We start from the raw sequence: 40,760 nt of genomic DNA, 5'->3' as shown, positions 1-40,760 counted from the left end.
TTGCGTCGTCCATCGCATTGCTCCGTCGTTACGATGGCATCACCTTCGCACCGCGCTTACGTGCATTCAAGACGGGATGCGCTGACGGATACAGCCTTCAGGGAGAAGATCGAGCCATGTTTCTCGCCGAGCATGGCAGCACGGCGGTCGGCTTTATCACCGTTCAAGTGATGCAGCCGACAAGTCCACTGTTGCAACCGTTGACCGTTGGCCGCATTGGCTCAGTCGCTGTTTTGGAACGACTGCGGGGACGCGGCGTCGGGAGCACGCTGATGAAACTTGCTGAAGAGTGGGCACGAAAAAACGGTGCCAACGACATGAGGCTGACCGTTTGGGCGTTTAATGAACAGGCGGTCGATTTGTATCAGGAACTTGGCTACGAGCTTCGTGCGTTCGAGATGGGAAAGCAACTGCCTATTGCTGGGGATATGCCAGTCGCATGAGGCGATGCTCGGCCACGAACGGTCAGTCTATATTCGTGCATAGATCGTGGACAATTAATTGTTCACGTGAAACTTTTGAAACCTCTATTATCTGTTGCGCCTTTCCGAAAACGTTCTTGGAGCATTCAATGCGGATTAGAACCACCTATTTGAAAGTGGACATGGAACGCGGTTCTGCTTTCTGGGAAAACCTGTTGGAACGCGCGCCGAACCGCAGGTCGGATAAGTGGACCGAATTCTCGCTCGGTGAAGTCCGCTTCGGGTTGCTGCTAAATGATTTTGGCGATGAGTTCGTCGGGAGCGGATGCGTTCCTGTGTTCGAATTTGACGTATCCGCCTTGCATATATTTCTGGATCGCGCCAAGGCTTTTGGGGCAACAGTCGCTCTCGACGGGCTAAACAATGAAGCCATGAAGAGCATTGTGTTGGTTAGCCCTGATGGCCACGAGTTCGAACTTTGCTGCCGAAGTCGCAACAGGGACGCGCGAAGGCAGACCTGCAGGCGATCTGGATGGCCGCTACGCGTGCGGACGCGTACGCTGCGTTCGAGCGGCGAGTCATCCTTCTGGAAATACCGCTTGATCACCCACGGACCGCGCGTGTGCAGTTCGCCGAACGCGACGTCCGACCGACGACCGGCGGCATTGGCCGATGACGCGACCTCCATCCCAGCGATTTCAATCCTCTCCCCTCAATCTTTATCGGCCTCCGGTGCAGTCTGCAGCGACGTATGGTATGGCTGTTGAGACTGGAATCGGCGCTGGAACGCAGCTGGGTAGCCAAGTGGGTAGCCGCACTGCTAGCTCTGCGATACCAGCCTTAACTGGCAAGCCTTACAAGATTCCCCCGAGATCAACGGCACGTTCTACGGTTTGCAGAAACCGGCCAGCTATGAGAAGTGGTATCAGGAGACGCCCGACGATTTCGTGTTCTCGCTAAAGGCGCCGCGTTACGCGACCAACCGCAAGGTGCTCGCCGAAGCCGGCGACACGATCGAGCGATTCTTCGCAAGCGGCGTGCTGCTGCTCAAGCAGAAGCTCGGGCCCATCAACTGGCAGTTCGCGCCGACCAAAAAATTCGACGCCGACGATTTCGAGGCCTTTCTGAAGCTGCTGCCCGCGAGCATCGAAGGACAGAAGCTGCGGCACGCGGTCGAGGTTCGTCACGATTCGTTCAGGACACCGGAACTCATCGCGCTGGCGCGCAAGTACAAGGTCGCGGTCGTGCTCGCGGCCGACAGCGAGTATCCGCAGATCGCCGACATCACCGCGCCGTTCGTCTACGCGCGCATCATGGGCACGAGCGAAAAGCAAGCCAAAGGTTATTCGACGAAAGCGCTCGACGCATGGGCCGAACGCGCGCGCCAGCTCGCCGCGGGCATCACGCCCGACGATCTCGAGACCTGCGCGGAGCCGCCCGCGAAAGCCGCCACGCGCGACGTCTATCTATATGTGATCAGCGGCTTCAAGGAGCGCAATCCGGCCGCTGCGATGGCGTTGCTAAAGAAGCTCTGAATCCGCCGCGCCGCCTGCCCGCCGGTCCACCTGCCATGAGGCCGGCGCGGGTGTCATAATCGCGCCAGCGCATCCGTGCGCGGTCGCGTCGGCTTCGCGTCAAGCCCGACGCAAGACCTTGCGTCAAACCTCGCCCGAGGCACGCAGTAACTCAACCCGCACGGTCCACCTCAAACCCACGCGGCGCCCGCACGCCCTCATCGCGGCGGCGCTCGCATAATCAGGCGGCAAGGCCGCCTCATCAACCGATTGCGGAGAACATCTTGAGCGCCCTCGACAATCCCCTGCACGATCAGGAAGTCGGCTCGGCCGACGCCACCCAGGACACCACGCGCATCGACGACGTGCGCATCGGCGCGGTCCGTCCGCTGATTTCCCCCGCGCTGCTGCAGGACGAACTGCCGGTGCCGCCCGCGGTGCAGTCGCTGGTCGAGAAGACTCGCGTCGAAATCGCCGACATTCTGCACAGCCGCGACGACCGGCTCGTGCTGATCGTCGGCCCCTGTTCGATTCACGACCACGACCAGGCGATCGAATACGCGCGCAAGCTGAAGGCCGCCGCCGATCACTACCGGGACGATCTGCTGATCGTGATGCGCGTGTACTTCGAGAAACCGCGCACGACGGTGGGCTGGAAAGGCTACATCAACGATCCGCGTCTGGACGGCAGCTTCCGCATCAACGAAGGCCTGCGTCTCGCCCGGCAATTGCTGCTCGACATCAACGGTCTGGGCCTGCCCACGGCGACCGAGTTTCTCGACCTGTTGAGCCCGCAATACATCGCCGATCTGATCGCGTGGGGTGCGATCGGCGCGCGCACGACCGAGAGCCAGAGTCATCGTCAGCTCGCGTCGGGACTGAGCTGCCCGATCGGCTTCAAGAACGGCACCGACGGCGGCGTGCAGATCGCCGCCGACGCGATCGTCGCGGCGCGTGCGAGCCACGCGTTCATGGGCATGACCAAAATGGGCATGGCCGCGATCTTCGAAACGCGCGGCAACGACGACGCGCACGTGATCCTGCGCGGCGGCAAGAAAGGGCCGAACTACGACAGCGCGTCGGTGCAGGCGACCTGTGAAGCGCTGAGTTCAGCGGGTCTGCGCGAGCAGGTGATGATCGACTGCTCGCATGCGAACTCGAACAAATCGCACTTGCGGCAGATCGAGGTCGCGGACGATATCGCGCGGCAACTGTCGGAGCGCGAGCGCCGCATCATCGGTGTGATGCTCGAAAGTCATCTGGAAGAAGGCCGTCAGGACCTGAAGGCCGGCGTGCCGTTGCGTTACGGCGTGTCGATCACGGATGCCTGCGTGAGCTGGGCGCAGACCGAACCGGTGCTCGCCACGCTCGCCGAGGCAACCCGCAAGCGTCGCGCGGACTGACTGGGCAACGCACGGACCGCCCGATCGCGATGGCCGCGGCGGGTCCGCTTTAGACTCGATCGAAGCCGGTCGAGCCCACGAACGTCTGGCTCAAGGAGCCAGACACACGCGCCGCACCAGTTGCCGGCGAGTCGCCTGGCCGGGCTGGGCAGCGCGTGATCCTCACGCCCGACGCATCACTCACGCGCGCCTCACAGCGGGGCTGCGGCGCGCATCGCGAATGCTCCGGCGTGAAGCGCGTTGCTTACGACGCGTTGACGGCTTCCTTGAACGCCTTGCCTGCGGTGAACTTCACCGTCTTGGCCGCGGCGATCTGGATCTCTTCGCCCGTCGACGGATTGCGGCCCACGCGTGCCGCGCGCGCGCCGGTCGAGAACGAACCGAAACCGACCAGTTGCACCGTATCGCCGCTCACCACGGCCTTGGTCACTGCCTCGACGATCGCGTCGATGGTCTGGCCGGTTGCCGCTTTGCTTTCGCCCGTCGCTGCGGCGACTGCATCAATCAGTTCCTGTTTGTTCATAGCACTTCCCGTATGGTAATCATGGAACCGGCGCCCTCTGAGGCGCCGGGACCGACACACTAACGCATAGGCGCACCTTCGCGCAAACCCTTGGTGTAAGGCTTGTATCAAGGCAAAGCCGCCGGTTTGACGTTTTTGCGCCCCAAACTGCCATAAGAATCGCGAGCTTATGCGCGCGCGCCGCCTCATAAGCGTTCGCCGCGCATCACAATCCGTTGCAATTTCAGTACTTTAGGTCGCGTTACGCGATCCCGCGCCGGCTTCCCGATGACGATAGCCCTTTTCGCGATGCGCAGGCGCGCCATTTGCGACACATGTCACAAGTTAACTATCGGCAAGACATAAAGAAGTGAGAATTCGCCACTTTGCAACATGCGCGCTGCTCGCCGCGTTGTCGTCGGCGGCGGCCGCGGCCGACGACAACGCGTGCGCGACCCTCGTCGGTGCGACGAACTCCAGCGCCGCGCAGAGCTTTTCGCTACGCGACGGCGAACCGGTCGACTTCGTTGGCGGCGGAAAAACGGTGCACGGCAAGCTGCTCGTGTTCAGCGACGGCGACGTGTTTCGCGCGTACTGGCAGCCGGATGACAGCCCGGAAAAATACGTGCTCGCGAATGCTGGCGCCGACGCCGTCCGGCTCGTCTCGGCCGCGCCGCGTGGCACGCCCGCGCCGGCCGGCCAGCCCGGCACCGCCATGCGGCCGCAGCGGGTGCTGTCGTGCCCCACGCTTTGAGCATGCGCGAAGGCCGCCTTTTGCTCGAGTCTCGCGACCGGCATCCGGCACAAACGTCTGGTTCCAGCGCCGCCAACATGCGCCGCCAGGTAGTACTTACCGCCCGACTATCCGTAAGCGCGCAGCCGGGTTCACCGACCCTTGACTGCGATGCTCCGTTACCCCTTTGAGCGCTCAAGTTAATCAGCCTCGCGCCGATATAAACAGCTGCGTTTAGCGCGCAAACGTTAAAGGGATGGCGATGGCTTGGCTTGCGAGATTGAAGAGGGTACTGTCGGTCGCCGAGGGTGACCGGGAGCTGATGCGTGCGCAGTTGCACGCGTTCCGCCGCCAGGTACCGCTTCTCTACTTCATCCTGCTCGTCAACACGGCGGCGGTGGCGGCGACGCATCTGGACAGCGCGCCGGCCTGGCTGTCGATGTATGTGCCCGGCACGCTCGGCGCGCTGTGTGTGTTTCGCTGCGTGCGCTGGTGGCGCAAACGCAACCATAAGATGACGGACGCTCAGGCGGTCCGCGAATTGCGCAGCGTGACATGGATCGTCGGCGTGTTCGGCGTCGCGTTCAGCGGCTGGTCGGTGCTGCTGTTTCCGTACGGCACCGCCTACCAGCAGGGGCAGGTCGCGTTCTATATGGCGACGACGCTGGTCGGCAGCATGTTCTGCCTGATCCATCTGCGCAAGCCCGCGCTTCTGCTGCTTTGCATCGTCATCCTGAGTTTCTCCGGCTTCCTCGTGTCGAGCGGCTCGCCGGTGTTCTTCGCGATGGCCGTCGACATGGCGCTGGTCGGCGTCGCGCTCGCGGCGGTCATCCAGCTTTACTGGCGCACGTTTGCAGACGCGGTGCACGCGCAACGCGAACTGCAGGCAAGCCAGCACAACACCCAACGGCTCAGCGACGACAACTATCGGCTCGCCAGCATCGACAGTCTGACCGGCCTGCCGAACCGGCGCAGTTTCTTCGCGGCGCTGAGCGCGATATCGGAGCAGGCGCTCGAAACCGGTGGCGGCTTCAACGTCGGCCTCATCGATCTGGACGGCTTCAAGCAGGTCAACGACATTTACGGTCACGCGAGCGGCGACCTCGTGCTGCAGGAAGTCGGCACACGGCTCGTGTTGATCGGCGAAACGGGCCTGATGTTCGCGCGTCTGGGCGGCGATGAATTCGGCGTGCTCGTGCGCCACAAGGTGTCGAACGAAGCGCTGGTCGAGTTGGGACAGCGTATCTGCGATGCGCTCAGCCAGCCTTATCAAGTCGCCAACAATGTCGCGGAGCTGTCGGGCACGATCGGCTGGGCCGCGTTTCCAGACGCGGGCTCGACGGTCGCGCAGGTGTTCGAACGCGCCGACGCCGCGCTCTATGTCGGCAAGGAAAACCGCCGCGGCATGCCGGTGATTTTCTCGACCGAACACGAAACGCAGATGCGGCGTCTAAGCCTCGTCACGCAGGAGCTGCGCCATGCGGACCTCGAAGCGGAACTGTTCCTCGAGTTCCAGCCGATCTACGATCTGCTCACGCGCCGGCCGATCGGCCTCGAAGCGCTCGGTCGATGGCACAACGCGCGGCTCGGCATGGTCAGGCCGGAGGAATTCATTCGGATTGCAGAGCGGACCGAGCTGATCCTCGGCATCACCGACGTGCTGCTGCGCCAGGCGCTCGCCGAGGTCGCGCACTGGCCCGCCGATCTGTATCTGTCGTTCAACCTGTCCGCGATCGATATCTCGACGTCGGCGCGCGCGCGCCGCCTGATCGACATTGTCGCGGCAAGCGGCGTGTCGCCGCATCGCGTGACGTTCGAAATGACCGAAACCGCGTTGACGCGCGATTTCGAGCAGGCGCACAGCGCGATGACGATGCTGAAGCAGGCCGGCTGCCGGCTGTCGCTCGACGATTTCGGCACCGGCTATTCGAGCCTCAGCTACGTGCATCGGCTGCCATTCGACGCGATCAAGATCGACCGCAGCTTCGTGAGCGACGTCGATACCAATAGCGCCTCGAAGAAGATCATCAAATCCGTGATCGACCTATGCCGCAACCTCGGGCTCGAATGCGTGGTCGAAGGACTCGAAACACCGTTGCAGGCCCAGGTCGTGAAGGCGCTCGGCGCGCGCGCGGTGCAGGGTTATCTGTTCAGCCTGCCGATGCGGGCGAGCGCGGTCGGCACGTTTCTGTGGACCGCGCTCGCCCAGAGCCACGCGGCGCAGACGCATTCGTAGCGCTCGATCGCTCCATGGCAGCGCCGCTCAATACGCCAGCTTCGGATACCAGTCGGTGCCACGGCCGCCCGGCGTCATGTCGAGGATCGTCCACAACGGCATCAGATCGGGCGCGCCGCGCGAATCCTGTCCGGGGTCCGACGTCGACGGCCCCATCTCCTCGGCCCAGAAGTGCCGCACGACGCCGCCCGTGCGCGTGAATACGTTCAAGCGCGGGAAGGTCGTCGCCGGCGGGATCTTCGGCCGCGTAATCGCGATTGAACGTGTTGCCGCCCGACGAATACAGCCGCAGATGCCGCCAGCCGCGCTCCTGCTTGAACGCGACGAGCCTGTCGATCGGCGAGCGGCCGATCACCGCGAAGGCGACGCGCTGCAGGATATCGGGCATTTGGGGCGCTTTCCTGTCATTCACAGGTCTGTGGTCGCGAATGACTCGTCCCGCGGAAAGCGAACGAGTACTTGCGACCCACTTCTGCCCCTCGACCGACGGTATCTCAACGGGAGCTTTAGCTGCGGAGCAGACAGTCGGAAAAGTCGTTCGGAGGGAGGCACGAGCGATGCGCCGGCGTGGGCGCTACACTCATATCTGTACTCCGACTGCGATGACGATGGAGACGGCGAGGATCCACAGCTCGATGGCGGTGAAGCGGGGGTATCCAATCTTTTTCATCGTCTTCCTCTCCTTATGACCCGCAGCCCGAACTTCATTGGGCATTCCCGGCCGGCAAGTACCTGGCTCTGGCCGTCGTCGATGTGCAACAAATCAACGGCTTGTACCTCAGCCGACGGTGAAACCTCGGCCCGAGGTCGAGGTCGACGCGCCGTACTTGGCCGGGGTCTGCGCCGGGCTACCGGTGGCAGGCGCGTTCCGCCGCTCGCTGACCGCTCGGTAAAAAAAAGCCGGCGGAAGCCGGCTTCGAAGCAGGTTCCGTTTTTCCCAGGGGTGCGGAGGTAGGAACCTGAGGAGACTCATTGTGTCAACGCGTTGGCCGGGTGATGTCCTACAACAGTTCACAAGCGTCCAAACTAAGACCTGCCGATTCGATCCTCGCCTCCTAAATGACAATCGCACCGTCCATGGAACCATGGTATGCGGATGCTCCCAAGACGGCCATTCTACGAACGGTTGCCGCAGTCGTACGCGAGCGTCGGGCTCTTATACTCGTGTATATCATCGAGACGATGAAGCGGGTCGGGCGTCGAACAAACATATTGCAGTACAACAAGACGGAGCGTGCCTGCCCGAGCGGCGGGTACTGCGGGGTAGCAGACGTCGGAACGTCCGCGAGAAGGTGCCGACCAACGTCAGTAGCTGGCCGAACCCGGTCCGACAGCAAACTTCGGTGAGGGGGCTGAGCACCGCCGGTTGCGTTCGGCGGCACCCGATCCACTTCTACCATTTGAGATCGCATCTGAACTGACGAACGCCAGCTGTCGCCCGATGCGGGACCATCGGAGGTCAATCAAACACGGCATTTGAATCGGGCTGCCCTCACATCGAACCCTTCGACGAGGGGGGGCCTCCGGCCATCTCCACATCAACGGCCCCATAGATTGCGAGCGGGACGCAGCAACGGTAAGCGTCGCGCAATTTTATTGATTTGCGCGGTCACATGGACAACAACGACGAATTTGCGATTGCGCTCATTGTGCGTGGGATCGGATTGTTGGCTTGCGCCGACATGCCTCTCGATTAGGGTTAACCCATTCAGAGCTGTGCCGCAAAGTACATACAGTTCTTGCATACGAGCTTGCTTCAGACGCGGGGGCATCGCCGCCCAGGGTCGTCTGGCGGTGGTTCCTCATTTCCACGAACTCAAAGGAGACGACAGATGGAAATCCGCAACCCTTCCCCCGGCCTCTACAACGAAGATCTCGCACCCGCCAGGGTGCGCAACTGGGGTGCCTTTAGCATTTTCAACGTCTGGACCTCGGACGTGCACAGCCTCTGGGGCTACTACCTCGCCGCCAGCCTGTTCTTGCTGTGCGGCAGCTTTACCAACTTTGTGCTGGCGATCGGGCTCGGCTCACTCGTGATCTTCGCGCTGATGAATCTGATCGGCTACGCCGGCGAGAAGACCGGCGTGCCATACCCGGTGCTTGCGCGTGCCTCTTTCGGCGTGTGGGGCGCCAACCTCGCGGCGCTGGTGCGCGCCGTGGTGGCCTGCTTCTGGTACGGCGCGCAGACAGCAGCGGCTTCGAGCGCGATAGTCGCGCTGTTGATCCGCAGCACCAGCCTGATGGAGTTCCACAAGGGCACGCACTTTCTCGGCCACTCGGGGCTGGAAGTGATCTGCTACTTCATCGTCTGGGCGCTGCAGTTGCTCATCATTCAGAAGGGCATGGAAACGGTGCGCAAATTCCAGGACCTGGCCGGTCCGGCGGTGTGGATCGCGATGCTGATCCTGGCGATCGGCCTGTGCGTCAAGGCGGGCGGCTTCTCGTTCGAGCATGGCATTCCGATGGACGCGCTGCTCGAGAAGACCAAGGACGCCGGCGTCAGCGGCGAGCCCGGCTCGTTCTGGGCGCTGATGGCCGTAGGCGCGACCTGGATCACCTACTTCGCGGCGCTGTACCTGAACTTTTGCGACTTCTCGCGCTACGCGAAAAACCGCGACGCAGTCAAGAAAGGAAATCTGTGGGGCCTGCCGGTCAACCTGATTGCGTTCTCGCTGGTCGCCGGCGTCACCACCATCGCCGCCTTCAAGGTGTACGGCGAAGTGCTGCTGCACCCCGAGCAGATCTCAGCCAAGTTCGATAGCTGGATACTGGCACTCATCGCGGCGGTGACTTTCGCAGTCGCCACGCTAGGCATCAACGTGGTGGCCAATTTCGTCTCGGCGGCGTTCGACATCTCCAACACGTTCCCCAGGCAGATCAGCTTCAAGAAGGGCGGTTTCATCGCCGCAGCCATCGCGCTGGCGCTCTACCCGTTTGCGCCGTGGGAAGGCAACGCCGCACACTTCGTCAACGCCATCGGCGCCACGATGGGCCCGCTGCTGGGAATCATCCTGGTGGACTACTATCTGGTGGCCAAGGGCAACATCAACGTCGCGGCGCTCTACCAGGAGCACGGCGAGTATCGCTACGAAGGCGGCTGGAACGTCAACGCGCTGGCCGCGGCGGCGGTCGGCAGCGTGTTTTCGACCTTCCTGCCCAACTTCACCAACCTGCTGCCGGCCTGGTGGAATACATATGGCTGGTTCTTCGGCGTAGCGATCGGCGGCGGCATGTACCTGGTCATGGCGACGCTGCGGCCGCGTACCGCGATCGCCCCTACCCGCGTTTAAGGCTCTTTCCATCCCGATCAGGTAGGGTCAAGCACTGGCACGGCACCGCCGGGTGCCTCCCGGAAGCGGGCGGTCGGTCACGATAGCCGCGTGCGACTCGCGAATCGCAGATTTGGCCGACGATCCGCCTGATGGCATCGTTCAAAGAATGGCACTTTCGGCCACAACTTGCCGTTCAGCGAGCCGGGAAATCTGCCGTTGGAGCGGCCGCATTACTCCGGAACCTGACGGACGAGCTACCCGCACAATTCGGCCATTGCCGTCATTCGAGAATCGGCTTTGGTCAGGCAGCTGAGCGCCAGGGTACAACGGCCATTCAACACGAGTCGCGACTGTCAAACGGTTTGGTTTGGTGGGTCAGTTCGCTTGGCGCAATCTGTCGGCAACGTACCAGGGCAGCAACTCGTCGACACGTGTGAACTTGCGATCGGCTCCTGATCAGGCTTTCCGACCGATTTGCGCCTACAGTTCGTCGCCATTGTATGCTCCGACGCGGAGCCGCGCTCAACGCCGCAAGAACCACAACAGCACGGACGCCACGACCGAAAGCACGATGCACGTGACGATCGGGAAGTGAAAGTTGAATCCGTCGCGGACGATATGGATGTCGCCGGGCAGTCGGCCGAACGGGATGCGCGCGAGCCAATGCCATCCGAGGCCGGCAAGAATGCACAGTGTGCCAATAACGATCAGGAAACGGTTCATGGGGCGTCGTCACTCACGGTAGCCGACGTGGTCATCATAGCCCCACGCAGGCGGAGTATCCGCGCCGATTGAATTTTGAGCCACTGCGGACCAGTCAGGCTCGTATGTTGGCTGATTCCATCGCGTTCGTTTCCCGTGTCTGGTCCGCAGGCAACGGGTCGATCCGATTGTCGACAAATTGGCCGCCAACATTGAACGTCCCAAACTGGCCAATACGCGCCCAGCCCAGCGAGAGGTCAAGCCAGCTTTGAATAGATGCGCGTATTCCGCAAACTACCATCTGGAGCGCGCCGCTCCTGTCGCAACACCCCTTCCAGTTGCATCCCGGTGCGTTCACAGACCCGAACGCCTGGTGCGTTCAGATCGTCGCAGATTGCCTCTACTCGCTTCTCGCCGAAATTGCAAAACGCATGGTTAGCCAAGGCATCTTCCTCTTTCACGGCCAGCAGCCGGCCGGGCCAGCGCAGGCTGCTGAGTATCGGGTCGCTGGGGGTCGCCCATTATCGCCGCTACATGGTCTACGGGAGTTCGGCTGCAACGACACCCCCTGATAGCCGATTTACCGTCCTCCGCGGCGCCGCAACTGCGCCTTCTTTCGCGCCAGGACCGACTCAGCGTCCGCTGAAAACAAAATAACAACATCACAGTTGACGATAGAATCAACTTTGGGTGTAATGTCGCCACTCGTCGTCGCGGGCGAGCGATTGGGCGGCATTAATCTCAGGATCCCGAAATCAACCGAACCGCTCTGTTGATGTTGGCGCTGCTTGCCAGTCAGGGGTAACTGGCGATAGCTGAGAGGTTCGCGCATAACCAGAGCCACTAATGGGGCGTAGTTCCCCGATGCCGCGTCGGCGTCCCATTTAAATGAAGTGAAGGCAAAGATGAAGAAGATTCTGATCGCCGCTGCAGTTGTTTTCAGCACTGGCGTCTTTGCAGGCGAAGTCCACGTACCGCAGGTCTATCACGAAATCGCGTCGCTATTCGATCCGTGCAATGCGGCGCTAGTAAGGGGCGACGCGGACTCCGTTGCCAAGGTGGTGTACGCCCCCGATCCTGAAGGCATCACTATGCGCCCGCATATCCAAGCAACGCTAAACGCGGTGCCGGTATATCCCACGGTACAGGCGTTCCAGACTTTCGTGTGATAGCCCAATTCCGGTGGCGGCTGTAGTGTAAGGCCGTACCCGACGCAGTCGCGCTTTACGCCACAATGGTCCCCGGTCTGACCCGCGCAGGTGGCTTTGAGCCAAATCGGGGTTCGTCAAAACATCGCGTCGTTTGTGTTCGCGGCAGCGCCGTCGCGCCGGCGCCGACAAGAAAATCTCATGAAACTTGCCCGTCTAACTCTGCTCGTCATTCTCTTTTCGCTTCAAGCTTGCGGGGGCGGCGGGGGCGATGGCAGCAGTGGAAACAGTAACAGCTCCTCAGATACCGGCTTCTACGCGCCGAGCTACGGTGACGCGAGAAGCGACACCCGCTATGAGGCCGACCTCTCCAGCGTCACCCGTCAGGTGATCAGCTACCAGGACGTGGGAAAGGACCTTGTTTCCAACGTCGGGGTCTCCGACTCGATGGTCCAACTCTTCGGCAACTACAAGGTGCGGCTGACCCAGGCGAGCAAGAACAGTTGCCCGAGCGGCCTGGAAGGTTGTGACACGGCCGATTCGGACTCCTTGGGGGTGGGCCACAGCGCTCTTATCACGAATCTCGAATCCCTGAAGAGCGATATCAAAGATCAGAGCGAACGGGGCACGTGCGTAGCGTTCTCCCTGAACGCCGCAACGGAATTGCTGCTCTCGAGGCAGCAAAACAGTACGAAACTGTCGGAACAGAACACGTACTTCCAGGGAAAGCGACTGACCAACACCTGGAACAACGCCGGACTCGACCCGTACGACACCATCGCTGCATTCGTCGACAACAAGACCAAGTTCGTTCCGGAGAAATCCTGGCCATACAATGGCGATGACAAGTATTGCACCAACTACAACCGCAACTATCCCAATGCCACCTGCTCGCCTACCGAGGCGCAGGGTGGCGGCAGCGATACCCGGCAGCAGGATTCTACCGCAGCGAGCTCCTCAGGATTTCGGACGACCACGGCGCACAAGCTCTATGCGTCCATTGGCCGGATCAAGCAAGCGCTGTATCGCGGCTACCCTGTGGTCATGGCCATCAACGCGAACCTCGACTTTCAGGTTGCGACGTACAAGGGCGGCGTCGTGTCGTGGGTCATCAAGGCGGACAGCTGCGGGACCAGCCTGTGCGGTCACGAAATTCTAGTCGTCGGCTACCAGGACAGCGATCAGGTCGCGGGCGGCGGATATTTCATCATTAAGAACTCCTGGTCATCGGGCTGGGGCGACGGCGGGCTGGCCTACGTCACTTACGAATGGCTGCAACACAGCTTGCTGGACGCACAAGCGCTGGTTCGGATCGACAGCGCCGATTAGTAGAGCAAAACGGTATTGTCAACTTACACTATTGGGGGCACGAAGAACGTGCCAGAAACCGAATCTAACCATGGAGTGAACGATATGGCTTTGAAGGCAGTATTGGTAGCAGTGGCACTTGCAGCATGTATCGATGCGCACGCACAGGTCGCCGGCACACAGACTCTGAGCGTCACTATTCAGCAGTCGCAGGCGCTTTTGCAGGGATGGAGCGTCAAGAAGAGCGTGCTGGGCAAATCGGTCTACAACGACCAGAACGAAAAAATCGGCGCGGTCAAAGATCTGATCGTGGCCCCGGACGGCTCCGTGTCGGCGGCCATCGTCGCTACAGGCGGCTTCCTCGGCGTCGCCACGCATGACGTAGCGGTGCCCATCGCCGCACTCGACGTGCGCGGCGGCAATCTATATCTGCCGGGCGCCACGAAGGACGCCCTGAAGGCAACGCCTGAGTTCCAGTACGCGAAGGTGCAATCGCCGCCTAAGCCGAAGAAGGTTCAGGCAGAGTGACCTGTTTTCAACAGTCCTAAGCTGAGGTCGTTGCGGCTGGCAAGGTCAGTCGCAACGACCTATCGCCGGACTCGAGCTTCGCGCTCAACCGCTTGCCCCTTCAGTCCCCCTTGCGCTGCGCACTCAACACCTTGCCCCCGCGCTGCTCGGATGGGGGTATTGCAGAGTAGCCCCATCCGAACAAAGCCCCTTCAGACCGCCTTCCCATTTTTCCATTTCCAAGCCACTTCTGTAGTCAATATTGGCGACTGCTGATTAGCACGCCCGCGCGTCTGGACGGGCCACCGCCTTTCATGGATCACCCAACACCATGCAAAAAACTCTCGGACTTGCCGTTGCCATCCTGCTCGCCGTCGCCGCTATTGCGCTGTGGACCCTGCTCGCCCGGTTCGAACCATCCATCAAGTCCGCCATCGAGACGGAAGGCGCCCTTGCGACCCAGACGCAGGTGCTCGTGGGTAGCGTCGAATTCTCGCCCTTCACCGGCGTGGGCGCGCTTGATGGACTTACCGTGGGCAACCCCACTGGTTTCTCTTCGCCCTACGCCGTAGTGGTGGACCGTATCGCCTTGCAGGTGGAAAGCGGCTCACTTCTCGGCGGCGGCCCTGTCATTGTTGATTCCGCCACAGTCATCGCGCCGCAGATTACTTACAAGGCGCAAAGTCCCACCGCCACCAGCAACCTGGAGACCATCAAGAATAACGCCCAAGCCTATTCCACCACCCCGGCCGCCATCCGGGCCGGCAGCAACGCGCGCAAGGTCATCATCCGCAAGCTCACCGTCATGGGCGGCACACTCTCACTTGACATTCACCTGCCCGGAGGCGCGCTTACGGTACCGCTACCTCCGCTGCATCTCGTCAATATCGGCGCGACCACAAACGGCGCCACGCCGCCCGAGATCATCCGTGCCGTGTGCGAGGCGCTCGCGGACGAGGCGAAAAAGGCGGTCACCGAGGCCATCGCCCAAAAGCTGAAATCCGTTATCGATATGCTCAAGCCGCCCGTCGGTGGGTTGCCAAAGCTGCCGTCCCCTCCGTCCCTGCCGTCCCTGGCGCCCCGTCCGTCCCTGCCGTCCCTGCCGCGCCCTCCGTCCCCTCCGTCCCTGTCGTCCCCGCCATCCCTGCCATCGCTGCCCCCCCCACCCGGCCCACCTTTGCCGCCCCCTCCCGGCTTTTAGGGCCTGACCGGGCCACTGCAATCCAGTCCCGATCAGAACCGTAGAGCGTAATAAACTTGTCAGTGCGCCGGGAGACCGGCAAGGAGTAAAGAGTGGAAGTCTCTAACAACGAAGGTCTAGCTCCTCGATTAGTGGCACTCGCCCCTTTGCTCTGGCTATATTGGCGCCACAAAAAGTACAGACAAGAGATAAGAAGCCGTATGAAAAACCTGTCCGCGTAGGTGAAGTGATGAAAACGAAGCTGAGGGCCGCGAGCGCAGCGGTATTGATCGCAGGCGTGCTCACGGGTTGCGCCGATGTGCGACAAGAACACGCCGGAGGCAGCGACCTACCGCCCGTACCCTGACGACTACAAAGCCCTGATCGATTCCAATCGGCAGACAATGCTAAATGAACCTTCGAGCGCCGTGGTGCAATATCTGAATGAACCATCGTCGGGATGGACGCGAGCCGCACTTGGAGCGCCTGCTGTGTTCGGTTATCGCGTTGGACTTACCCCTGCGTGACCGGACACGCGGTCACGCTTAGGTTGGAGAATTTGTTCGCCGGCGAAACTCGCGTGGCGACCGGTATTTCAGGGCGCTGTGCGGATGGGACTCGTTGTAGTGGTCGAACGCAATGGCCAAGTTCTGCAGCGCAGTTCTCGCGTCAGGCTTGGGCATCCACGAAACGTAATTGCGCTTCATCGTTTTGACGAAGCTCTCGGCCATCCCATTGCTCGGGGCCGCCACATCCAGGTGCTCGATCTGCCCGGCGCGCAACCCCGCTGCTTGGGGGCGCTCTCCTGGTCATTGCTGGAGTCTTCCAGCTGACACCTTTAAAGCATGCGTGCCTTAGCAAGTGTGCTTCCCCCTCGGTTTTCTTCTGACCGAATGGCGCGACGGCAGCCTCGGTGCCTGGATCATGGGGTTCTCCGGCATGGGGCCTATTGCGTCGGCTGTTGCGGGGCGCTCATGGCGTTGCTCTTCGTGTTTGGCGTCATGAACGTGCTTTGGGTTGCCGCTCTGTCGATCTACGTGATGCTCGAAAAAATGCTGCCGCAAGCGCGATGGCTTCCTTTTGCGCAGGGGTTGCTGCTGGTTGGCTGCGGTGTCGCAGTTGCAACAACGGGGTGAGGTCGCGACACGAACAGCCGAGTGACTACCCCATCCGAAGATGTCCGCTACGCATCATAACCCGCCGCCGAAGCGACAGCGCTTCGAATGGCCGCTGACACAGGAACTCGTTTGGTGCGCCGGCTCGTTGCTCGAATGCTCGGCGTGGTGTCACTTACGATCGGCCGATACCTCCCTTTGAGTATCGATGACCCTCCATGAAGACCTGCGGTCCAGCGGGTTCAATCGTGCGACTCCTGAAGCGCGGCTACCTCGTTTCCGTCATCGGCTTTCGCGCTGCGAATACGCGCTACTCCGGTTTGCGCGGGAGCACGTGCGCCTCTCGAGATACCGTCGCTTCCTCTCCGACCAGGCCGCGCGGCCTGAAGATGAGTGTCAGCATGAGCACGAGCCCGATCAGCATGACCTGCGCGGCCCCGCCCTTGACCTGCAGGTGGACCGGCAGTGCGGCCTGAGCCGCGCTGCCGCTCAGTGTCCAGACGGCCCACATCAGTACGGCGCCCAGGATTGCCCCTTTGTTATTGCCGCTACCGCCGACGATCAGCATGGTCCATATCTGGAACGTGAAGACGGGCAAGAAGTCTTCCGGACTGATGAAGCCAATGAAGCTGGCGTAAAGAGCACCGCCCAAACCCATGAGGGCGGAGCCAATCACGAAAGACTGTAGTCGAAAGAGGAAGGGATTCTTGCCGAGCGACGAAGCGGCGGTGTCGTCTTCCCGGATGGCCTTGAGAACCCGGCCCCAGGGGGAGCGCACCATGGCTTCGAGAGCCCGGTAGATGATCAGGACCAGTACGGCCATGAACCCGAGCATTAGCAGGTTGACACCCAACACGGACTGGAACAATCCGGGCAGCAGTCTTGGAATACTGCTGGCTCCCCGGCTCCCGCCCGTCAAGGAGGAAGCGTTCAACGAAATCAGTTGCAGGATGGAGCCGATGCCGATCGTCACGATCGCCAGATAGTCTTCACGCAGCCGCAGGGTGGGAATCCCGACGATGAAGCCGACCACGGCAGCGGCGCACAGGGCGCCGGCCAGACCGACGACATACGGCAGGCCGAAGCCGCCGAGATGTGTGTCGTAGGGCGGTCCGCACAAGATGGCGAAAGCATACGCTCCCATCAGAAAGAATCCGGATATGCCGATGTTAAAGAGTCCGGTGTAACCCCATTGCAGATTCAGTCCCAGGCAGACCACGGCAAAAATCGATGCCTGGATGAGGAAGAAAACCAGATAGGAGATCATCCCGCTCATGAACGCTCTCCCAGAATCCCCTTGGGATAGACGAGGAGGATCAGAAACATCAGGAAGAACCCGACCGCCGGCTCGTATGCCGACCCGAGGATCGGCACCGACATGGATTCGGCAAGGCCGATTATCAGCCCCCCCAGCACCGCGCCGTAAATGCTGCCCACGCCGCCGAGGATGGCGGCGGCAAACATCGGCAGGATGAGATTGAAGCCCATCTCCGGGGAGATTTGCACGGTCAGGCCGTACAGCACGCCGGCGATCGCCGCCAGGCTGCCACCTACCACCCAGGTCCAGCGAATGATGCCCTGCACGTCGATGCCGGTGACGCTCGCCAATGCGGGGTTATCCGACACGGCGCGCATGGCCTTGCCCAGCCGGGTGCGCGTCAGGAAGAGATGTAGCGCGATCATCAGGGCGAGCGTCAGCGCAACGACGAAGACCTCGTCGGCGGTCAGTCGCACGCCGGGAAGAATTTCCCTGGCGATGGCGATGCTGCGCGAGTAGTACTCGGGCTGCGGGCCCCAGATGAAGACCACAAGGTTGCGTAACATCAGCGATGCACCAAACGATGCAATCACCAGCGTGACCGCCACTTCGCTTTTTCGTAGCAGCCGGTAGAGCAGCCAGTCGAGTACTAGCGCCACTCCGGAGGTCAAGATGCCGGCGACCACGATCGCCAGCAGGAAGGGTCCGCCGAAGGTTACCGGACCCAGCGCGGTTCCGGTCCCAAAGAGCGCAGTCAGCAACAGCGCGAAGTAGGCGCCGAAGGTGAGGAATTCGCCGTGGGCGAAGTTGGCGAAACGCAGAATGTTGTAGGTCAGCGTGAGGCCAATGGCTCCCAAGGCCAGCGTCGATCCAAGAATGACCCCGTCGGCGACGTATTGCGCGATCATGACAGACCTCGCCGAACGCCCAGATACAGCTGACCCACTTCGGGGTTCGCGAGCAGTTCACTGGCGGGGCCCGTCATCTGATCTCGACCCTCGGCCAGCACGTAACCCCGGTCGGAGATCGCCAGGGCGGCCTTGGCGTTTTGCTCGACCACCAGAATGGTGACCCCCAGGTCGCGCACCTCCCGCACCTTGCCGAATACGACGCCCACCAGTTTCGGCGACAGTCCCGCCGAGGGTTCGTCCAGCATCAGCACCTTGGGATTTGCCATCAACGCACGCGCGACCGCCACCATCTGCCGTTCGCCGCCCGAGAGCATGCCGGCAGCTTGCCTGCGTCTTTCCCGAAGCCGCGGAAACAGCTCGAACATCTGTTCGATGCCGCGCCGGATGTCGGCTCGGTTGCCTTGAATGTATGCGCCCATTTCGAGGTTTTCCTCGATGCTGAGCCGGCTGAAGATGTTGTTGGTTTGCGGCACGTAGGCCAGGCCCCGCTCCACCATATGGTGCGCGGCCACGCCCCCGATGTCATCCCCGAACAGTTGCACTGTGCCCGAGCGCACCGCCACCAAGCCGGCAATCGCCTTGATCAGCGTGGACTTGCCCGCGCCGTTGGGACCGAGCACCGTGACGATTTCACCGCGTCCGACCATGAGCTCCACGCCGCGCAGAATGTCCACGCCTGGCACATAGCCGGCCACCAGCTCATGCGCGTAGAGCGCCGGGGCGTTCATTCCGGAACCCCGCCGAGGTAGGCATCGAGGACGCCCGGGTCGCTTCGCACCGTCGTCGGCGACCCTTCCAGGATCAGCTTGCCTTGTGCCATCACGAGGATCGGATCACACAACGTCATGATCAGGTCCATGTTGTGCTCGATGATAAGGAACGTAATGCCCCGGGCATTGAGTTCATGCAGCTTGTCCATGATGGTAACGAGCAAAGTCGGATTGACCCCGGCCCCAGGTTCATCGAGCAGGACGAGCTTGGGGTCCGCCATCAGCACGCGGGCCAGTTCGAGAAGCTTCTGCTGGCCGCCGGAGAGATTTTTGGCGTATTCGCCCGCTAGCGGTGAGAGGCCGACGAAGGCTAATACTTCCTGAGCGCGGTCGCGGCAGGCACGTTCTTCGGCGCGCACCTGCGGGCGGCTGAACCAGTTGTTCCAGAAGCGCTCGCCGGCCTGGCGGGGCGGCACGAGCATACAATTCTCGAGCACGGTCATTTCGGCAAACGGGCGGGGAATCTGAAACGTCCGTACCAGTCCTTCGTGGAAGATCCTGTGGGGCGCCAGGCCGTCGATGCGCCGGCCGAGGAACGAAATGTCGCCCGACGTCGGCCGATGCACGCCGGCAATGGTGTTGAAAAGCGTGGTCTTGCCAGCGCCGTTCGGCCCGATCAAGCCGGTGATGGTGTTAGCGCGCAAGGTGAAGGACACGCCGTCGACCGCACGCAATCCTCCAAACTCCTTGACGAGCTGTTTGACTTCCAGCATTCGCGCAGTGTCCTTCCCGAAACGCCGCCGCCCAGCCGCGAATGCCTCGAGGGGTACGGTGCGTTACCGCCTTGAGGAATCGCGGTTTGATCGGCGTCAAGCCTTGCAGCAGGCTCTTTTGTTCGAAACCTGGTGCCGCTACTGGATCTTGCTGCGTAGCTCCTTGATCTGATTCACCGTGACCATGCCCGTCGGCTTGACTTTTCCGCCGCTGTCCACAGACCAGACCACCATGGGGGCGTTGATGTCTCCGTACCGGTCAAACTGCAGCGGCCCCGATGCGCCCACATACTGGATCACCTCGTGTTGCGCGAGCATCTTTTCCGCCTTCTTGAGCTCGGCCGCACCGGCATAGACTTTCTTGCCGTGAGGATCGGTCACCTTGGGGATGGCGTCGCGGATGGCCATGCCGTCGGCACGCTTCGCGTAGTCGATGGCGAGGCCGATGATGACCGTCGCGTCATAAGCGTTGGGGATATAGGCTTGCGTAGGTAATTCGCCGAACTTGGTCTGGAACTCCTGCTTGAAGGTCGCAAGCGAAGGCGTCGTCTCCGAGCCGGCCGCCGTGCCGTGTACATGCTTCATGTACTGCGTGCCCACGTCATTGACGAAATCCTGGGATTCCAGCCCGTCGGGCAGAAGGAAGTTCTGCGGACCTCCGGCTGAAATCCATTCGCGCGCGATGGTCGTGCCGTCGCCCGGATAGCCGATCAGGAACAGCGCATCAGGTGCTGGATCCATTGCCTTGCTGACTTCCGCGCGATAGGAGGCCTGGCTCGGGTTGTAGACGACGTTTTGCGTGACCGCGCCCCCGAGCTTCGTGAACGCGTTGGCGAACTCGGAGCTGAGCCCCTGCCCGTAGGCATTGTTCAGATAAAGCACAGCAACCTTCTTTATCCCGGCATCGAGTGCAACCTTAGCTATCGCTACGCCTTGCAGCGCATCCGAGGGTGCCGTCCGGAACCAGTAGCCGTCTGTCTTGCCGTCCTTCGCGAGCTGGGTGAAGGTCGGCGAGGTGGAGGCGGGAGAAATCAGCACGACCTTGCCCGGCACAGCCACGGCGGTCAGGATGGCTCCGCTGACACCGCTTGAAAGCGCGCCGACGATGGCCGGCACATGCTGCACGTCGACCAGCTTCTTGGCTGCATCCACTCCAACGGAGGGTGCGGTCTGGTCATCCAGCAGAGCCAGATCCACAGTGCAGCCGTTGGCACCGCCGGCCGCGTTGAGATCCGACACAGCCAGCTGCACGCCTTTGGCAATCTGCTGGCCGAGCACGCCCAGCGATCCGGTCAACGCCATCACACTGCCGATTGTGGTGGTGCAGGCTGCATGAGCCTGGCCGCAGGTCAAGATGCAAACGCACGCAGCACTGACAAACAAAAGTTGCTTTGACACGGCGAATTCCTCCGTTCTTTAACCTTCGGTTACCGAGAAAGTCAGCCATCGCATTGTTAACTGCCAAGGATGAAACCGGACGAGGCGCATTGACGTATGGTTGTACGGCGCGATGCGCGCCCGACGCAGTTGTGGAATTGCTTATCTCATGCGCGACGGTGGGCCCCGATCAAGGGAAATGGATTGCGCACGGTTTGTCCGCCTGCTTCGTCTGGTTTGTCATGGACGTGCGTACGTGGCTTGGGATCGTGAACAGGTCGGGAAGCCGCGACCTTACGTTCCCTTTGTATTTGAGTTGTCCATCACGAATAAATTCCCGATCGTTGGGATTTGACCATTTTTTCTGCCCGTCCACCGAAAGCAGAAAATATTCCCCCAAACCCCCACCAGACTTGGCTTTCAGGGGGAAAGCTTCAGCATATAATCGCCGGCAGGTTACCCTCTGCGTCAGGCTCTTTTTTGTGGTGCTGCTTCGAACGGCTTTGTCACGTTGGCGCTGCGGTCAGTTAAGAAGAAGTGGTGAAGAAAACGAAATCGCTGTATCACGGTCACCGGTTCCCGGCGTCAGTCATCAGCCACGCGGTACACTGGTATTTCAGGTTCCAGCTCAGCCTGCGCTGTCCCGAGGTGCCGAAGAAGATCGTCACTGACCAGTTGCCCAGTTACCCCGCAGCAAAGACCGAAATCCCGGAGCTGGCGAACGTGAAGCATGTGTTCGTCAAGGCGGCCGCTCGCGTCAACAACGGTGCAGAGAACAGCCATCAGCCCACGCGTGAACGCGAGCGACGTATGCGTGGTTTCCGCCTGCCCGGGCGCACGCAGGCGTTCCTGTCGTGCTTCGGTCCGATCCGACAACACTTCGCGCTCAAGCGTCATCTGCTGCGCGCTTCGCTTTATCGAAAGCAGCTTGCGACCCGGTTTGAAGCCTGGCGTCTTTTCACCGGTCTCACCCAGAATCCGTCTGCTGTTTTCTGAGCGACTGTTTCGCCTGAACACGATTCGTCCGGTGATCGGCAACGTGACAAAGACCAAAGTTCGAAGTAGGTAGAAACGCGAACTAACCGGCCGCTGCAGACGTCCTCTATGCTGTAAAAGAGGAGAATCGCCCATGCAGTTAAGCCATCTCCACTATTTCCCTCTTCCGCTTCCGTTCTTTTCGATGCTGGTGGGGATATTTCTCCTCCTCGTGGGCCTTCTTCGGATCGGGGCGTTGCACTACGTATCCATGCGCCTCGGTATAAGCTTCGGCGCCGCCCTGCTTCTGCTCCTCGGAATGCTGGCAGGCAGCTATTTCAACATCCCGCTAGCCGAGTTGCCGGCGCAGGAAGTACGGTCCGGGCAAGAGATCGTTTTCTTCGGGATGCACTACGTAGTGCCAGTGGTCGTCGAATGGCCCGGGACGGTCATAGCGGTAAATGTCGGCGGAGCGCTCATTCCGGGTTTGATGTCGCTCTATTTGCTTTTCAGACATCACCTGTGGCTCCGGGGTCCCGTCGCGATTGCCCTCGTCGCTGCAGTGTGCCACCCGTTGGCCCATCCCATCCCTGGATTCGGTATCGCATTGCCAGTCTTCGTTCCCGTGATGACTGCTGCCGTGGTCGCGCTTCTGCTCTCGCCCAACCTCGCTGCTCCGCTCGCCTATATCAGCGGAAGCCTGGGCACACTCATTGGTGCGGATCTGCTCAATCTGGGACGCATTCAGGGTCTTGCTGCGCCAATAGCCTCGATCGGCGGAGCGGGGACGTTCGACGGAATATTTCTGACCGGTATCCTTGCGATGCTCTTCGCCAGCCTTACGCGGCCGCTGCGTCGCGTGGGACATGGCTCCGAAGGCAAGAAAGCTCCGTGATGGCGCCGCCCAGTTGCGAGACAGCAAGTCCAGAGCCGTTTTTTTTCGAAAGGCCTGACCGCACGGGCGGATATCCGATCCCTCGACGTCCTGAGTATGGGCGAAGCCAGCGACGCGAGCGAGGCTTGTCTTCGATATCTTGACGTACTGGGAGGGCCGGTAGCCAGTATAAGGTGGTCTGCACAGGTAGCGCCGACCGCTCGCGCGTAAAGTGGCCCCGCATGCGCGTCCTGTCGCGCTGCAGAGGTGCCCCTCAAAAACAACGCAAACGGCAGCTGTTGATACGGAGGCGACGGTGGACAAGCAGACGCACTTCAATATCGGTTACACAATTGCCGCAGTCATCGCCATTCTGCTGTTCCAGAGTTGGTGGGTCGTCCGACAGCAAGTCGAGACGATCCCTTTTAGCCAGTTCGAGCAGCTTCTGAAGGACGGAAAAATAGAAGCCGTCAACGTGCGTGGCAATCTCCTTGACGGCAAGCTGTCAAAACCGCTGGCCGATGGGCGCCAGTTATATTCGACCGTGCTGGTCCGGCCTGACGTCTACGCCCTGCTGGACAAGTACAACGTGAAGGTGACCGGTGTGGTGGAAAACCACCTGGTTAGCGATATTTTGTCGTGGGTGCTGCCTGCGGTATTTTTTGTCGGCATATGGATGTTCGCGGCCCGGCGTCTTGCCGAACAAGGCGGCATGAGCGGACTCATGACAATCGGCAAGAGTAAAGCCAGGATCTTTGTCGAAAAGGACACCAAGGTTACGTTCGAGGATGTAGCGGGAGTCGATGAAGCAAAAGACGAATTGATCGAGATCGTCAATTTCCTGAAGATGCCGCAGCATCATGGCCGTCTCGGTGCCCGCATCCCGAAAGGTGTGCTGCTGGTCGGCCCGCCGGGAACAGGAAAGACGTTGCTCGCCCGCGCAGTTGCTGGTGAAGCGGGCGTCCCATTTTTTTCGATCAGCGGATCGGAATTTGTTGAAATGTTTGTAGGAGTTGGAGCAGCACGCGTCCGCGATTTGTTCGAGCAAGCCCGCAAAGTCGCGCCATGCATCATCTTCATCGACGAACTCGACGCACTGGGGCGAGCGCGCGGCATCGGATCCTTGGGAGGGCACGACGAGAAGGAGCAGACACTCAATCAACTCTTGATGGAGTTGGATGGCTTCGACCCTCAAACAGGCATCGTGCTGCTGGCCGCGACAAACCGGCCGGAAGTTCTCGACCCTGCCCTTCTACGCGCGGGACGGTTTGATCGCCAGGTTCTTGTAGATCGACCAGACAAGGCCGGGCGTATTGCTATTCTCAAGATATACCTGAAGGGAATACGAGCAGGAAAGGATATCGACCCTGAGCAGATCGCGGCGCTCACGCCAGGATTCTCCGGTGCCGATTTGGCAAATCTGGTGAATGAAGCAGCTCTCCAGGCGACAAAGCGTGATGCTCAAACCGTTGACATCACGGATTTCACCGTTGCGATCGAGCGGATCGTCGCAGGGTTGGAGCGGAAGAGCCGCTTACTTATTCCAAAGGAGCGGGAGATCGTCGCGTTCCATGAGATGGGGCACGCTCTGGTGGCGTTGGTCACGCCCGGCGCAGATCCGGTTCAGAAGATATCAATCGTGCCGCACGGCATCGGCGCTCTGGGCTATACAATGCAACGCCCGACCGACGATCGCTTCCTGATGAGCCGTGCCGAGCTCAGGGGAAAGATGGCCGTGCTTCTTGGCGGCCGCTCAGCCGAGGCGCTTGTCTTCGATGAGATATCCTCCGGAGCGGCGGATGATTTGGCAAAAGCGACGCATATAGCCCGGATGATGGTCACGCGCTTCGGCATGTCCGAAGATTTGGGACAAATGACCTATGAATCGCAACCCAACGCCTTCCTTGGCGATCCGGCTTCGGTCACCCGCGAGTATAGCGAGGAGACCGCACGGGAAATCGACTGCGCCGTGCGCGCCCTGGTGCGGGATGCAGCGAACGCCGCAATGGAAATCCTGAGAACGCACCGAAAGCAGTTAGACGAAGGGGCAAAACTTCTTCTCGAAAAGGAGACTTTGCTGCCGGACGAGTTACCTCGCATTGGTTAGTATCATCCACATCTGCGCCGATCTTGTTTACCGCTGATATTGCCCACGCCGCAGACTTGGCGACGGCTTTGATAATCATATAGCCGGCCTCGCGCCGTTCCGGTAGGACGGCTATATGATTATCAGAGCCTCCATCGGGCTCGAAAAGACTGGTTATGGTTTCCTCCGGTCGTGATCACCAAACCTCCTCGGGTCAACATTCCTCACGCTTCCCGATACTGGTTATAGACCCTACAGCGATCTACCGGTATTCCGACTTATCGGCGATTGCGGCGGGTTATTCGGCGGCAGCCCACGTCCGGATCCGATGGAGCGGAAGTCGTTTGCCATCGCGCCGCTCGCGATTGGCGAACGGCGGGCTAGAGCGAACTCCGCTTGATGGCGAGGGGCGGCATGCTGGAATGAAAAATGCGCCCGGTTTCAGCAATTTGAAAGTCTCATTATCGGTAATGCTGCGGTGTCCACCATCCTTGTTGTCGATGACGATCCCAACATCCTGACCGCCCTCCGGTTCCTGCTGGAGCCGGAGGGTTATCATGTTTTGACCGCACAGAACGGGGAGGCGGCACTAGCCGCGGCTGGTATCGAATCACCGGCGCTGGTTGTGACGGACTGGAAAATGCCCCGGCTCGATGGTGTGGAACTGTGCTGGCGCCTGCGGCGCAGTCGCGCAACAGCGGGAATTCTATTGGTTATGGCCGCCGGCACGCTTCCCGCCGCCCTCGGCAGGGCGGCCGTGGGACGTGTTTCTTCTGAAGCCGGTGCAGGCAGTCTGCCTGCTCAACGCCATCCGCGGGCTCCTGTTGCAGGTCTCGTCCGACACGAACGGGAGCCGATAGGTCACACACTGCTTTTGCATATGCGCGTACAGTTCAAGCGGTCGCGTCGTTGTCGGAATAAAAATAGGCGTCGAGCGTCCAGGGCTGCGCGATCTGCCGTCTCACCAACCGGACGAGCGCTCCGGACGAAATGTCGCCGAACGTGAAGGTGATCTCCTCGAAGCCGTGACGGTTGTCAATACCGATCTGGACCTGCTCAACATCAGCGGCGTATTGCCCGAGCGCTTTCCATGCAGCTACGACCTGCAGCGTACCCCGGATTGCGCGCACGGTCAGCCGGTAACGGGGACCGTCGACAGGACTGTTGCGTGAGGAGACGATGCGGATGGCGAAATCATTCGGCAGCACGAGGATCTGCGCACAGTCCGGCGACGCCGGCGGCGTCGAGCGGGAGCGGATCATGTTGCACTGGTGGTTCCCGCGTGGCCCGCAAGACGCTCCTTCATCCAGTTGATGAGGCTCCCGCTCAGTACATACTGGACCTGCCGGGGCGACATCGCGTGGTGAACTTCGAAGGTGCCGCCCCGCGTTGTGTTCTTGACGGTCAGTCCGTGGCTCCTGGTCAGCGCATCATGGACGCCATCAAGCCGCAGCACGTCGCCGACCGCAATGCCGTCATAGTCGGCGGGATCGTCAAAGGTCAGCGCGAGCACGCCAAAATTAACGAGATTCTGCGCGTGGATGCGTGCGAAACTTTTCGCCAGTACAACGCGCAGTCCAAGAAAGCGTGGCGCCAGCGCCGCGTGCTCGCGACTCGAACCCTGTCCGTAGTTGGATCCGCCAATAACAAGATGATCACCGGTTTCCTTCGCACGCCGCGCATAGGCAGGGTCAATTCGCTCGAACGCAAAATTCGCAATTTCCGGGATGTTGCTGCGAAGCGGCAGCACCCGCGCGCCGGCCGGCATGATTTCATCTGTCGAGACGTTATCTCCCGCCTTCAGCATCACCGGCATTTCGACCATGTCGGGCAGCGATTCGAACGCCGGCAGTGGGGCGATATTCGGGCCTTTGAGCAGCGTCACCCGCAACGCTTTTTCAGCGGAAAGCGGAGGGTCGAACATCTCGCGATGGACGATCGGATGATCGGGATCGGCAACGCGCGGATACGGCATGCCGAGCGTGCGCGGATCCGTGATCTCACCCGTGAGGGCCGACGCAGTGGCGGTTTCGGGGCTGACGAGACACACCCTGTCTTCGGGTGTGCCCGAGCGGCCGGGGAAATTGCGCGGCACGGTGCGCAGCGACAACCCGTTGGTTGCGGGTGCCTGACCCATGCCGATGCAGCCGTTGCAGCCGGCCTGATGCAGGCGCGCGCCGGCATGAAGCAGGTTCACGATATGGCCGTCGCTCACGAGCATTTCGAGCTGTGCCCGCGAGGTGGGATTCACGTCGAACGACACACGGTCATGGACGGCGCGTCCACGCACCATGGTTGCCGCTATCGCGAAGTCGCGGTAACCGGGATTGGCGGATGAACCGATGTAAGCCTGATGGATCGGCTCGCCCGCGACCTCGCGCACGGGAACCACGTTGTCCGGGCTCGACGGCATGGCGATCAGCGGCTCGAGGCGCCCGAGATCGATTTCGTCACGAACATCATAGGTCGCACCAGGGTCAGCTATCAGTTCGGTCCAGTCGGCTTCCCGTCCCCACGCACGCAGGAAGCGCCGGACCTCCTGATCGGAGGGGAAAACGGTGGTGGTCGCACCGAGTTCGGCACCCATGTTTGCAATGACATGCCGGTCCATGGCGCTGAGTCCATCAAGCCCTGGACCGTAGTATTCGATGATCCTGCCGACGCCGCCATCGACCCCATGACGGCGCAGCATCTCGAGGATCACATCCTTCGCACTTACCCAGTCGGGCAACCGGCCCGTCAGTTTCACGCCCCAGATCTCGGGCATGCGCGTGAAGAACGGCTCACCTGCGATCGCCAGCGCGACCTCGAGTCCGCCCGCACCGATGGCCAGCATGCCGATTGCGCCAGCGGCGGGCGTGTGACTATCAGAGCCGAGCAGCGTCCTGCCCGGTTTGCCGAAGTTCTCCTGATGACACGGATGGCTGACCCCGTTGCCGGGCCGTGAGTACCACAGTCCGAAGCGTTGCGCGGCGCTCTTCAGAAAGAGGTGATCGTCGGCATTGCGGTAGTCCTCCTGGATCAGGTTATGGTCCACATACTGCACGCTGACTTCGGTCCTCGCCCGGTCCAGTCCCATGGCTTCGAGCTCCAGCATCACGAGCGTGCCGGTCGCGTCCTGCGTCAGCGTCTGGTCAATCGAGATGCCGATCTCCGCGCCAGGCGTCATGTCGCCCTCGATCAGGTGAGACCGGATCAGCTTGCGTGCAAGGTTCATGCGCATGGCCCCATCCTCCGAAGCCGGTTCACGGCAGGACCGTACCGGCGATGGTTGACTCCGGTTCGCCAGAGAGCGGAGATGTCTGCGCTCATGTGCGTGGCAGCAGCCGTGACCGCTGGATCGATCCTGGCCACAGCCGATAATCCACGCGACGAGTTCACCCACTGTCGCGTAAGTATAAGTGTAGGGCGAGCACGAAGGAAATCACCACCGGTACGACCGGCTTCTTGTGAGCACTATCGCACTACCGGTTCATGACGCGCCGTCGAGACGCACTGCATTTGTAACGGCAGGCGAACCACCTGGAAAAGGCATTCATGTCGATGGCGATGGCACCGCAGACGTCGGGTGCGGTTGCGATAGATGCACCGTGTTGGTTGCCTTCCGGAAACTGCCAAGGTCCATTAGCGCGCATAATGCGGCGAGATCGTTCAGATCGAAATGCTCATCGGACAGCGCGGGCGTGATTGGTGCTTATTTCCAATCGATCGATACCCTGGTTGGATATTCTGGTTGCAATTGACATGGTCGATGTCCTTGTAATCGGCGGCGGCAATGCCGCCCTCTGCGCGGCGCTGATGGCGCGCGAAGCGGGCGCTTCGGTGCTGCTCGTCGAAACGTCGCCGCGCGAATGGCGCGGCGGCAATTCACAGCACACGCGCAACCTGCGCTGCATGCACGATACCCCTCAGGACGTGCTCGTCGGCGAGTATCCCGAAGAGGAGTTCTGGCAGGACCTGTTGAAGGTCACGGGCGGGCAGACGAACGAAGCGCTCGCCCGCCTCGTGATCCGGGCCTCGTCGAGCTGCCGTCCGTGGATGCACCGTCACGGCGTGCGTTTCCAGCCGTCGCTGTCGGGCGCGCTCCATACGGCGCGCACCAATGCGTTTTTCATGGGCGGCGGTAAGGCGCTCGTCAACGCGTACTACCGCAGCGCCGGGCAGCTCGGCGTACAGATACGCTACGATGCGCCCGTCGACCGGCTCGAGCTCGACGGCCCGCGCTTCGTCGCGGCTTATGTGGCCGACGAACGCATCGCGGCGCGCAGCTGCGTGCTTGCAGCCGGCGGCTTCGAATCGAACCGCGAGTGGCTGCGCGCCGCGTGGGGACAGAACGAGCGCGGCGAGTACCCGGCCGACAACTTCCTGATCCGCGGCTCGCGCTTCAACAACGGCACGCTGCTGCGCTTCATGCTCGACGCCGGCGCGGACCGCATCGGCGACCCGATGCAGGCTCACATGGTTGCGATCGACGCGCGAGCGCCGCTCTACGATGGGGGAATCTGCACGCGCATCGATTGCGTATCGCTCGGCATCGTCGTCAACCGGGAGGCCGTGCGCTTTTACGACGAAGGCGAGGACTTCTGGCCAAAGCGCTATGCGATCTGGGGCCGGCTCGTCGCGCAGCAACCGGGCCAGATTGCCTATTCGATAATCGATGCAAAAGCCGTCGGCCGTTTCATGCCGCCCGTGTTTCCCGGCGCGCGGGCGAACAGCCAGCGGGAACTCGCCCGCGCGCTCGACCTTGACGATGCGCGCTTCATGCAGACGCTCGACACCTACAACGCGGCGTGCCGGCCCGGCACGTTCGACCACACGCAGCTCGACGACTGCCATACCGAAAGCCTCACGCCGGCCAAGACACACTGGGCGCGTCCGATCGACACCGCGCCCTTCTTCGGCTATGCGCTGCGGCCGGGCGTCACCTTCACCTATCTCGGCCTGAAGACCGATCAGACAGCCGCCGTCCACTTCGGCGGCGTCCCCAGCCCGAACCTGTTCGTGGCGGGCGAAATGATGGCGGGCAACGTGCTCGGCCAAGGTTACACGGCGGGCGTCGGCATGAGCATCGGAACGGCCTTCGGCCGCATCGCAGGGAGCAACTCGGCCGCAGCAGCACGCGAGGAACACGCAGATGCAGCCGCTTGAGATCCTGATCCGCGATGCCCGGGCCGTGGCGGATGGTTCGTCGTTCGTCCCACCCGCCGCCACCGCGGAGAACGAAGTCGCGCGCATCCTGCAGATCTGCAATGCATGCCGCTATTGCGAAGGCTTTTGCGCGGTATTTCCAGCAATGACACGGCGTCTGGAGTTCGGCAACGCCGACGTGCATTACCTCGCGAACCTGTGCCACAACTGCGGCGCCTGCCTGCACGCGTGCCAGTACGCGCCGCCGCATGAGTTCGCGGTGAACGTGCCTCAGGCGATGGCTCGCGTGCGCCTGCGCACGTACCGCCTTTACGCGTGGCCAAGCGCTTTCGGCAGACTTTACGAGCGCAACGGGCTCGTGGTCTCGCTGGCGCTCGCCGCCGGCTTCGCGCTGTTCCTGATTCTCGCGCTCGCGCTGCGCGGCACCCTATGGCGCGCCGCGCCCGGAGGCAGCTTCTACGATGTCTTCCCGCACCGGCTGATGGTCGGCGTGTTCGCGCCGGTGTTCCTGTTCGCGGTCGTTGCGCTTGGCGTCGGCGTGCGGCGCTTCTGGCGCGAGATGGGGCCCGGCGTGGCGAGTGCCGCGGAAACGGCCGAGGCCGGCGCGGCGGTGGCCACGCTCAAGTATCTCGGTGGCGGCCACGGCGACGGCTGCAACAACGACGACGACCGCTTCTCGCTCGCCCGCCGACACTTCCATCAGACCACCTTCTACGGCTTTCTGCTGTGCTTCCTGTCAACGAGCGTCGCCACGCTCTATCACTACCTGCTCGGTCTCGAAGCGCCGTATGCGTACATGAGCCTGCCGGCGCTGCTGGGCATCGCGGGCGGCATCGGCATCACGGTCGGCACGCTCGGCCTCGGATGGCTGAATCTGCGCCGACACCCGCTGCAGGGCGATGCGCAACAAAAACCGATGGATCTCGGCTTCATTGCGATGCTGCTGTTCATCGCCGTGAGCGGACTCGCGCTCGCCGCGTGGCGCGCGAGCGCGGCGATGCCTACGCTGCTCGCGCTTCATCTGGGCGCAGTGATCGCCTTGTTCCTGACGATGCCTTACGGAAAATTCGCGCATGGGCCGCTGCGCGCGGCAGCATTGCTCAAGTGGGCGATCGAGCGCCGCCAGCCGAATTGCCTGAGCCTTGCCGACGATTAACGCAGTAGACTGCAGACAGAGAATAGCTTTAATTAATAAAAGCACGCAGAAACGCGGATGATTCGGACCACACTCCGACGGGGCGCACATCACGCTCCAGGATACGGTTAACGAGCGCAAGGAGACAAAAAATGGCAACAATCGAAAAAGGTGTAGCAGCGCCCTCGCAGCAGCAGATTTTCAAGGTTGCGCTGGCCAGCATCATCGGGTCGGTCATCGAGCAGTACGACTTCCTCGTCACGGGGATTATCGCCGCCACCGTCTGGGGCGAGATCTTCTTCAAGCTGCCCAATCTCGCCGCCATCGCGGCCGCGATCGGCGTGTACGGATTGGGCATCGTGATCCGCCCCGTAGGCGCGTTCATCTTCGGGAACATCGCCGATCGCAAAGGCCGCAGGGACGCGATGGTCTATGCGCTGTTGCTGATGGGCGTGAGCACGCTTTTAATCGGACTGACGCCGACTTACGACAGCATCGGCGCCGCCGCCCCCATCCTCCTGATCCTGTTCCGCCTGGTGCAGGGCATCAGCTTCGGCGCCGAATTCGGCACCGCTGCGACGTGGGTCGTCGAGCAGGCGGCGAAGTCAAAGCGTCGCGCGTTCTGGGGAGCCTGGGTCGGATTCGCGATCCCGCTTGGCCTCCTCCTCGGCTTCGGCTCGGTCATCCTGGTCAAGTCGCTGATGTCGCCCGAGCAGTTCACCGCCTGGGGCTGGCGGATCTTCTTTTATGTCGGCTTCGCGGTGGCGATCGTCGGCATCGTGATCCGGACCCGCACCATGGACAGCTTCGTGTTCGAGCGCTTCAAGCATGGCGCCGAAACGCTCAAAAGTCCGGCCGCTCGCGTGTGGAAGGAAATGCCGCTACGCATCTTGCGCACGTCGCTCGTGAACGCGATGTTCGGCGGCGCGTTCTTCCTGAGCTTCGTGTTCGGCACGAGCTACATGAAAGCGGTCGGCTTCGCCGGAACACTCGCGGAAACGATCGGCCTCATCGCTGCCGCTTCGATGCTGGTGTTCATGATCATCGGCTCGCTGCTCGCGGACATCATCAACCGACGCACGATCCTGCTGATCTCGGCCGTGGTCTTCCTCGTGTGGGCGATCCCCTATTTCTACCTGATCAACACCGGCAACTTCTGGCTCGCGGTGCTCGCCGAGGTGATCGGCTTCGGCTTCGTGTTCGGCTTCGGATATGGCGCGATCCCGACCTTCTATACCGAGAACTTCCCGACGCGCTTCCGCGCGTCGGGCGCGAGCGCCGCCTATCAGGTGTCGCAGGTCTACGGCGGGGGGCTCATTCCGATCATCGCCGGCCTGATCCTGCATGCGTACGGGATCCATCGAGCCTATATTTATATCGGTCTCTTCGTGATGGTCTACGCCGTGGCGGCAATCCTGGCGATCCTCGCGACGCCGGAAACCAAGGGCGTCGATCTCGAATTCTGATTCGGCAAGGAGCAACGCGATGTCGTCTGCCTCGCTCGCCCTGACCCGCACCCTGTGGAATGCGCTCGGCGGCCAGGCCGACGATGTCGACCGACTCGCCTTTCGCGGCACCGGCAGTCTGCCGTCGGCGTTCGCAGTCACCGACTTCGCCGCCGCGTCGGTCGCCGCCGCGGCGCTCGCAGTCGACGAACTGCTCGCGCATGCGCATCCGCACGCCGCGCGCTCGCTCTCGGACGAGCCCACTTCATCCCCCTTTCAGACCCGCCAACCCGCGGCTGTCGAAGTCGACCGGCGGCTTGCCTCGTTCTGGTTTGCGACGTCGCTGCGCCCGGACGGTTGGCAGGTTCCCCCGTTGCGCGATCCATTGACGGGCGACTACCCGACCCGCGATGGCTGGATCCGCCTGCATGCTAACGCGGCTCATCACCGGGCGGCCGTGCGTCGCACGCTCGGCGCGGTCGCCGACCGCCACGCGGCCGCCGCAGCCGTCGCGACATGGGAAGGCGCCGACCTCGAACAGGCGATCATCGATGCAGGCGGTTGTGCCGCGCAGATGCGCGACGCCGACGCGTGGCGTACGCATCCACAAGGCAGCGCGGTAGCGGCCGAACCGGTCGTCGCGTACGACAAGGGGCCAACTGGCACCGTGCCTGGCTGGCCCATCGCGCTCAAGCGACCGCTTGACGGCGTGCGCGTGCTCGACGTGACGCGCGTGCTCGCCGGGCCGACGGCTACGCGCTTTCTTGCGGGCCTGGGCGCGACGGTCTTGCGCATCGATCCCCCGGACTGGGACGAGCCCGGCGCCGTGCCGGACGTCACGCTCGGCAAGCGCTGCGCCCGGCTCGACTTGAAAACGTTATCCGGACATACGACGTTTGCTGGGCTACTGGCGGACGCCGATGTGCTCGTGCACGGCCTGCGCCCGGGCGCGCTCGACCGGCTCGGCTTTGACGCGGCCACGCGCGAGCGCCTCGCTCGCGGGCTCGTAGACGTCAGCCTCGATGCTTACGGCTGGAGCGGACCTTGGGGGATGCGTCGCGGCTTCGATAGCCTGGTGCAGATGAGCAGCGGCATCGCCGACGCGGGAATGCGCTGGCGCGCATCCGCCTCGCCCGTCCCGCTACCGGTGCAGGCGCTGGACCACGCCACCGGCTATCTGGTGGCGGCCGCGGTGCTGCGCGGCCTGAAGCGCCGGCTCGAGCACGGCATCGCGACGCGCGCGCGACTCTCGCTCGCCCGGACCGCAAGACTGCTCATCGACTTCAACGCACCGTGGGACGATACCTCGCTCGCCTCGGAATCCGCAGCCGACGCGAGCGCGGCGATCGAATCGACTCCATGGGGGCCGGCTCGCCGCATTGCGGCGCCGTGGCGGATCGCCGGCGTCGACGTGCACTGGGATTTGCCGGCTAGCGCACTAGGCAGCGCGCCCCCATGCTGGCCCTGAAGTCTTGCGCATGCGCTGCCGATGAACTGTCGTAGGGATCCATTCGTTAAGCCTCGCGGCTCCCATCCTTATCGACGAGGCGGCGGCGCACGAGCTCCGGATGGCCGGCGCAATACAACCCGGTTGCGGCGGACAGCCTGGCTAAGTGGCACAGGGCCGCCGATTGCCGGCGTTTGCGCTTAAACTTCCTGCGTGGCGCAGATAATTGATAAGACAGGACCGCATTCCATACGGTGGGCACATTCCATACGGTGGGTACAGTGGCATCTTTGAGGCCGAGCTTTGCGAGATTGAATTGGCCTTTGCTAATGCCATGCATCAACTCAATGCCGGCCAGAGTGATCGCGGCGTTCCTGAAACGCTTGAAGCCGAGCATGGCATTGGTCCGGGACTTGATGTGGCGATGGTCCTGTTCGATCAGATTGCTGAGATACCTTGAGACCGACACAGTAGAAGACGCAGTCGCTGCTCATGTTGCCCTGACGCAATTTGGCGTCGGATCTTATCGACGCGCATCATAAGTCTCGCCACGCGTCAGATGGCACAAAAGCCCCACAAGAAGGCGCCCGACGCTGAGATATCGGCATGCATGCGCGACGCCAACTGCTATTCTTCAGACACGGCGACTCACGCGTCTCCGGTCGGCTCCGCGGGTCGTTGGCGGCCATTCCGCATGCATGCGGAAAGGGGGCTGTATGTCACGTCCGGAACGACCTCGGTCCGTGGGACGCGCACGGAATCGACAGCACTCGCGCGGACACCTCTGGCTCGCTATCGGCATTTCGCTGACTGGACTCTGCCTGACACCCGTGGCGTTCGCGGCGGGCAGCCTGCCGCAGGGCGGCCATTACGTCGCTGGCACTGGCACGATAGCGGGCGCGGGCAACAGCCTCGTGATCACGCAACCCGGTTCGACACGCGGTGTGATCGACTGGAACAGCTTCTCGATCGGCAGGCACAACAGCGTCACGTTCGCCAACGGCACGGGCGCAACCCTGAACCGGGTGACGGGTGGCTCGCTCTCAGCGATCCTCGGCATGCTCAGTGCCACGGGCAGTGTCTACGTGATCAATCCGCAAGGCATCGTCGTGGGTCGATCCGGCGTGGTGGCGACGGGCGGACGCTTCGTTGCATCCACGCTGGACACATGCGACTGCGCGTTCATGAACGGCGGCGCGCTTACCCTGTCGGGCAACTCGGACGCAGTAGTCGTGAATCTCGGGAAGATCAGCTCCAGTGGCGGCGACGTGTTCCTGCTCGCCCGGACCGTGATCAACGCGGGAACTGTCAATGCGCCTGAGGGCACGGCGGAATTCGCGGCCGGATCGAAGGTGCTGCTGCAGGACTCGTCGAGCGGCCAACAGGTATTCGTCCAGGCGGGCAGCGCGGGCAATGTGATTGATTCGGGTATCACGCGCGCCGCGCAGATCAGCCTGCAAGCCGCGGACGGCAACGTGTACGCGCTCGCGGGCGGCGGCGCGCGCATCCGTGCGACGGGCACGGCGACTCGCGACGGCCACGTGTGGCTCGTGGCGGACGACGGCACGGTGTCGCAACAAGGCGCGATCGTGGCGAAGAACGCTGACGGCCGCGGAGGCACGGTTGATACCGAGGCAGCGCGACTGTCGTTCCAGAGAGGCGCGGCCGTGTACGCCGGTCGATGGAACATCGCGACGCCAGCGCTCACCGTGGACGCCTCAGTCGCGCGTTCGCTCGAGCGCAGCCTGAATGCGGGCAGCACGGTCGACCTGACGACCATCGGCGCCAATGGTGCGGCCGGAGACCTGCTGATCGCATCCGATATCGACTGGCACGGTGCGTCGGCGCTGACGCTCGCGGCTTACCATAACGTCGCGCTTTCGTCGGGCACGAAGATCCGCGACACGGGTTCTGGTGACCTCACGCTGCGCGCGGACGCGACGGGCATCGATAACGGCGGCAGCGTGACGAACGGCGGCACGATCGACTGGTCGAAAAGCACCGGGACGGTCAGCGCGCTGTACGACATGAACGGCACCTACGCACCGGGGACGCTGCTTGCCAACACGGCCTGGACGGCACCGTCCGACAGCGGACTGATCACTCAGATTACCGGCTACCGGCTCGTCAATTCGCTCGCGGATCTGGAAAATATATCGCTCGATCTTGCCGGCGACTATGCGCTCGGCAAGGACATCGACATCAGCACGCCAAGCTACGGCGCAGGTCTTTATGTACCGATCGGAACAGGCGCCGCGCCGTTCGCTGGACAGTTCGACGGCATGGGCCAAACGATCTCGAATCTGAATGCGAGGCAGAGTGTTCCCGCCACAAGCGATCCGGCGAATCCCGCGGCAGCGAGTGGTCTGTTCGGTGTGATCGGCGCGACGGCCGTCGTTCGCAACGTCAGCGTAAATGGCTTCGTAAGCATCAGCGGCTATGGCTCCTTTGGCGTCCTGGCCGGCGTCAACGACGGCCTGATCGTGCATGCCCAGACGAGTGGCAGCCTTTCGCTGTCTAACCCTTTCGTCTCGATCGATTCGATGAGCGGCGGCCTGGTGGGCTCGAATTACGGCACGATCACACGCTCGTCCAGCGACGCGTCGATGGTGAGCGAGGGCGTGTTGGGCGGCCTCGTCGGATACAACTTCAGCACCGGCGTGATCCGGCAGTCGTACGAAGCGCAAAGCCCGGACATCCCGCCACCGTTTGGGCCGGGCACCGTGAATGCCTTTGCTCACACTCAAGGCGCCGGCGGTCTGGTAGGCACGAACGACGGTCTGATTACGCAGTCATATGCGACCGGGACCGTTACGTTCACGCCCGACTACTGCGGTGGCGGCGGCGGCGAGCCCTGCTTTGGCTCGGGGAGCGCCGCGCTCGTTCAAAGCAACACCGGCACGATCGAGCAATCCTTCGCGACGGGCAACGTCGTCCAGGAAATTATCCCAGGCTTGGGGCCGCCCGCGCTCGGTGTTGCGACCAGCAATACCGGCACGATCGCCAACGACGTCTTCTGGGACACGCAGACAACCGGAGCCACGGTCGGCGTGGGCACGGGTACCCCCGTGCCGATCGCGAATGGACTCACCACCGCGCAGATGAGCGTGCCATCGAGCTTCGGCCCGACGTTCGACTTCAGTTCAACCGGCGTCTGGGCATTGCCGGCCGGCGCGACCCATCCCGTACTGCGTTGGCAACTCGATCCTTGAGGGGGCCGATTACTCCGACGCGGCTCTCGGTTGCCGTGGTATCGCCAGTGCGCGGAACCGGTTTCCTGAATGGCCAGATCCCGCTTGGCAACGGACGACTGCAAATCCAAGGTCGGATGTCTCGTTGGGGTCGGGAGTGCGAGTTCGCTGATGCGGGAAGCTGACGTCCGGCTGCGCGCCCACCGTCGCATCGACTACCGCCTACTGGCTGGTCAGCGCGGAGAATGCGGACGGCGCGATCCGGCGGCCCGAGCTCGCCGATTTCAAACGTTGGCTCGTCGACGAGGCGGCGGCCTTCGACGCGCATGCGGACGCGGCGGCGGACGACGACGTAGCAGCGCATAGGTGAGCCACACTCACCTGTCGTCGAAATCTTTTCCTTTGCCGGCTGCGCGGCGGGCTGCGACGATGGTGGCCAAAGAGGAGCCGCCATGTCGACGACCCATAGCAAGCAACCCGCCCCCGCCCTCGCTCCCGCAACGACCGTCACCACGACGCTCGTGATCGTCGCCGGTGCGCTGATCCTGAGCGCCGCGATGGGCATCCGCCAGACCTTCGGCCTGTTCATCGGCCCGTTCTCGTTCGACCGCGGTCTGCCGGTCACGCTGATCGCTTTCGCGATCGCGCTGCACAACCTCGTGTGGGGCTTCGCGCAGCCGCTCGCGGGCGCGGCCGCGGATCGCTATGGCTCGGCGCCGGTCGTCGCGTTCGGCGATTCGACATTCGCGGCCGGCCTCGGGCTGTCGGCGTCGCCCCGAGCGGTGCGCTGCTGGTGACCGGCATGGGATTGCTGGTCGGCATCGGCGTGAGCTGCACGACCTTCGGCGTGGTGTTGCCAGCGGTCGGCCGCGTTGCGTCGCCGGAGAAGCGCAGCGTCGCGATGGGGCTCGTCAGCGCCGGCGGCTCCGCCGGACAGGTGCTGATGGTGCCGCTCGTACAAGGCATCCGGCTGCATTCGGGCATCGCGACATCGCTATTCGTGCTCGCTTTCGCCATGCTGCTGATCGCGCCGCTCGGCATCGTGCTCGACCGGCGTGCGCCGATCCACGCGACGGCTCAGGCGCGGTTCGAGGACGCGCCCGCGGCGCCGCTGCGCGAGGTTCTGTCACAAGCGATGCGCCATCGCGGCTACCGCTTGCTGACGCTCGGCTTCTTCACCTGCGGCTTTCAGCTCGCGTTCATCGCGACGCATCTGCCCGAGTATCTGACGCTGTGTCATATGCCGATCGGGCTGGGCGCCACCGCGCTTGCGCTGATCGGCCTGTTCAACATGGCGGGCAGTTGGGCATGTGGTTGGCTCGGCGGCCGGTTCCGCCAACATCATGTGCTCGGCTGGCTTTATCTGATTCGCAGCGCGACGATCGCCGCATTCTTCGCGCTGCCGAAAAGCGCTGTGTCCGTGGTGATTTTCGCGGCGGTGATGGGCCTCACGTGGCTCGGCACCGTACCGCTGACGAGCGGGCTAGTCGCCAAGGTGTTCGGCACGCGTCACCTCGGCAGCCTGTTCGGCGTGTGTGCTTTCTGAGCCATCAGATCGGCTCGTTTCTCGGCGCGTGGCTCGGTGGCCTCGTGTTCGATCTGACGGGCTCGTACTCACTGCTATGGGTAGCGACGGTCGCGGCGGGATTGATTGCGGCACTGCTGCATTTCCCGATCGACGACACCGTGGTGATGACGCCCGCGCGGCGTTCGTCTCGCCCCGCGCAGGCGTGATGCGAATTGCCGATAGAGATGCTGAAGCGATTCCAGTCGAGGCTACTTTTTCGGTGCATCCGCCGCGGCTTTCGGCACACGCCCCATCAGATAGAACTCGTCGTTCGGACGCATCGAGATTACGTTGGCCATCCGGTTCGACAGCCCGAAAAACGCGGTGATTGCCGCGATGTCCCAGATGTCTTCATCGGTGAAGCCGTGGCCGCGCAGTGTCTGGAAGTCTTCTTCGTCGACCGTGCCCGACGCGCGGCACACCTTCAGCGCGAAATCGAGCATCGCCTTCTGGCGGTCCGTGATGTCGGCCTTGCGGTGATTGACCGCGACCTGATCGGCGAGCAGCGGCGCTTTTTCGTAGATGCGCAGAATCGCGCCGTGGGCGACCACGCAGTAAAGACAATCGTTGACCGCGCTCGTCGCGACCACGATCATCTCCCGCTCGCCTTTCGTTAGACCGCCCTCTTTCAGCATCAACGCATCGTGATAAGCGAAGAACGCGCGGAATTCGTCGGGCCGATGCGCGAGCGTCAGAAACACGTTCGGCACGAAACCCGCTTTCTCCTGCACTTCGAGAATGCGGGCACTGATGTCTTCGGGCCACTCGCTCGGCTCGGGCACCGGGTAGCGGCTGATGGGCTGAAGCGTGGCCATGCGCTGTCTCCGTGATCTCTGTCGGGGTATGCCGACCATTGTAGCAACGCGATTTCGCGCTCGCCCGCGCTTCACCAGGTCCGCTCGATCACGTCCCACATTGCCGCCCGTATCGTCTAGACTTTCAGCTCGGCATGCGTTAAGCCGCCCGGCACGGCGGCGACGAAAGGAGCGACCATGTCAAACGTTACGCACGACGCGCGGGCCCCGGTGGTCAAGCTGCGGCCCGAACGGGAAATCGCGACGATGCAGCGGCTGCCCTATTTCGTCGGCATTTCGGCGAGCACCGCGGGCAGCACCGGGCTGTCGATGTACATGGTCGTGGTCCCGCCTGGCGGCCATGCGGAGCCGCACTTTCACGCCGACTACGAGACCGCGATCTATATGCTCGAAGGCATGATCGAGACGCGCTACGGCCCGGGCTTACGCGAGTCGGTCATCACCGAGCCGGGCGACTTCCTGTTCATTCCGCCGGGCGTGCCGCATCAGCCGTTCAATCTCGACGCGAACGCCGCGGCGCGCGCGATCGTCGCGCGCAATCACGCGGACGAGCATGAGCGCGTGGTGCCCTATGATCCGTCCGAGGATGCGTGAGGCAACGGGCCTCTTCCCGGACCGCCTCGCCTGAAGCGAGGCAAATCATGCTTCTCAAACCGGTTTGATCCACTTGCCGCGCGGCGCATGCAGGCCGCGCCGCGTCGTGCGCCGCGCCCATTCGTCGGTCGCGCGCGATTTCGTCGGCGTTCTTTCACGACGCCGACTCGCCACCTGTGCTGAAGCCGACCAGAACCGCCGCGAAGATCACCGCACGTCTCGCGGAGTGAATGAACAGTAGACGAAACACGCGGCATCACGCTCGATGCCGCTTTGCCAAAATCTAAAAATAAATTGACGGCATTTTTAGCTCGTATATCCTAGGGAAACGCTGATTAATGAACTGTCGGATCGGCTTGCAGATCAAGACGCGTCAAATTTTCTGGATAACGAATCGAATCGACGCTCATTT

At 62.3% G+C, this 40,760-nt stretch carries 32 protein-coding genes and 7 pseudogenes; 24 read left to right on the top strand and 15 right to left on the bottom strand.

Going from position 1 to position 40,760, the window contains the following annotated elements:
* The 4 genes and pseudogenes from HWY30_RS33110 to HWY30_RS33095 all read left to right on the top strand — a co-directional run.
* Nucleotides 1-443, top strand: a 443-nt coding sequence (locus HWY30_RS33110) for a GNAT family N-acetyltransferase (RefSeq protein ID WP_244145102.1), incomplete at its 5' end; no start/stop codon positions are given.
* 128 nt (nucleotides 444-571) lie between these two features.
* The gene (locus HWY30_RS42045; RefSeq protein WP_244145104.1) at nucleotides 572-1,189 is read left to right on the top strand and encodes a VOC family protein; all 618 of its coding nucleotides are present in this window, start codon (nucleotides 572-574) and stop codon (nucleotides 1,187-1,189) included.
* A 96-nt stretch (nucleotides 1,190-1,285) separates the two neighbouring features.
* A pseudogene (locus tag HWY30_RS33100) lies at nucleotides 1,286-1,957 on the top strand (DUF72 domain-containing protein); the annotation flags it as partial.
* Nucleotides 1,958-2,220: 263 nt separating this feature from the next.
* Complete coding sequence (locus HWY30_RS33095; protein WP_090806766.1) at nucleotides 2,221-3,339, top strand: 3-deoxy-7-phosphoheptulonate synthase; 1,119 nt, start codon at nucleotides 2,221-2,223, stop codon at nucleotides 3,337-3,339.
* A gap of 244 nt (nucleotides 3,340-3,583) precedes the next feature.
* On the opposite strand, the gene HWY30_RS33090 is transcribed toward HWY30_RS33095, so the two are convergent.
* On the bottom strand, nucleotides 3,584-3,862 hold the full coding sequence (locus HWY30_RS33090; protein WP_013092091.1) for an HU family DNA-binding protein: 279 nt from the start codon (nucleotides 3,860-3,862) through the stop codon (nucleotides 3,584-3,586).
* Between the two features lie 349 nt (nucleotides 3,863-4,211).
* Here HWY30_RS33090 and HWY30_RS33085 point away from each other — a divergent pair, with 349 nt between their 5' ends.
* Nucleotides 4,212-4,595, top strand: a complete 384-nt coding sequence (locus HWY30_RS33085) for a hypothetical protein (RefSeq protein ID WP_176078989.1) — start codon at nucleotides 4,212-4,214, stop codon at nucleotides 4,593-4,595.
* A gap of 241 nt (nucleotides 4,596-4,836) precedes the next feature.
* The gene (locus HWY30_RS33080; RefSeq protein WP_090810179.1) at nucleotides 4,837-6,810 is read left to right on the top strand and encodes a putative bifunctional diguanylate cyclase/phosphodiesterase; all 1,974 of its coding nucleotides are present in this window, start codon (nucleotides 4,837-4,839) and stop codon (nucleotides 6,808-6,810) included.
* A gap of 27 nt (nucleotides 6,811-6,837) precedes the next feature.
* On the opposite strand, the pseudogene HWY30_RS33075 reads toward HWY30_RS33080, so the two are convergent.
* Both HWY30_RS33075 and HWY30_RS41165 read right to left on the bottom strand, forming a co-directional pair.
* Nucleotides 6,838-7,201: pseudogene (locus HWY30_RS33075) on the bottom strand (DUF899 family protein); the annotation flags it as partial.
* A gap of 1,147 nt (nucleotides 7,202-8,348) precedes the next feature.
* On the bottom strand, nucleotides 8,349-8,555 hold the full coding sequence (locus HWY30_RS41165) for a hypothetical protein (RefSeq protein WP_143037202.1): 207 nt from the start codon (nucleotides 8,553-8,555) through the stop codon (nucleotides 8,349-8,351).
* Between the two features lie 87 nt (nucleotides 8,556-8,642).
* On the opposite strand from HWY30_RS41165, the gene HWY30_RS33070 reads away from it, so the two are divergent.
* Nucleotides 8,643-10,100, top strand: a complete 1,458-nt coding sequence (locus HWY30_RS33070; protein WP_090806771.1) for an NCS1 family nucleobase:cation symporter-1 — start codon at nucleotides 8,643-8,645, stop codon at nucleotides 10,098-10,100.
* A 504-nt stretch (nucleotides 10,101-10,604) separates the two neighbouring features.
* On the opposite strand, the gene HWY30_RS33065 is transcribed toward HWY30_RS33070, so the two are convergent.
* Together HWY30_RS33065 and HWY30_RS33060 are read right to left on the bottom strand one after the other, a co-directional pair.
* Nucleotides 10,605-10,805: a DUF2905 domain-containing protein gene (locus HWY30_RS33065; protein WP_090806773.1), complete on the bottom strand. Its 201-nt coding sequence runs from the start codon at nucleotides 10,803-10,805 to the stop codon at nucleotides 10,605-10,607.
* A gap of 236 nt (nucleotides 10,806-11,041) precedes the next feature.
* Complete coding sequence (locus HWY30_RS33060) at nucleotides 11,042-11,245, bottom strand: GNAT family N-acetyltransferase (RefSeq protein ID WP_143037203.1); 204 nt, start codon at nucleotides 11,243-11,245, stop codon at nucleotides 11,042-11,044.
* Between the two features lie 444 nt (nucleotides 11,246-11,689).
* Here HWY30_RS33060 and HWY30_RS33055 point away from each other — a divergent pair, with 444 nt between their 5' ends.
* From HWY30_RS33055 to HWY30_RS33040, 4 genes are all read left to right on the top strand, one after another.
* Nucleotides 11,690-11,953, top strand: coding sequence for a hypothetical protein (locus HWY30_RS33055; protein ID WP_090806775.1), 264 nt, complete (start codon nucleotides 11,690-11,692; stop codon nucleotides 11,951-11,953).
* Nucleotides 11,954-12,133: 180 nt separating this feature from the next.
* Nucleotides 12,134-13,261, top strand: a complete 1,128-nt coding sequence (locus HWY30_RS33050; protein ID WP_143037204.1) for a C1 family peptidase — start codon at nucleotides 12,134-12,136, stop codon at nucleotides 13,259-13,261.
* 84 nt (nucleotides 13,262-13,345) lie between these two features.
* A complete protein-coding gene (locus HWY30_RS33045) occupies nucleotides 13,346-13,768 on the top strand; it encodes a PRC-barrel domain-containing protein (protein ID WP_090806779.1) in 423 nt (140 codons plus the stop codon).
* Nucleotides 13,769-14,078: 310 nt separating this feature from the next.
* Nucleotides 14,079-14,948, top strand: a complete 870-nt coding sequence (locus HWY30_RS33040) for an AsmA family protein (RefSeq protein WP_167368703.1) — start codon at nucleotides 14,079-14,081, stop codon at nucleotides 14,946-14,948.
* 524 nt (nucleotides 14,949-15,472) lie between these two features.
* Here the strand turns inward: HWY30_RS33040 and HWY30_RS33035 are convergent.
* A pseudogene (locus HWY30_RS33035) lies at nucleotides 15,473-15,667 on the bottom strand (integrase core domain-containing protein); the annotation flags it as partial.
* Between the two features lie 47 nt (nucleotides 15,668-15,714).
* Between HWY30_RS33035 and HWY30_RS33030 the strand changes: the two are divergent.
* Nucleotides 15,715-16,063: pseudogene (locus HWY30_RS33030) on the top strand (DUF2182 domain-containing protein).
* 289 nt (nucleotides 16,064-16,352) lie between these two features.
* Here HWY30_RS33030 and HWY30_RS33025 read toward each other — a convergent pair.
* The 5 genes from HWY30_RS33025 to HWY30_RS33005 all read right to left on the bottom strand — a co-directional run bounded on the left by HWY30_RS33025 (nucleotide 16,353) and on the right by HWY30_RS33005 (nucleotide 21,092).
* Nucleotides 16,353-17,318, bottom strand: coding sequence for a branched-chain amino acid ABC transporter permease (locus HWY30_RS33025; RefSeq protein WP_090806783.1), 966 nt, complete (start codon nucleotides 17,316-17,318; stop codon nucleotides 16,353-16,355).
* On the bottom strand, nucleotides 17,315-18,208 hold the full coding sequence (locus HWY30_RS33020; RefSeq protein ID WP_090806785.1) for a branched-chain amino acid ABC transporter permease: 894 nt from the start codon (nucleotides 18,206-18,208) through the stop codon (nucleotides 17,315-17,317). The genes HWY30_RS33025 and HWY30_RS33020 overlap by 4 nt, the downstream gene beginning before the upstream one ends.
* A complete protein-coding gene (locus HWY30_RS33015) occupies nucleotides 18,205-18,939 on the bottom strand; it encodes an ABC transporter ATP-binding protein (RefSeq protein WP_090806787.1) in 735 nt (244 codons plus the stop codon). Before HWY30_RS33015 ends, HWY30_RS33020 begins: the two co-directional genes overlap by 4 nt.
* Entirely contained in the window at nucleotides 18,936-19,694 is a 759-nt protein-coding gene (locus HWY30_RS33010) for an ABC transporter ATP-binding protein (RefSeq protein WP_090806789.1), read from the bottom strand. The genes HWY30_RS33015 and HWY30_RS33010 overlap by 4 nt, the downstream gene beginning before the upstream one ends.
* A gap of 138 nt (nucleotides 19,695-19,832) precedes the next feature.
* Nucleotides 19,833-21,092 carry an ABC transporter substrate-binding protein gene (locus HWY30_RS33005; protein WP_143037205.1) on the bottom strand — a complete coding sequence of 420 codons (1,260 nt, stop codon included), beginning with the start codon at nucleotides 21,090-21,092 and terminating at the stop codon, nucleotides 19,833-19,835.
* Between the two features lie 519 nt (nucleotides 21,093-21,611).
* On the opposite strand from HWY30_RS33005, the gene HWY30_RS33000 reads away from it, so the two are divergent.
* The 4 genes from HWY30_RS33000 to HWY30_RS32985 all read left to right on the top strand — a co-directional run bounded on the left by HWY30_RS33000 (nucleotide 21,612) and on the right by HWY30_RS32985 (nucleotide 26,012).
* A complete protein-coding gene (locus HWY30_RS33000) occupies nucleotides 21,612-22,067 on the top strand; it encodes a DDE-type integrase/transposase/recombinase (protein WP_090810181.1) in 456 nt (151 codons plus the stop codon).
* Between the two features lie 133 nt (nucleotides 22,068-22,200).
* Nucleotides 22,201-22,941: a DUF1614 domain-containing protein gene (locus HWY30_RS32995; RefSeq protein ID WP_090806793.1), complete on the top strand. Its 741-nt coding sequence runs from the start codon at nucleotides 22,201-22,203 to the stop codon at nucleotides 22,939-22,941.
* 295 nt (nucleotides 22,942-23,236) lie between these two features.
* Nucleotides 23,237-25,027: an ATP-dependent zinc metalloprotease FtsH gene (ftsH, locus tag HWY30_RS32990; protein ID WP_090806795.1), complete on the top strand. Its 1,791-nt coding sequence runs from the start codon at nucleotides 23,237-23,239 to the stop codon at nucleotides 25,025-25,027.
* Between the two features lie 457 nt (nucleotides 25,028-25,484).
* Nucleotides 25,485-26,012: a response regulator gene (locus HWY30_RS32985; RefSeq protein WP_090806797.1), complete on the top strand. Its 528-nt coding sequence runs from the start codon at nucleotides 25,485-25,487 to the stop codon at nucleotides 26,010-26,012.
* Here the strand turns inward: HWY30_RS32985 and HWY30_RS32980 are convergent.
* Nucleotides 25,900-26,268, bottom strand: coding sequence for a hypothetical protein (locus tag HWY30_RS32980; RefSeq protein ID WP_167368680.1), 369 nt, complete (start codon nucleotides 26,266-26,268; stop codon nucleotides 25,900-25,902). The genes HWY30_RS32985 and HWY30_RS32980 overlap by 113 nt on opposite strands.
* Nucleotides 26,265-28,391: an aconitate hydratase gene (locus tag HWY30_RS32975; protein ID WP_208524347.1), complete on the bottom strand. Its 2,127-nt coding sequence runs from the start codon at nucleotides 28,389-28,391 to the stop codon at nucleotides 26,265-26,267. Before HWY30_RS32975 ends, HWY30_RS32980 begins: the two co-directional genes overlap by 4 nt.
* Nucleotides 28,392-28,750: 359 nt before the next feature.
* On the opposite strand from HWY30_RS32975, the gene tcuA reads away from it, so the two are divergent.
* From tcuA to HWY30_RS32955, 4 genes are all read left to right on the top strand, one after another.
* Nucleotides 28,751-30,154 carry an FAD-dependent tricarballylate dehydrogenase TcuA gene (gene tcuA, locus HWY30_RS32970; RefSeq protein WP_090806801.1) on the top strand — a complete coding sequence of 468 codons (1,404 nt, stop codon included), beginning with the start codon at nucleotides 28,751-28,753 and terminating at the stop codon, nucleotides 30,152-30,154.
* Nucleotides 30,141-31,310, top strand: coding sequence for a tricarballylate utilization 4Fe-4S protein TcuB (gene tcuB, locus HWY30_RS32965; RefSeq protein WP_090806802.1), 1,170 nt, complete (start codon nucleotides 30,141-30,143; stop codon nucleotides 31,308-31,310). The genes tcuA and tcuB overlap by 14 nt, the downstream gene beginning before the upstream one ends.
* 131 nt (nucleotides 31,311-31,441) lie before the next feature.
* Complete coding sequence (locus HWY30_RS32960) at nucleotides 31,442-32,755, top strand: MFS transporter (RefSeq protein WP_090806804.1); 1,314 nt, start codon at nucleotides 31,442-31,444, stop codon at nucleotides 32,753-32,755.
* A gap of 19 nt (nucleotides 32,756-32,774) precedes the next feature.
* Entirely contained in the window at nucleotides 32,775-34,202 is a 1,428-nt protein-coding gene (locus HWY30_RS32955) for a CoA transferase (RefSeq protein WP_090806806.1), read from the top strand.
* Between the two features lie 292 nt (nucleotides 34,203-34,494).
* Here HWY30_RS32955 and HWY30_RS32950 read toward each other — a convergent pair.
* A pseudogene (locus HWY30_RS32950) lies at nucleotides 34,495-34,653 on the bottom strand (DDE-type integrase/transposase/recombinase); the annotation flags it as partial.
* Between the two features lie 244 nt (nucleotides 34,654-34,897).
* On the opposite strand from HWY30_RS32950, the gene HWY30_RS32945 reads away from it, so the two are divergent.
* The 3 genes and pseudogenes from HWY30_RS32945 to HWY30_RS32940 all read left to right on the top strand — a co-directional run bounded on the left by HWY30_RS32945 (nucleotide 34,898) and on the right by HWY30_RS32940 (nucleotide 39,106).
* The gene (locus HWY30_RS32945) at nucleotides 34,898-37,393 is read left to right on the top strand and encodes a two-partner secretion domain-containing protein (protein WP_244145100.1); all 2,496 of its coding nucleotides are present in this window, start codon (nucleotides 34,898-34,900) and stop codon (nucleotides 37,391-37,393) included.
* A gap of 154 nt (nucleotides 37,394-37,547) precedes the next feature.
* Nucleotides 37,548-37,742: pseudogene (locus HWY30_RS42030) on the top strand (transcriptional regulator); the annotation flags it as partial.
* Between the two features lie 82 nt (nucleotides 37,743-37,824).
* Nucleotides 37,825-39,106, top strand: a pseudogene (locus HWY30_RS32940) (MFS transporter).
* Nucleotides 39,107-39,148: 42 nt separating this feature from the next.
* Here the strand turns inward: HWY30_RS32940 and HWY30_RS32935 are convergent.
* A complete protein-coding gene (locus HWY30_RS32935) occupies nucleotides 39,149-39,754 on the bottom strand; it encodes a peroxidase-related enzyme (protein ID WP_090806810.1) in 606 nt (201 codons plus the stop codon).
* A 177-nt stretch (nucleotides 39,755-39,931) separates the two neighbouring features.
* Between HWY30_RS32935 and HWY30_RS32930 the strand changes: the two genes are divergently transcribed.
* A complete protein-coding gene (locus HWY30_RS32930; RefSeq protein ID WP_090806812.1) occupies nucleotides 39,932-40,348 on the top strand; it encodes a cupin domain-containing protein in 417 nt (138 codons plus the stop codon).
* Nucleotides 40,349-40,760 lie beyond the last annotated feature (412 nt).

The organism is Paraburkholderia tuberum STM678 (assembly GCF_902833905.1).
Taxonomy (GTDB): domain Bacteria; phylum Pseudomonadota; class Gammaproteobacteria; order Burkholderiales; family Burkholderiaceae; genus Paraburkholderia; species Paraburkholderia tuberum.
The sequence above is the reverse complement of the archived record's forward strand: the minus strand, read 5'-3'. Positions and strand labels throughout refer to the sequence as shown.

Excerpts from the sequence above, each read along its gene's own strand:
- tcuB (WP_090806802.1), top strand. The coding sequence starts at position 30,141 with ATGCAGCCGCTTGAGATCCTGATCCGCGATGCCCGGGCCGTGGCGGAT.
- HWY30_RS33080 (WP_090810179.1), top strand. The coding sequence starts at position 4,837 with ATGGCTTGGCTTGCGAGATTGAAGAGGGTACTGTCGGTCGCCGAGGGT.
- HWY30_RS33040 (WP_167368703.1), top strand. The coding sequence starts at position 14,079 with ATGCAAAAAACTCTCGGACTTGCCGTTGCCATCCTGCTCGCCGTCGCC.
- HWY30_RS33055 (WP_090806775.1), top strand. The coding sequence starts at position 11,690 with ATGAAGAAGATTCTGATCGCCGCTGCAGTTGTTTTCAGCACTGGCGTC.
- HWY30_RS33050 (WP_143037204.1), top strand. The coding sequence starts at position 12,134 with ATGAAACTTGCCCGTCTAACTCTGCTCGTCATTCTCTTTTCGCTTCAA.
- HWY30_RS33025 (WP_090806783.1), bottom strand. The coding sequence starts at position 17,318 with ATGAGCGGGATGATCTCCTATCTGGTTTTCTTCCTCATCCAGGCATCG.
- HWY30_RS41165 (WP_143037202.1), bottom strand. The coding sequence starts at position 8,555 with ATGCAAGAACTGTATGTACTTTGCGGCACAGCTCTGAATGGGTTAACC.
- HWY30_RS32980 (WP_167368680.1), bottom strand. The coding sequence starts at position 26,268 with ATGATCCGCTCCCGCTCGACGCCGCCGGCGTCGCCGGACTGTGCGCAG.
- HWY30_RS33070 (WP_090806771.1), top strand. The coding sequence starts at position 8,643 with ATGGAAATCCGCAACCCTTCCCCCGGCCTCTACAACGAAGATCTCGCA.
- HWY30_RS32930 (WP_090806812.1), top strand. The coding sequence starts at position 39,932 with ATGTCAAACGTTACGCACGACGCGCGGGCCCCGGTGGTCAAGCTGCGG.
- HWY30_RS32935 (WP_090806810.1), bottom strand. The coding sequence starts at position 39,754 with ATGGCCACGCTTCAGCCCATCAGCCGCTACCCGGTGCCCGAGCCGAGC.
- tcuA (WP_090806801.1), top strand. The coding sequence starts at position 28,751 with ATGGTCGATGTCCTTGTAATCGGCGGCGGCAATGCCGCCCTCTGCGCG.
- HWY30_RS33090 (WP_013092091.1), bottom strand. The coding sequence starts at position 3,862 with ATGAACAAACAGGAACTGATTGATGCAGTCGCCGCAGCGACGGGCGAA.
- HWY30_RS32995 (WP_090806793.1), top strand. The coding sequence starts at position 22,201 with ATGCAGTTAAGCCATCTCCACTATTTCCCTCTTCCGCTTCCGTTCTTT.
- HWY30_RS33045 (WP_090806779.1), top strand. The coding sequence starts at position 13,346 with ATGGCTTTGAAGGCAGTATTGGTAGCAGTGGCACTTGCAGCATGTATC.
- HWY30_RS32955 (WP_090806806.1), top strand. The coding sequence starts at position 32,775 with ATGTCGTCTGCCTCGCTCGCCCTGACCCGCACCCTGTGGAATGCGCTC.
- HWY30_RS33010 (WP_090806789.1), bottom strand. The coding sequence starts at position 19,694 with ATGCTGGAAGTCAAACAGCTCGTCAAGGAGTTTGGAGGATTGCGTGCG.
- HWY30_RS32960 (WP_090806804.1), top strand. The coding sequence starts at position 31,442 with ATGGCAACAATCGAAAAAGGTGTAGCAGCGCCCTCGCAGCAGCAGATT.
- HWY30_RS33065 (WP_090806773.1), bottom strand. The coding sequence starts at position 10,805 with ATGAACCGTTTCCTGATCGTTATTGGCACACTGTGCATTCTTGCCGGC.
- HWY30_RS33020 (WP_090806785.1), bottom strand. The coding sequence starts at position 18,208 with ATGATCGCGCAATACGTCGCCGACGGGGTCATTCTTGGATCGACGCTG.
- HWY30_RS32945 (WP_244145100.1), top strand. The coding sequence starts at position 34,898 with ATGTCACGTCCGGAACGACCTCGGTCCGTGGGACGCGCACGGAATCGA.
- HWY30_RS42045 (WP_244145104.1), top strand. The coding sequence starts at position 572 with ATGCGGATTAGAACCACCTATTTGAAAGTGGACATGGAACGCGGTTCT.
- HWY30_RS33015 (WP_090806787.1), bottom strand. The coding sequence starts at position 18,939 with ATGAACGCCCCGGCGCTCTACGCGCATGAGCTGGTGGCCGGCTATGTG.